The sequence below is a fragment of the Actinomadura sp. NPDC049753 genome (assembly GCF_040674655.1).
GTDB classification, from domain to species: domain Bacteria; phylum Actinomycetota; class Actinomycetes; order Streptosporangiales; family Streptosporangiaceae; genus Spirillospora; species Spirillospora verrucosospora.
Map to the genome: position 1 here is coordinate 1 of NZ_JBFARL010000010.1, position 55,408 is coordinate 55,408.

The following is a 55,408-nucleotide window of genomic DNA, read 5'->3' on the forward strand; positions in this document are numbered from 1 at the left end:
TGCGGGGTGCCGCGCCCCTCCCCGGGGCGCCCCCGCCTCAGGCCTCCCCTGTGGGGGGGGACGGCCCCCCGCACCCCCCGGTTCGCTTCGCTCATGCTGGGACCTCGCGCTCGCGCAAACCCTTCGGGTCGAGGACCTCGCGCATGATCCGCAGTTCCTCGGCGTCCGGCAGCCGCGTCTCGGGCACCTCGCCGGGGACGGCGAGTTCGAAGCCGGTCGCGGCGACCACGTCCTCGACGCGCACGCCGGGGTGGACCGAGCGCAGCCGCATCCGCCTGTCGGGGGTCTCGAAGTCGAGCACGGCCAGGTTGGTCACCACGGCGCGGATCTCGTGCGCGCCCCGGTCCCACCCGACGCCGCTCACCATGTCGACCTTCTCGGTGAACACGCGCGCCGAATGCTTCGGCACCCAGTAGCTCGTCGTGTTCAGCAGCGTGTTCCCCGGCCCGCCGCGCACGCCGAGGAGCTGCCGCGAGGGCTGCTTCCAGTCGCCGATGCACGAGATGTTGGTGTTGCCGTGCGCGTCGATCTGGCTCGGCCCCATCACCACGTGCCGCCGCCCGTTCAGGACGAGCCACAGGTGGTCACGGAAGGGCAGCCAGCCCTCGACCGTCCCGGCAGGCGCGCCGAGCGGGACGGGCTCGGCGCTCAGAGACGGCCCGCCGTCGGTGGTCAGAAGGTCGGGCGCGAACGTCGCGCGCGCCAGCCGGGACCCCAGCATCGGGACGAACCCGGCCACCGCGGCCGCGACGATCTCCCCGTCGCCCCGGAACAGGTCCGCGCACGCGGCCGCGCACACCTCGGCCCTGGTCGCGTCGCTCATCGCGCCTCCTCCCGCCAGACCCGGACCGCGTCCTGGTAGGCGGCCTCGTCGCCGGAAAGGAACCGCTCGGTGAAGGCCGACCACCGGTCGGGATCGGCCGCCGACTGCGCGTACAGCTTCTGGAAAGCCTCGTCCCGCCCGAAGTCGGGCAGGCAGTCGGTGAAGTGCGCGCCGTTCGGGGTCTCCACCACGCCCGCCACCTGCGACCGGCTGATCAGCAGCGACTGCACCGGCCCCTCCTTGGCGAAGTCGGCGGTGTCGACGAGCCGCTCGCACGACACGTACGTCCGGTCGGCCGCCTTGGCGAACAGGTCGTCCATGTACGGGTCGGGGCCGAGGTACTGGGCGTTGCCGCGCGCGTCGGCGCGGTTCATGTGCACCAGCGCCGCGTCCATCCGCAGGGCGGGGACGGCGACGAGCTCCTGGCCGTCCTCGTAGGGCGACCGGACCGTCCGCAGTTCCGGGTTGACCCTCATCACGTCGGAGCCGAGGCCGACCGGGGTGGGCAGGAACGGCAGCCGGTGCGCAGCCGCGTACAGCCCGAACATGAACATGCCCTCGTCGTACTCGGTCAGCTCGATGGCCCCGGACTGGCGGGCCTGCCTGAAGTGCGGCTCCAGTGGGATCGAGTCCATCGTCACGAACGCGGTGACGAGCCTGCGGACCTTGCCCGCCGCGCACAGCAGCCCCACGTCCGGCCCGCCGTAGGCGACGACGGTGAGGTCGGTGACGGGGGAGCGCAGGATCGCGCGCACCAGCGCCATCGGCTTGCGCCGCGAGCCCCAGCCGCCGATCCCGATCGTCATGCCGCTCTCCAGCGACCCCGCGATCTCCTCGACGGACATCACCTTGGAACTCATCGGGCCCCCTTGGCGACGAAGGCGTCGCGGTGCTCGTCGCCCGCGCCGACGAGGTTCAGCTCGAACGTGAACCCCTGCTCGTAGCGGTAGCTGCGCTTGACGTCGACCGGGTCGATGCCGTTGAGCGACTCCTTGGCGCGCCGGATCACGTACCGGTCCTTGGCGGCGATGCCCGCGGCGACCTCCATCGCCTTGGCGCGCAGCTCACCGGCCGGGACGACCTCCAGCACCGAGCCGTGGTGGTGCAGCTCCTCGGCCGTGACGTTGCGGCACGTGTAGACCATCGCGCGCATCAGGTGCTGCGGGACGAGCCGGGCGAGGTGGGTGGCGGCGCCGAGCGCGCCGCGGTCGACCTCGGGCAGCCCGAAGTAGGCGTCCCGCGAGGCGATCACGATGTCGGCGTTGCCCGCCAGGCCGACGCCGCCGCCGAGGCAGAAGCCGTGCACCGCGGCCACGACCGGGACCTCGCAGTCGTAGACGGCCGCGAACGCCGCGAAGCAGCCGCGGTTGGCGCCGACCAGCGCGGCGTGGCCGTCGGTGCTCTGCATCTCCTTGATGTCGACGCCCGCGTTGAAGCCCCGGCCCTCGGCGCGGAGCACGACGGCGCCGACCCCGGGGTCGCGGCCCGCCGCGAGGACCGCGTCGGCCAGCTCGTACCAGCCCGCGACGGTCAGGGCGTTGACCGGCGGCGCGTCCACGACGATCTCGGCGACCCCGTCCAGGGTCGTGGTGGAGACTCCCATGCGCTACCTTTCCACCAAACATTTGTTAGAACAGACGGTAGCAGAGCCGTCCGGAGGAGGCGGAATGTCATCGGAGCCGGAGGCGGCATGTCACTGACGCTCGACCTGGAGGGCAGGACCGTCGTGGTGACGGGGGGCGTCCGCGGGGTGGGCGCCGGGATCAGCCGCGCCTTCCTGGAGGCCGGAGCCGACGTGGTCGCGGTCGCCCGCCGCGAACCGGAGGCGGTGCCCGAGGCCGGCGGGCGGGCCGCGCGGTTCGTCTCGCTGGACGTGCGCGACCCCGACGCCGTGGAGGCCTTCGCGGACGGCCTCGACCGCGTGGACGTGCTCGTCAACAACGCGGGCGGCGCGCCGTACCTGCCGGTGGCGGACGGCGCCCTGCGCACCCACGTCAAGATCATGGAGCTGAACCTGACGGCCCCGCTGATCATGGCCCGCGCGCTGCGCCCGCGGATCATGGAGGCCGGGGGCGGCTCGGTGATCAACATCGGCAGCGTCAGCGGGGTGCGCCCCTCGCCGGGCACCGCCGCCTACGGCGCCGCCAAGGCGGGGCTGCACAACCTCACCCAGTCCCTGGCCGTCGAGTGGGCGCCGCACATCCGGGTCAACACGCTGGTCCTCGGGATGGTCCGCACCGAGCTGGCGCACCTGCACTACGGGGACGAGGACGGCGTCGCCGCGGTGGCGGCGACCGTTCCGCTGGGCCGCCTCGCCGACCCCTACGACATCGGCGCCGCCTGCGTGTTCCTGGCGTCCGACCTGGCGTCCTACGTGACCGGCTCGTCGATGCAGGTGCACGGCGGGGGAGAGCGCCCCGCCTTCCTGGACGCCGCCACCGTCAACAAGGAGGAAACGCGATGATCTGCAAGGACCGGGTGGTCGCCGTCACCGGCGCCGGACGCGGCCTCGGCCGCGCGCACGCGCTGGAGTTCGCCCGGCAGGGCGCCCTCGTCGTCGTCAACGACCTCGGCGTCGCGCGCGACGGCACCGGCGACGCCTCCGGGGGCCCCGCCCACGACGTCGTGCGGGAGATCGAGGCGCTCGGCGGGCGGGCGGTCGCCAGCACCGACGACATCGCCACCGACGAGGGCGCCGCCGCGCTGGTCGCCGCCGCGACCGGCGCGTTCGGGCGGCTGGACACCCTGGTCAACAACGCCGGGTTCCTGCGCGACCGGATGCTGGTCAACCTCGGCGAGGACGAGTGGGACGCCGTCATGCGCGTCCACCTCAAGGGCCACTTCCTGCCGCTCAAGCACGCCGGGCGGTACTGGCGGGCCGAGAGCAAGGCCGGCCGAGCCGTGGACGCGCGCGTCGTCAACACCTCCTCCGGCGCCGGGCTGCTCGGCAGCGTCGGCCAGGGCAACTACTCCGCCGCCAAGGCGGGCATCGTCGGGCTGACCCTCGTGGCCTCGGCCGAGCTGGCCCGCTACGGCGTGACGGTCAACGCGATCGCGCCCGCCGCCCGCACCCGGATGACCGAGGAGGTCTTCGCGCAGACGATGGCCGCCCCCGCCGAGGGCGAGTTCGACGCCATGGCGCCCGAGAACGTCTCGCCGCTGGTGGTCTGGCTCGGCTCCGCGCAGTCGCGGGACGTCACCGGGCGGGTGTTCGAGGCCGAGGGGGGCAGGATCTGCGTGATGGACGCCTTCCGCCACGGCCCCGCCGCGGACAAGGGCGCGAGGTGGGACCCGGCAGAGGTCGGCGACGTCGTCAAGGACCTCCTGGCGAAGGCACCCGCCCCCGAACCCGTCTACGGAGCGGGCTGACCGGCGGCCGCTCCCCGGCACGGCGGGCCGTCGTCAGCGCGGCCGGTAGTCGTCCATGTAACGGCGCACCTTCTCGGCGTACGGCCGGACCCTCGCCGGGACGCCGCCCGACTTCACGACCGTCGTGGCCGAGGTGCGGTAGGCGGCGGCCAGGTTCAGGGCCGGGTCTCCCGGCACGTTCTTGAGGTCCTTCCCCCAGTAGCACAGGAACCGGCCCATCGCGGGGATCGACAGCTCCGGGGTGATCTGGGCGGGCCTCGGCTCGGGGTTGTCGAGGCCGCCAGGCTGCCAGAACGCCAGCACGTGCGGCGTCCATCTGGCGATGCCGTACTCGTCGTGCGCCGGGTCGGACAGGTGCGGGTCGAAGCCGCTCTCCGCCTTCAGCATCGCCGCGATCAGCGTCGGGCTCAGCCCGCGCAGCTCGCACCACGTCCCGGCCTGGACGACCAGGTCGCGGTAGCGGGCGGGGACGTCGGATCCCGCCCGCAGCCACTGCCGGTTCCGCTCCTGCGGGGGAGGGCCGCCGCCGTCACCCCGGTGGGGGAGCCCCGCGAACGCGACGGCGGCCACGGCCACCGCGGCGGCCGCACCGGCCGCCGCCACCGCCCGCCGCCGGCCGCGCGGGCGCTCGCCCGGCGGTCGCCCTCTCGGCGCGAGCGCGCCGGTGCGCGTCCCCCCGGAGGCCCGCGCCAGCGCCTCCCCGAAGTCCGCCGCCGACGCCCAGCGCCTGTCGCGGTCGGGATCGAGCGCGCGCATCACGGCCGCGCCGACCCCGGAGGGGATCGCGGCCCGGGTCTGCCCGAGCGGGCGCGGCGGCATGGCCGGCGGCTCCCCGGTCAGCAGGTGGTGGGTCAGCGCGCCCAGGCCGTAGACGTCCGCGCGGCGGTCCGGCGCGCCGTCGACCTGCGTCTGCTCGGGCGCCATGTAGCCGGGCGATCCGGCGGGCAGCGTCAGCCTCGACAGGTGCTCCCCGGTGCGCGCGATGCCGAGGTCGGCGATCATGATGCGCTCGCCGCCGCCGGGCGCCGACCGCAGCAGCACGTTGGACGGCTTCAGGTCGCGGTGCACGATGCCGAGGTCGTGCAGCTCCTGCACGCCCCGGATGATCTCCTGCGCGGTGCGCAGCGCCTCGCCCGTCGGGAGCGGCCCGCCGGCGAGCCGCTCGGCCAGCGTGCCGCGGTCGGCGTAGGTCATCACGAAGTAGGGCCGGCCGTCCGGCAGCTCCCCGATGTCGAAGACCTGGACCAGCCGGTGCGAGTCGGCGCGGCGCAGCAGCCGCGCCTCCTGGACGAACCGGTCCCGCACGTCGGTGCGCAGCGTCCAGTGGCCGGCCAGGACCTTGATCGCGACGGGGGAGTCGAGGTCGGGGTCGTGCCCCAGCCAGACCGAGGCGAAGCCGCCGGATCCGAGGTGGCTGTCGATCCGGTAGCGCCCTGCGGCGATCGGGGTCTCCACGTCTCCCAATCATGAATGACGGGCCGGGCCCGGCGCAGTGGCTTTGGGTGAACGATCAGGCGCGGATCGTGGCCGGGGCGGGAGGAATGCGTCTTACCGGCACGGCGTTGTAAGGGCCGGATAATGGATCGCCCCGGCCGGGGTGTTCCGGCTACGGTGCGAAGGTTGTGGGGTGAGCGGGGCCCTGGGGGCCTGGAACCCTATCCTTGTCGATGGTTATGGGGACGAGTGTGGAATCGCCGCTCGCCGGCCTGCGCGCGCGCCTGCCGCAGTTGATGCTGCGCGACCAGCACCGGCTGCGCCGCAGGATCGACGGCGCCCAGAAGATGCGGGACGCCGCGCGCCGGGCGAGGGTCGCCGAGGAGATCGCCGCCGACGTCGAGGCCGCCGAGCGGCGGGTCGAGCGGCGGCGTCTCGCCGTGCCCGAGATCACCTATCCGGCGCAGTTGCCGGTGTCGCAGAAGAAGGACGACATCCTCGCCGCGATCCGCGACCACCAGGTCGTGATCGTCGCGGGCGAGACCGGCTCCGGCAAGACCACTCAGATCCCTAAGATCTGCCTCGAACTGGGCAGGGGCGTGCTCGGCTCCATCGGCCACACCCAGCCGCGGCGCCTCGCCGCGCGGACGGTCGGCGACCGCATCGCCGAGGAGCTCGGCACCGAACTCGGCGAGACCGTCGGCTACAAGGTGCGGTTCACCGACCGGTCGAGCGACGACACGCTCGTGAAGCTGATGACCGACGGCATCCTGCTCGCCGAGATCCAGACCGACCGGCTGCTGCGCCAGTACGACACGCTCATCATCGACGAGGCGCACGAGCGCAGCCTGAACATCGACTTCCTCCTCGGCTACGTCAGGGAGATCCTGCCCCGCCGCCCCGACCTCAAGGTGATCATCACCTCCGCGACGATCGACCCGGAGCGGTTCTCCGCGCACTTCGGCGACGCGCCGATCGTGGAGGTGTCCGGGCGCACCTACCCGGTCGAGGTCAGGTACCGCCCCGTCACCGACCCGGACGACCCGTCCGCCGACCCCGACCGCGACCAGGTCCAGGCGATCGTCGACGCGGTCGACGAGCTCGGCCGCGAGGGGCCCGGCGACGTCCTGGTGTTCCTCAGCGGCGAGCGGGAGATCCGCGACACCGCCGACGCGCTCACCAAGCACTTCACCCGGCAGCGGGGGACGACCGAGGTCCTGCCGCTGTACGCGCGGCTGTCGTCGGCCGAGCAGCACCGGGTGTTCCGGCCGCACCGCGGGCGGCGGGTCGTGCTCGCCACCAACGTCGCGGAGACGTCGCTGACCGTCCCCGGCATCAAGTACGTCGTCGACCCCGGCACCGCGCGCATTTCCCGCTACAGCCACCGGCTGAAGGTGCAGCGGCTCCCGATCGAGCCGGTGTCGCAGGCCTCGGCGAACCAGCGCAAGGGCCGCTGCGGCCGCGTCTCCGAGGGCGTGTGCATCCGGCTGTACTCCGAGGAGGACTTCGAGTCCCGCCCGGAGTTCACCGAGCCGGAGATCCTGCGGACCAACCTCGCGTCGGTCATCCTGCAGATGACCGCGCTCGGCCTCGGCGACATCGCCGCGTTCCCGTTCGTGGAGCCGCCCGACCGCCGCAACGTCAAGGCCGGCGTGGACCTCCTGCACGAGCTCGGCGCCATCGACCCGGCCGAGAAGGACCCGCGCAAGCGCCTCACCCCGCTCGGCCGCCGGCTGGCCCAGCTGCCCGTCGACCCCCGCCTCGGGCGCATGATCCTGGAGGCCGACCGCAACGGCTGCGTCCGCGAGGTGCTGATCATCGCGGCGGCGCTGTCCATCCAGGACCCGCGCGAGCGCCCCGCCGAGAACCAGCAGGCCGCCGACGAGCGGCACCGCCGGTTCGCCGACCCCGGCTCCGACTTCCTCGCCTACCTGAACCTGTGGAACTACCTGCGCGAGCGGCAGGCGGAGCTGTCGGGCAGCGCGTTCCGCCGCATGTGCAAGAACGAGTTCCTGCACTACCTGCGCATCCGCGAGTGGCAGGACCTGCACGGCCAGCTGAAGCAGGTCGCCAGGTCCCTCGGCGTCACGCTCAACACCGCCGACGCGCCGCCCGACCGCATCCACACCTCGCTGCTCGCCGGCCTGCTGTCCCACATCGGGCTGATGGACGTCGACAAGAACGACAAGCAGCGGCGCGGGCAGGAGTACCTCGGCGCCCGGGGCGCGAAGTTCGCGGTGTTCCCGGGGTCGTCGCTGTTCAAGAAGCCGCCGCGCTGGGTGATGTCGGCGGAGCTGGTCGAGACGTCCCGGCTGTGGGGGCGGATCAACGCCAGGATCGAGCCCGAGTGGGTCGAGCCCCTCGCGCAGCACCTGGTGAAGCGCAACTACAGCGAGCCGCACTGGTCGAAGAAGCAGGCGGCCGTCATGGCGCGCGAGAAGGTCACCCTCTACGGGGTCCCGATCGTCGCCGACCGCCGCGTCAACTACGGCGCCATCGACCCGGCCCTGTCGCGCGAGCTCTTCATCCGGCACGCGCTCGTCGAGGGCGACTGGGAGACCCACCACCGGTTCTTCCACGACAACCGCGCGCTGCTGGACGAGGTGGAGGAACTGGAGCACCGCGCCCGGCGCCGCGACATCCTCGTCGACGACGAGACCCTCTTCGACTTCTACGACGCGCGGATCCCCGAGGACGTCGTCTCCGGGCGGCACTTCGACGCCTGGTGGAAGAAGGCCCGGCGCTCCGACCCCGACATGCTCGGGTTCGAGAAGTCGATGCTCATCAACGAGTCCGCGGGCGGCGTCAGCGAGTCCGACTACCCGGACGTGTGGCAGCAGGGCGCGCTGCGGCTGCGGCTCACCTACCAGTTCGAGCCGGGCACCGACGCCGACGGCGTCACCGTGCACATCCCCGTCCAGGTCCTCAACCAGGTGCGGCCCGCCGGCTTCGACTGGCAGGTGCCGGGCCTGCGCGCCGAACTGGTCACCGAGCTGATCCGGTCGCTGCCGAAGCAGCTGCGCGTCAACTTCGTCCCGGCGCCCGACTACGCCCGCAAGATCCTCGACCGCGTCGCGCCGCGCACCGAGCCGCTGCTGGACGCCCTGGAGCGCGAGCTGACCTCGATGACGAGCGTGCCGGTCGCGCGGGAGGCGTGGGACCCCTCCCGGCTGCCCGCCCACCTGCGCATCACCTTCCGGGTCCTGGACGCGGCGGGCCGGACCCTCGGCGAGGGCACCGACCTGGACGAGCTGAAACGCCGCCTCGCCGGGAAGGTGCGCGGGACGCTGTCCAAGGCCGCGTCCACGGTCGAGCGGTCCGGGCTCACCGCGTGGACGATCGGCGAGCTGCCCCGCACCTACGAGCGCAACCAGGCCGGCTACGACGTCAAGGCCTTTCCGGCGCTCACCGACGAGGGCGACACCGTCGCCGTCCGCATGTACGAGACGGAGGCCGAGCAGCGCCGCGCGATGTGGCTCGGCACGCGGCGGCTGATCCTGCTGAACGCGCCGTCACCGGTGAAGCTCATCCAGAGCCGCCTGACCAACCAGGGCAAGCTGGCGCTCAGCCACAACCCGCACGGCTCCGTCGCGGCGCTGTTCGACGACTGCGTCACCGCCGCCGCCGACCGGCTCATCGCCGAGGCGGGCGGGCCCGCGTGGGACGAGGACGGCTTCCGCGCCCTGTACGACCGGGTCCGCGCCGACCTGCACGACGCGACGGCCCAGATCGTCGCCCTGGTCGAGCGGGTCCTCGCCGAGGCGCACGAGATCGACCGGCGGCTGCGCGGCACGGCGAGCCTCACGCTCGTGCCCGCGCTCACCGACGTCCGCGGCCACCTCGGCACGCTGGTGCGGCCGGGGTTCGTCACCGCGACCGGCTGGGCCCGGCTGCCGGACCTGCCGCGCTACCTGCGCGCCCTTCAGGTGAGGCTCGACAAGCTCCCCGAGAACCCGGGACGCGACCGCATGCTCGCGCACCAGGTCGAGGTCCTGGCGCAGGAGTACGACCAGACGCTGCGCCGGCTCCACCCTTCCCGGCGGGAGGAGGAGCCGGCCCGGCAGATCCGCTGGATGCTGGAGGAGCTGCGGGTCAGCCTCTTCGCCCAGCAGCTCGGCACCCGGTTCCCCGTCTCCGACAAGCGCATCCGCAAGGCGATGGCCCAGCTCTAGGCGGGCGTGCGCGCGAACAGCTCCAGGTGCCCGCACCGGCGGCACCGCAGGGCGTCGATCTGCCAGCGAGGCCGGCCCATGCGCTTCGCGCCGCCGAGCAGGCCCTTCTCCAGCGGGCCGAGGATCCAGCGGGCGTAGCCCTTGGAGTGCTCGCCCGAGTCCTCGATGAAGCCCTGTTCGAAGTCGTCGCCCTCGCACTGCGTGCACGTCGGCTGCGTCATGCCGGGAGGGTAGCGGGTCACGCGGGCGGGCGGGGGGGAGCGGCGGGACGACACGTGATCATGTCGGGTGATACTGGGACATGGCCTTGCGGGAGTACTACCCACCGATCGAACCCTACGACTCCGGGCTGCTGGACGTCGGCGACGGCAACCGCGTCTACTGGGAGACCTGCGGCAATCCCGACGGACTGCCCGCGGTCTTCCTGCACGGCGGGCCCGGAGGGGGGCTGCTGCCCGACCACCGGCGGTTCTTCGACCCGGCCCGGTACCGCATCGTCCTGTTCGACCAGCGCAACTGCGGCCGGAGCCTGCCCGGCGCCGGCGACCCCGCGGTCCCGCTCGACCGCAACACCACGCCGCACCTGGTGGCCGACATGGAGCGGCTGCGCGAGCACCTGTCGATCGAACGCTGGCTCGTGTTCGGCGGCAGCTGGGGGAGCACCCTCGCGCTCGCGTACGCGCAGACGCACCCCGACCGGGTCGCCGCCATGGTTCTGCGCGGCATCTACCTCGTCCGCCCGTGGGACGAGGCGTGGGGACTGGCCCCCACCGGCGCGGCGCGGCTGTTCCCGGCCGAGTGGGCGGCGTTCCGGGACGCGATCCCGCCCGCCGAGCAGGACGACCTGCTGGCCGCCTACGGCCGCCGCGTCGGCCACCCGGACCCGGCCGTCCACCTTCCCGCCGCCCGCGCCTGGGCCGCGTGGGAGATGGCGGCCAACACGCTCCTGCCCGTCCCGCCGCCGGAGCTGGACGACGCGGTGACGGTGGCCTTCGCCCGCATCATGCACCACTACATCGCGAACGGGGGCTTCCTCCCGCCCGGGGGCCTGCTCGGGGGCGTGGACCGCGTCCGGCACATCCCCGCCGTGATCGTGAACGGGCGCTACGACGTGAAGACGCCGCTGGAGCAGGCGTGGGACCTGCACCGCGCGTGGCCGGAGGCGAGATTCCACGTCGTCGAGGACGCCGGGCACGGCGGCGGCGAGCCCGGCACGCGGGACCGCCTCATCGAGGCCACCGACGAGTTGGCCGCTCACTTTCCGGCGAAGTGGGCGCCCCCACATGTACCACCCAAGTCACTGCAGTGACGCGCGGGGGTGCGTAAGGTTCATTCCATGCCTAACAGCGAAGAGCGCGACAATAGCGGCCCCGAGGAGACGGCCGCGGCTCCCCAGGGCGCGGTCTCCGAGGGCTCGGCGTACAAGGGCACGGGGTCCGGGGCGCCCGCGGAGACCGCGGTCGCGCGCATGGGCGACCCCGTCACGGTCTGGCCGTGCGCCAACTGCGGTCGCCCCGTCCCGCAGCCGGTCGGCGCCGCCCGCACCGTCCGCTACTGCCAGGACAACGACGGCGCCTGCGCCCGCGAGGCGCGCGAGCGCCGCGACCGCGGCCGGGACGCGCCGGGCCTCACCGGGCAGGTCGCGTCGGCGTGGGAGATCGTCGAGCGGATGGAGCGGGCCGCCGACGCGCTCGCCGACTCGCTGACCTCCGAGCTGAGCGTCGCCGGCGTGGAGCGCCGCGTCGCCGAGGTGCGGGCCGAGGCCGCCCGCGAGCTCGCCATCGCGCAGAGCGAGCGCGACGCCTCCCAGCGCAAGGCCGAGGAGGCGTGGCACGAGGCCGTCTCGTCCCGCAAGCGCGCCGAGACGGCCGAGGGGGAGGCGAGCCGCGCCCGCGAGGAGGCCAGGCTCGCCACCGCCAAGCGCGACGCCGCGCAGCAGGCGTGGGAGGAGGCCCACCAGATCGCGCAGCAGTCCATGACGGCCAAGCTCGCCGCCGAGAGCGAGCGCGACCGGGTCGCGGCCCGGGAGACCGAGCTGCTCGCCGCGCTGGAGGCCGCCCGGGCCGAGCTCGTCGGCCTGCACGCCAAGCTCGCCGAGGCCGAGGGCGCCGCCGAGGCGCAGCGCGTGGAGGCCGCGGTGGCCAAGCAGGGCGCCGAGGACCTGCGCAACGCCATGCGCGACACCGAGGCCCAGCGGCAGCGCGCCATGCAGGCCGCCAGCAAGGCCGAGGCCGAGCGCACCACCGCCATGCGCGCCCAGTCGGAGGCCGAGGCGGAGGTCGTCCGCGCCAACGCCCGCGCCGACGAGGCCGTCAAGGAGCGCGACACCGCCCTGTCCCAGGCCGCGGCCGCGACGGCCGAGCGGGACGAGCTGAACACCAAGGTCAACGACCAGGCGGTGCAGCTGCGGCAGCTGTCGCAGTCGGTCGCCGAGCAGCAGGCCGCCCTCACCGCCCTCGCCGAGGAGCGCGACGCCGCCCGCGCCGAGGCCGACCGCGCCCGCCGCCAGATCGACCAGCTCACCCACAACACGCTGTCGTCGAACTTCCCGCCCGGAGGGCGGATGTCCGGCGGCGGCCACCCGGCGCCCCCGCCCGGCGCGCCGCCCACCGGAGCCCCCGGCCCCGGACCGGTGCCCGGCATGCCGCCGGGCCCGCCGCCGATCGGCGGCCCCTTCCCGGGCGGCTCCCCGGCCCGCCCCGGCGCGCCGGCGCCCCTCGGGGCCCCCGTCCCGAACCCGCCTCCCGTCCCGAACGGGACGCCCGCCTCGACGACCGGCGGTCACCCCGCCCCGGGCGGCGACCCCCGGAACCAGGGCCGCCCCCTCAACGGCGCGGACCGGGAGGACCCCCTGTTCACCGGCCCCTGACCGTCGACGCCCGGGCGGCCGCGCCGTCCGGGCTCAGCCGAGGCCGGCCACCAGGACCAGAGCCAGCGCCAGCGCCGCCACCGAGGCGGACATCAGGACCTGGTCGCGCTCCCTCGCCGCGGTGCGCCGCGGCGTGAGGACCCTCCGACGGCTCCGCCCCATGTCCACCGCGGCGCGGCGGGCGCGCTCCCAGTAAGCCCCCGTGTACACGGCCAGCGCCGCCAGCCCCAGGATGAGTAACCCGTCTCCGCGCATCGATCCGCCTCCCGTTTTCCGCGGAAGCTCAGATTGAACAGCGGATCCGGCGCGAGTGACAGTGTCGGACGACACAATTCGCCGAAACAGGCGGACTCGGGCGGCTCCGCCGCCGGAACGTCAGCCGGACGGTCAGCGGCCGAACGTCTGGGGATCGACCTCGATCCAGATCTGCTCGGCGCGGCCCAGCAGCCGCCCGTCCGCCCCGTACAGAGCCGTCGCCGCGTGCATCTTGCGGCCCTCGCGACTGCGCGCGAGCCCCATCACCACGCACCGCTCACCGGCCTCCGGCACCTCCATGACCTGCGCCGTCATCGTGCCGAGGACCGCCGGGCGGCCCGCCACGTCGAACGACCAGCCGCCGGGGCAGTCCAGCGCGGCCCACACCAGCTCCCGCTCGGGCACCCGTTCGGGGACCCACGGCGCCGCGACGGTGCCCTCGGCGACGGGGCCCGGTTCGAGCCGCAGCCCGTCGCCGGGCTCGCGCTCCGGCCCGCAGACGAAGCAGCCGGGGAACGGGTGGTTCTCCGCCGACCGGTACTTCTCCGCCGCCTTGAGCGCCTCCTCGAACGGGACGGCCGCGATGGGCGGCACCACGATCGCGCCGGCCAGCGCCTCGGCGACGAGCCGCTCGCCGTCCCACAGGCGCGCGCTGTGCCCGCGCTCGTCCTCCACCGTGACGGCGAGCTCGGTCTCCAGCGGCGGCGGCCGCCGCAGCGTGACGGTCACCGTGTCGATCGGCACCCTCCCCGCCAGGCGCCCCGCCACGTACCCGCCGTTCCCGGACCCCTCCGGCCCGTGGAACCGCCTCTCAATGATCATTTCTATGTCCCCCGTGCTCACGTACACCAAACCAAAACGGGACCGATCATATTGAGCCCCACCGACATCCCACCCCCCGGGGGTAGCCGGGCGCCCCGCGCGCTACACGGCCCGGGAAGGCTGCGGCCTGCCCGGACGGGTGGTGAAGAAGACCGAGAGGGAGCCCCGCAGCCGGGCACGGACGGTGTCCTCGTCGACGGGGCCGTCCGCGGGGACGGGGGTCCGGTCGAGGGCGCGGGCGATGAGCAGGTCGACGTTGCGGTCGGCGACGAGGACCGAGCACGTGTCGCACCCGTACCAGGGGTAGAGCATGTTGAGGACGGCCACGGCGGTGTCGTCGTCCGACAGGTGCGTGGTGTCGAGCTCGACCTCGAACATGTCGGTGTCGTCGGGGTCGAGCGTCGGGTAGTAGAGCCACTGCGGCGCGGCGGCGCCGCAGAAATCGCATACCTGGTCGAGCGGGGCGGGTTCGCCGACCGCGAGCTCCAGCTCGTGGTCCCACGGCTCCACCCGCCGGTTGTGGCGGTAGCCGACGCCGTCGAGCGTGCCCTCGCGGTTGTGCGTCACGTCGTGCACCTCGCCGCCGCAGCGGGCGCACATGAAGCCGAGGTCCTCCATGTCCCTCCCCGATCGCTGGGGCACCGGCTCTCACAGTATCCGGCCGGACGCCTCGCTCGTACCAGGCCGCGGCGTTCGGGTACGGTGAGGACCCTTCACCGACGCATCCGCCCCGGCGACCCCGGTCTCCCGCGTCCGCACGCCGCACATCTCCCGCGTGCCCTCATACCGCGCTCTCGAACGGGAGGTCCCGTGCCCGACGTCGTGCTGAACGCCGACAAGATCGATCTGGTGCGCGAGCGGCGGACGCTGCTCGACCGCGTCACGCTGACGGTGCTGCGCGGCGAGCACTGGGCGCTGATCGGCCCGAACGGGGCCGGCAAGAGCACGCTGCTCGGCGTCCTCGGCGCCTACACCCACCCGACGCGCGGCACGGCGGAGATCCTCGGGCGCCGGCTCGGACGCGTGGACGTCCAGGAGCTGCGCAGGCTGATCGGGCAGGTCAACCCGCGCCACCCCCTGGAGTCGGCGCGGACCGTGCGCGAGATCGTCCTGACCGGCGTGACGGGCACCATCGAGCTCGTCCCGCGCTGGACGCCGGCCGAGGGGGAGCTGCGCCGCGCGGACGAGCTGATCGCGCTGATGGGCCTGACGCACCGCACGGACGCGCGCTGGCCGAACCTGTCGCAGGGAGAGCGGGGGCGCGCGCTGATCGCGCGGGCGCTGATGCCCGACCCGCCGCTGCTCCTGCTCGACGAGCCCGCCACGGGCCTGGACGTCGCCGCCCGGGAGCGGCTGCTCGCCGCCCTCGACCAGCTGCGCGCCGAGCGCCCCGACCTGACCACCGTGCTCGTCACGCACCACCTGGAGGAGCTGCCGGTCAGCACCAGCCACGCGCTCCTGCTGCGCGAGGGCCGGGTGCTCGCCTCCGGACCCTCCGGCGAGGTCCTCACGACCGAGCTGGTCAGCGCGTGCTTCGACCATCCGATCACCATCAGCCGGAACAACGGGCGCTGGGCCGCGACCGCCGGACGGGTCCGACCGGCCGTCCCGCACTCCCCGGGCCCCGGCTAGCCGCCGGCGACGCGGTGCTTGGCCAGATGGGCCAGGACCGCCTGGTTCGCCTCCCACCCGTCGGGGAACTTGACCGGCACGCCGAGGTGCACCGGCTCGGCGGACGGATGCGCGTCCAGCAGCTCGGGGATGCCCGCGCGCGCCACCACGACGCACGCGTGGCGGTGCCGCGACGCCAGCACGCACAGCCGTCCCGACTCCAGATGGAACGCGGTCGCGTCGCGCCGCCCCGACAGCGGGTGCAGCACGACCGTCACGTCGTACTCGCGGCCCTGGAGCCGGTTGGCGGTGTCGACGGTGATGCCCTCGCCGTGCGGGCCGAGCGCGGCACGGATCGCGGTGACCTGGTCGCGGTGGGCCGCGCCGATCGCGACGCGCGTCGCGTCCACCGGTTCGGAGCCCAGCTCGGAATGCGCGACGGGGCCGCGCTGCAGCAGCCGGACGGCGAGCGCCGCCGTCGCGCGCACGGCTTCGGAGTCGGTGCGCAGGGTGTGCCGGGCGGGCAGTTCGTAGAGGGCCCACCCGGTGGCCGCCGCCTCTTCCAGCGCGTGGTCGTAGGTGGTGCCCATGCCGCGCGCGGCGAACTCCAGGCTCCGGTCGTCCGGGCCGGTCCCCGCGCGGAACCCGGTGAACGGGTAGAACGCCTCCGACACCACCGGCGCCGCCGACGCGGGCAGCCGCCAGGACACCGGCAGCCGGTGGACGGGAAGCTCCGGGTTGTGCGCGAGCAGGACCGACACGGCGCTGCGCATCGGGTCCCAGGTCAGGCCCGCCCAGCGTTCGACCTCGACGGTGGAGAACGGGTCGAGCTGGCCGGGGTCGCCGACGAACAGCGCCCGCTCGAACCGCCCGGCGATGCGCAGCAGCAGGTCCGAGCGCATCTGGTACGCCTCGTCCACGATCGCCCACGGCCACGACCCGTCCGAGAGCGTGGCCCACTTCGCCCCGGTCGCGATGACGACGGTGCGCTCGGCGAGGTCGTCGGCCTTCTGCGCCACCCGCACCGACGGGTGAGCCATGACCCGCTCGGACGGAACGTAGCCCGACGCCGACAGCCGCCCCAGCGTGATGCCGGGGTGCTTCGCGGCGATCCGGTCGATGAGGTCGTCGACCTGCTCGTTGGTCTGCGCCACGATCATCAGCCGCTCGCCGGCCTCGGCCAGGTGCGCGGCCGCGCGGACCACCAGCGTCGACTTGCCCGCGCCCGGAGGGGAGTCGACCACCACGCCGCGGTGCCCGCCGCCGAGGTCGGCCAGGACGCCGTCGACGACCCGCGCCGCGGCTTCGCCGGGATCCAGGGGCGGCTCCGGGTCGCGCGCCGCCACCGGCGCCAGATGACGGCCCGCGTGTCCGGTCACGACCATTCCTCTTCGGCGTCCTCGTCGGTCGGCACGTACTCGACGGGCGGCCCGCCGTGCGTCCACGGGGTGTCCTCCCGGTCGGGGAACCTCGCCACGCCGAACGAGCCCTCCGTCAGCGAGGTGAAGCACACCCGGTCGCCGACCTCGGGGACGGCGCCCGCCTCCGGGGTGAGCTTGCGGCCCATCCCGCCGGTCAGCTCCAGCAGCACGCCGCCGTCGTCCAACTCCACGATCCTCCCCTTGAGCGCCGGTCTGGCGGCGCTGCACACGGTCGTGCCGACGTCGAGCCGCACCGGGTCGCGCGTGCCGACCCGCAGCAGCGGGCGCAGCTTCGGCCGCTTGCCCGTCTCGTCCAGCCGGGTGGGGTCGCACTCGGTGACCGTTCCGCCGAACGCCTGGCCGGCCAGCCGGTGCTCGGCCATCACCAGGGGGTCGTCGAACGCCCGCTGCGCGTCGTAGGCGTCCTGCGCGCGTTCGAGGTCGTGCAGCCGCCGCGCCGCCCGGACGGGCGGGTCGCGGCGCGCCTGAGGATACGCCTCGCCGAACGTCTGGTGGTAATAGGTGAAGGCGTCCCGGTCGCGCTCCCAGCGGCGTGGGACGCTCGCTCCCTCCGGCAGGGCCCGCAGCAGCTCGACGGCCCGCCACATCAGGTCCCAGGTCGGGGTGATCTGGCTCGCGACCGCGGCGCGCAGCCGCTCCTCGGCGGCGGGGGCTCCGCCCGACCGGTCGTAGCCGGCGATCGCGGGGGCGAGGACCTCGTTGTCGAACGTTGGGTCGGTCGTCGGGCCCGCGGGCGGGCAGACGACGGGGTCCTCGGCGCGGGCCGCCGCGGCCGGCCCGTCGAGACCGTCCGGCGGGTCGATCCAGCCCATCAGCGCGGCGAGGTTGCCGTCCTCCAGCGAGCTCTGCCCCGTCGCCCAGTGCAGCCGCAGCAGCTCGGTCACCGCCCCCAGCAGCGACGACCCCGGATGGTCGTGGCGGTCGGCGAACCACGTCAGCCACCGGCCGAGCACCGGCACCGCGGGGTCGACCGCGTACGGGCCCTCGGTGCTGCGGAACCGCGTCGACCGGCCCACCATCCGCAGGAACGCGACGCCGCCCCGGTTCGGCACGAGCAGCTGCGGCGCGTCGCCGTACCGGATCCGCTCCTCGCCGTCCTTGCCGGGCGGCAGCTCCTCGACAGGACCCCGGCTCGTCTCGATGTGGTTCAGGACGAGTTTGGCGAGGCTCGCCGCGAAGGCGAAACGCAGGTCGCGGTTGCGCGGCTGCGGCACTACGAGCAGGGTCGCGTCGTCGGGCGCGCTACCGAGCATCACGGCCAGGGGCGCCGCCGCCTCCCCGGCGAGCTTCAACGGGACGAGCACGAGCGGGGCGCCGGAGACATGCCAGTGCCGCACGGTCGCGAGCGGCTGCGCGATCCCGGCGGCCGCCGCCTGCAACCGCGCGAGCGAGGACAGCGCACTCATGGGCGGATCACGCGGCCCCGTGCAGCGCCTCGTCGCGCAGCCGGGCCGCGGCGCGCAGCTGCTCGGCCGTCTCGGCCAGGTCGTCGGAGGGACGCAGCGACCCGTCCGCCAGCGCGAGCGCGGCGCCGATCGTGTCGATGCCGCCGAGGTCGTCGCGGACGGACCGGCCGAGCGCGCCCGTCGAGTCGCACGCCCGCGCCTCGTCCCGGCAGAACAGCGCCATCTCGCAGCCCGCCATGCACTCGGGCGCGTACCGGGCCTCGACGGCCCGCACGGACTCCGCGAGCGCGTCCCCGGGTGCGAACGTCAGGTCGTCCGGCAGCTCGGCGAGGATGTCGTCGACGCGGGTGAGCCGCGCGAGCTGCCGTTCCAGGACGGCGAGCTGGGGACGCACGTCCAGCGGCGTCGCGGTGGGCCTGTTCGAGAAGTTCTCCGGGCAGACGAGGAACACCTCGTGCGACACGCGCGCCGGGTCGTGCCCGAGCTCGGCCGCCAGGCGCCGCAGCGCCAGCACGTACACCGCCGACTGGCGGGCCGCCGCCGCGACCTGCTCCGGCTCGGCCTGCCCGTCCACGACCGCGAACGACTTGATCTCGATGACGTGCATCCGGCCTTCGAGCTGGAACGCGATCACGTCCGGCTCCAGGTAGGCGGGCCGCCCGGCGATCTCCAGCCGCAGCAGCGGATGGTCGAACAGCGTCCCCTCGCCGGTCTCCAGCGCGCGGGCGACCAGCCGCCGGGTGCGCGAGTGCCGCAGCTCCCGGCCCTCGTTGCCCGCGACTACCTCCAGGTCGTCGTAGGCGACCTCGGGGACGGCGAGGCCGAGCCGCTCGCGCAGCAGCGTCAGCAGCTCCGCGCAGCCGTCCGCCTTCACCTGCGCCTCGAACGCGTTCCCGCGCGTGATCGCGAACTGCGACTGGCCGAACGGCGCGGGGAAGCCCAGGGCCCGCGCCACCGCGTCCTTGTCGACGCCCGCCGCGTCCATCACCCCGCGGCGGGCGCAGCCCGGATTGGACGTGAGCGCGGCGATCGTGCGGGCGTCGTGGTTGCGCGGGGGCGCGTCGCCGCGCAGCCGGTCCAGGTCCGGCGCGGTGTCGGTCATCGGTCCGTCTCTCCGTTGATGGCGGGGCGCCGGCCGGGATCCCGCAGGGCCCGCAGCCGGGTGCCGAACAGCCGTTCGGCGTCGTCGAGCCGTTCCCGGGCGCGTGCCGCGGCCGACTCGCGCCGCCGCCGGTCCGAGGCGCGGTGCACGTCCAGCTCGGCCCGGGCGGCCTCGGCGAGCACGGCCGGATCGACTGTACCGACCGTACCGGTGGCCGCACCGGGAATGTTGGACGCGAAACGCCACAGCAGCCGCTGCACGTCCGGCGACGGCGTCCCGCGCCCGGCGTGCTCGGCCAGGCGCAGCGCGCAGGTGAGGAAGTCGGTGCGCGGGCTGAGCGGCCCGACCACGCGCTGCTCCAGCGGCCACGTGCTCACGGTGAGCAGCCCGCGCGCGGGCGCGAGCAGGTCGGCGGTCAGCGCGGCGCACAGATAGTACGGGCGCGCGTACGGCGCGGTGCGGAAGGAGCGCTCCTCGTCGCGGCGCAGGCTCGTCAGGCTGCTCCCGGGGATCTGGCCGGGGAAGAACGCCGCGTACACCGACCCGATCAGCTTCGGGGCGGCGGGCGCCCCGAGCAGGGTGAGGGCCTGGTGGACCTGCTCCCGGACGGGCAGCAGGCCGCGCGGGCCGTCCTGCGCGTCGCGGCGGGCGCCGGACCCGGTGCTCTCGCCGAGGACGGCGTCGTCCCACGCGGCCTCGGCCCGGCGCAGTTCGGCGCGCAGCTCGCGGGCCCGCGCCCGGTCGCCGGCGGCCATGGCCCGGCGCACGGCGGCGCGCAGCTCGGTGATGCGCGTCTCCAGCTCGTCGGGGGTCGGGACGCCGGGGGACCGGGACATGCGGCAGACAGTACAGGTACTTCCCGACACTTCCAGTGTTTTCCAGTTTTGTGGGGTACGGACGGGGTCAGCGCGGCCTGCGCCACACGAGGGAGTAGCGCCACAGCAGGTGCTTGCGGAACACGGCGCCGGGCAGCAGCCGCAGCGCCTCGTCCCGCACCTCGCCCCACGTCATGTCGGGGTCCATGACCGGCGCGTCGGGGTCTCCGGCGCACCGGCGGTTGCGGAACCGGTGGAAGTAGTGCGCCGGGAGGCCTGCCGCCGCGTACGCCCGGTCGCGCGGCCCCTTGTTGTTCGCCAGCCCGATGACCACCAGCGCGCCGCCGGGCCTGACGGCGCCGCGCATCGCCGTCAGACCCTTGACGAAGTCCATGTGGTGGATGGCGGCGACGCTGCAGACGAAGTCGTAGAAGTCCTCCGGCAGGTCGTATTCGAGGAGGCCCGCCTCGACGAAGTCGACGTTGCCGACGCCCTCGCTGGACCGCACCGCCTCGGCGACCATGTCCGGCGACCGGTCGAGCCCGGTGACGTGCGCCGCGCGTGGCGCGAGGCGGCGCGCGAGCAGGCCGTCCCCGCACCCGACGTCCAGCGCCTCGCCGCAACCGCGCGGCACGTTGCGCAGCACGACGCCGTGGTAGTGCGTGTTGTGGTTCCAGTAGTCGCCGGTCATCGTCACCGCCGGGTCAGGAGCGCGGGTCGCGGCGGAGGGGGTGCCCCTCCGGCACCTCCACAATAACGATCTTGACGCCGTCGGGGTCCTCGATCCACATCTCGACGAGTCCCCACGGCTCCTCGCGCGGCTCCCGCGTGACGCGGGCGCCGGCGGCCGCGAGCCGTTCGTGCTCGTCCCGGACGTCGCGGACCTGGAGCCAGAGCATCGGCGACGACCCGGTCCGGCCGCCGCCGTGCCCCGACACCTCCAGCAGGCCCGGACCGAGGAAGAACACCACGCCGGGGGAGTCGGCCGGGCCGAACTCCCGGTGCACGGCGAGCCCCAGCACGTCGCGGTAGAAGCGCTGGGTCCGCGCCGGATCGGCGGGGCGAAGCAGGATGCGGCTGCTCAGTACGTCCATGGCACCATCCTGACCCCGGCGCCGCCCGGCGCGCGGACGGCGCGCCCGCCCGCGTGAGTCGGCCCGGCGCGGCCCGGCTCAGCCGTTGAAGCTCGCGCGGTAGGTGGCGGCCATGTCCTCGTCGCCGTGCCCCTGCTCGATGGCGCGCCGGAAGCGCTCGCCCGCCGCGTCGTTGACGTCGACGCGGACGCCCGCGGCCGCGGCCGAGTCGTGGATGAGCCGGGTGTTCTTCTCGGCGTTGCGGACCGCGAAGCTCGGCTCGAAGTCGCCGTCGAGCATCGCCTTCATCTTGACCTGGAGGTAGGGGCTGTCGAGCGGGCCGCCGGTGAGGACCTCGCCGAGCAGGGACGGGTCGAGCCCGAGGCCCTTCGCCAGCGCCACCGACTCGGCGACGACCGACGTCAGCGAGATGGCGTAGCTCACGGCGGCCAGCTTGAGCCGGGTTCCCGCGCCGCTCGCGCCGTTCTCGTCCAGCCACACCGTCTTGCCGCCGACCGCGCCGAAGACCGGTTCCAATGCCTTGCGCGCGTCCAGCGGCCCGGCCGCGAGGATGATGAGCTTCCCCTGTTCCGCGGGCTGCTTGGTGCCCTGGACGGGCGAGTCGACGAACGCCAGCCCGTGGGCGGCGGCGAACCGGGCCAGCCGGGGCACGTCCGCGACGCCGACCGTGCCCATCTGGGCCCAGACCTGCCCGGCGCTCAGCGCGGGGGCGGCGTCGTCCATCACCGCCAGGGCGGTCTCTGCGTCGTTCAGCATGGTGATGACGACGTCGGCGTCCCGCACGGCCTCGGCGGGGGAGGCCGCGACGGCGGCGCCGTCGGCGGCGAGCGGCTCCGCGCGGGCGGCCGTGCGGTTCCAGGCGGCGACCCCGTGGCCGTTCCGCAGCAGGTTGCGGGCCATCGCGGCGCCCATGATCCCGGTGCCGAGCACTGCGACCTGAGTCATCTGCCCCTCCTTATGGACTGTTCGATACATAATCGTGCGGGACGAGGCTCGCACATCGCGGTCCGATCCGCATCCGCAGGGTCCTTCCCCGCCGGGAGGCCGGGATGCGCCGCCGCACCGTCCGGCCGGTGGGGCGGCGGTCAGCCGTAGGCGGGGCTGTCGCCGGGCGCGTCGGCGTACACGGCGGTGTACGGCACGGCGAAGGCGTCGAGGGTGCGGTCGAGATGCGCCGACCACCAGCCCACGAGCGTGGCGGGAGCGCGCTCGCCCGCGCCGTCCTCGCCGAGGTAGCGGTGCCGCAGCGGGGCGACGTCGCAGAGCCGCTCCCACCATTCGCGGTGCACGGCCGACTGGATCTGGCCGGCGTCCAGCGGGAAGGCGGAGCGGTGCCCGCGCACGAACGCCTGGACGCGGTCGAGATCGAGGCCGCGCTCGTCCTCGCAGGCGAACAGCCGTGCCGCCGAGCGCACGACCTCCCCCGCGACCGGGCCCGTGGTGAGGCCGTCCCAGCCGAGCACGGCGGTGACGTTGCCCGACCCGCCGTAGCGGAGGTGCCCGGCATGGAACGAGCCGTGCAGGTGCCCGACCGTGCTCACCTCGATGTCGGGCGGCTGGTGCCCGGCGAACTCGGTGAGCAGAGCACGGCGTTCCCGCAGGCGGCGCGCGGTCAGCGCGTCGAAGTCGGTGCCGTCCCCGCCGTCCGGGACGTCGCGCAGCATCGCCTCGACGGCGGCGGCCGCGTCGGCGGCCCGCGGAGCCGGCACGAGCATGCTCTGCTGGACGGGCGGCGTGAGCTCGTCGAGCGCGGCGTGCAGGCGTCCGAGCAGCTCGCCGAGGGCCTCGCACTGGGTGAACGTCAGCTCAAGGCCGCCGCGGCCGCGGCCGCCGACCCACGGGTACAGGACGTATCCGCGGCCGGCGGCGGTGACCAGCGTGCGGCCGCCCCGCGCCGGCACGGGCGCGTGCACCGGAAGACCGGCCGCGTCGAGCGCGGCCGTGACGCCGTGCTGGAACAGCACGCGGCGCCGGTCGGCGCCGGTGTGCTCCCTGAGGAAGAACGCCCCGCCCGCCGTGTCGACGCGCCAGCTCCGGCCGCCCGGCCCGGCGGCCAGCGGGGTCGCCGTTCCCGGCGCGCCGATCTCCCAGCGCTTCAGCAGCCGCGGTGGAAGCGGTTCCGCGCCGGTTCCGCCGTCGTCCGCCGCCTGCCCGCCGTCGTCTGCCCGGTGTTCGGCGTCGGCCCTGTCTCGGACGTCGGCCCTGTCTCGGGCGTCGGCACTCTGGGACGTCGGCACCTCGGCACCTCGGCTGCTTCGGACGGACGGCGGTCGAATGAGTGTTCTACGCCGACGCTACACGTCCCGGCCGCGGCGCGAAAGTGAACCGCGCCGTCCCGCGTCTCAGACGCGTTCGAGGACGACGACGGGGATGTCGCGGTCCGTCTTCTTCTGGTACTCGTCGTAGTCCGGCCACGTGGCGGTCATCTTGCGCCAGAGCTTGGGCTTCTCCTCGGGTGTCGCCGTGCGGGCCCGCGCGGTGAACTTGTCGCCCTTCACCTGCACCTTCACCTCGGGGGTGTCCTGGAGGTTGCGGTACCAGAGCGGCGGCTCGTCCGCCCCGCCCTTGGACGCCACGACGAGGTAGGCGTCGCCTTCCGTCTGGTAGATGAGCGGCGTCGTGCGCTCCTTGCCGCTGCGGCGTCCGGTAGTGGTGAGCAGGAGGGTGACGGTGCCGTTCCAGTCGTGCCCCTCCGCGCCGTCGGTCGCCTGGTACCGCTCGACGTGTTCCTTGCCGTACAGCATGGTTCTCTCCTCACGTTGCCCTGGCCATGAGGGCGCCCTCCTGTAACCCGCGAGGCGGGGCCGCCCTTCCCGGGATCACTACCCTGGCGTGGTGGATGATGCGGCTGAGGTGGCGCGGCGGTGCGCCGAGACGATGTACGCGCAGGACAAGGTGGCGCAGGACCTCGGCATGCGGATCGCCGAGATCGCGCCGGGGCGGGCGCGGCTGCGGATGACGGTGGCCGAGACCATGGTGAACGGGCACGGGATCGCCCACGGCGGCTACCTGTTCCTGCTCGCCGACTCCGCCTTCGCCTACGCGTGCAACACCTATGACTCCGTGACGGTCGCGGCGTCCGCCGACGTCGTGTTCGTCGCGAGCGCGCGCGGCGGCGACGTCCTGGAGGCGACGGCGGTCGAACGCACCCGCTACGGGCGGAGCGGCGTCTACGACGTCACGGTGCGGCGCGTCCCCGGCGGGGAGGTCATCGCGGAGTTCCGCGGCGGAAGCCGGAGCCGGGACCAGCGCGTCCTGGACGGCGGCGCGCCCTGAGGCGCGCGGGTCACAGCTCGTTCAGGACCCGGGTGAGGTAGCGCGACGTCTCGTCGGGGCGCTCGGCGGTGATGCACAGGTTGTTCATCGCGCGCATGTAGGTGTCGACGTCGGTCGGCTTGTCGAGGTAGAGCGCGCTGGTGAGCTGCTCCAGGTAGACGACGTCGGACAGGCCGGGCTCGGCGAAGCGCAGGATCGTGAACGGGCCTCCCGCGGCGGCGTGCCCTCCCGCGCCGAACGGCACGATCTGGAGCGTGACGTTGGGCAGTTCCGACACCTCGATCAGATGCCGGATCTGGTCGCGCATCACGTCGCGGCCGCCGAGCGGACGGCGCACGACCGCCTCGTCCAGCACGGCCCACAGCGTCGGCGCCTCCGGGGAGGTGAACCGCTCCTGCCGGGTGGTGCGGATCTGGACGCGGCGCTCGACCTCCTCGTCACTGGCGTCGGAGTACCCGAGCCTGATGACGGCGCGCGAGTAGTCCTCGGTCTGCAGGAGCCCGGGGACGAACTGCAACTCGTAGGTGCGCAGCAGGGAGGCGGCCTCCTCCAGCCCCAGGTACACCTCGAACCAGCTCGGGAGGATGTCGCCGTACCGGTGCCACCAGCCGGGGGTGTTGGCCTCCTTGGCGAGCGCCAGCAGCGGCGCGCGCTCCGCGGGGTCGGAGACCCCGTACAGGGTGAGCAGATCGGCGACGTCGCGCTCCTTGAAGCCGACCCTGCCCAGTTCCATTCGGCTGATCTTGGAGTGCGAACCGCGGATCTCGTAGCCCGCCTGCTCGGTGGAGATGCCGCGCGACTCGCGCAGCCGCCGCAACTGCGCGCCGAGGAGAATGCGCAGGACAGTGGGCCCGCCGCGACGCGGATAATCGATCAGCCGTCCGGCCGGATCACCTTCGGCCGGAGGTGTTGGGGCAGCTGAATCCTGGGGCAAGGGGTCACCAGCCAGTCGACGGGTCTGCTCGCGGGCGGAACGGCACCGCACTATGTTAGAGGATGCGCGGACGTTTTTGGGAAGCAGGAATACCGCCTCGAGGCCCGGGTGCGCCCGAACGGCGGCTGACGTGCGCGAAGTCGCCACGGAGTCCCCGTGACCAGTGCTGTCGGTGGCGGTGCGGCTGCGGAACGTTGCAAGGCCGTTGCATCGGAGTCCGTCCCCGAGGTCATTTTCCCGGCGCCGGGGCCACCGGATGGTGCACGAATTGCGGATGGCTCTCCCGCAAAGAGGGCGGCCAATCCTGACAGCCCATTTCGCGGCCTGTCGTTGTCCCCGTGAATGTCCCCTGACCACTTATTTGGCGAACATTCCCCGGAGTGCGTGCCGCGGAGCCGGCCCGGACGAGTGATGAAGCTCTCGTCTCGCGCGGGCGCGATTCTGGGCGCCCGCGGCGTTCACACTTCAGAGCGGCCGCCGCGGGCCGCCGTTCGGACAGGCGAGCACATCCCACGCAACTGGGAGGACCCATGAATGTGACCCGTGAACGACCGGAGATCCGGTTCCTGACCTCGGGCGACGTCTCGGCCCACGAGCGCGGGGCGGCCGAGCGCGCCGTCCGGGAAGCGCTGATCGGCGTCGGCGGCGTCACGTCCGTCCAGGTCACGCTGAGCGTGGTGGCCGACCGGTCGCTGCCGCGCCCCGCCCTGGCCCAGGCCGTCGTCGAGCTCGACGGTCGGCGCGTGCGCGCGCAGGCCGCCGCGCCGCGCATCGACGAGGCCGTCGACATGCTCCGCGAGCGCCTGGCGATCCGGGCGAGTTCCCTGCGGACCGGCTGAGGCCTTCCTCCACGCGAGCCCTGGAACGAGCGGCGGCGCCCCGTACGGGGACGCCGCCGTCGATGGCTTCCGGGCCCTCAGGCGTCGCGCCTGGCGAGGACGAGGGCGGCCAGACCGAGCGGCACGAGCGCGTACGCGAGCAGCAGGGCCGTCGCCGCGCCGGGGGACAGCAGATCGCCGTAGACCGAGTTGTCCGCGCTGAGCCCCGCCATCTGGGCGGGCAGGCCGCCGGGCATGACCGAGCCGACGCGCTCGCTCCACGGCCGAGGCAGGTGGAAGACCAGCAGCGGCAGGATGTGCCACAGGAACACCACCGACACGAGCGTCCCCGCCGTGGACCGCAGCAGCACGCCGAGCGACAGGCCGAGCAGCGCGAACACCGGCACCGCCGTTCCCTCGACGAGGAAGCCGGGCAGGTCGTGGGCGATGGAGGCGTGCTGGTCCGGGAACGGGCGGTCGCCGATGACCAGCCGTGTGCCGAGGAACGAACCGACCGTCGCGGCCTCCCCGGCGACCAGGGCGACCGCCCCGACCACCGCCGCCTTGGCCGTCAGCAGCGCGCGGCGCCGCGGAAGCACGGTGAGGGTCGTGCGGATCATCCCCGTGCGGTACTCGGACGTGGCCGACAGCGCGCCGAGCACCGCCAGGCACAGCGACGCCGCCCACACGCTGAGCTCCTGAAGCGGGCGCAGCAGGAGCTCGTCACGGCGATCGGCGGCGAGGCCGTCCCAGACGTGCGCCATCTGGACCGCGAGAAGCACGGTGAACCCGGTGAAGGCCGCCGTCGCGGCCAGCACCCAGTAGGTCGAGCGGATCGAGCGCAGCTTGCGCCACTCGGCGGCGACCGCGTGGGCGTTCACGCGTCCCTCCGCGTGAACGAGAAGGCGCCGGCCGCGAGCGCGGCCGCCGTGTACGCCACCAGCAGCGCGATCGCGGCGGACGGCGCCAGCACGCCGTGGTCGGTCGACGAGCCGGGCGCACCCGCGATCTGGTTGGACAGGCTTCCGGGAAGCGCCGACCAGATCCGCTCGTCCCACGGCGACGGCAGCAGCTGGGCGAGGCCGGGCGCCACGAACAGCACGGCCATGCCCGCGGTGATCGTCGCTGCCGTGGAGCGGAGGACGGCTCCCAGCCCGAAGGCGATGAGCGTGATCGCCGCGGTCGTCAGGCCGAGCCACAGCAGATGGACCGCGACGTCCAGCAGCGGCCCCTGGAACGTGGCCACGGGACGATCGCCCACGATCGCGTTCCCGGCGGCGGTTCCGGCGGCGAGCGCCGCCAGTGACGCGGCGAGCACCGTCCCCGCCGCCACCGCGCCCTTGGCCGCGTACAAGGCCAGGCGGTTCGGCAGGACGGCGAGCGTCGTCCGGACCATGCCGTGCGCGTACTCCGACGTGAGCGTCAGCGCCCCCAGCACCACCGCGCACACCGGTAGCGCCACCGCCAAAGGCTGTTCTGCCGGGGCCGCCTTCGCCGTCGCCTTCTTCGCGGCCGGCAGGCCGTCCCAGTAGCGGGTCACGTACCAGGACCACAGGACACAGAGCAGCATGAACGCCGCGACGGTCCCGAGGACGGCGAAGGTCGAGCGGATGGTCCGGAGCTTGTACCACTCTGCGGCGAGCGCGTCGATCACGGCGCCACCGCCCCGAACTCGGTGCTCCCCGCGGTCAGCTCCATGTAGGCCTCCTCCAGAGAGGCGCTGTGCGGCGCCACCTCGTACAGCGGGATCCCGTGCGCCGCGGCCGTGTCGCCGATCGCGGCCACGTCCAGCCCGGTGACCGTGAGGGCCCCGCCCGGCGCGGACTCGACCGAGCCCCCCGCCGCGGCCAGCACGCCGGTCAGCTCCGCCGGACGGGGCGAACGGACCAGCACCCCGCGGCGGAACCGGTCCGCCAGCTCCCGCACCGACGTGTCCGCGATCAGGCGCCCGCGCCCGATGACGACCAGCCGGTCGGCCGTCAGCTCCATCTCGCTCATCAGATGGCTGGAGACCAGGACCGTCCGGCCCTCGGCGGCCAGCGCCCGCATCAGCTCGCGGATCCAGCGGACGCCGTCGGGGTCCAGGCCGTTCACCGGCTCGTCGAACATCAGCACCCCCGGATCGCCCAGCAGGGCCGCGGCGATCCCGAGCCGCTGCCGCATCCCCAGCGAGAACCCGGCGACCCGCTTGCGCGCGACCCCGGCGAGCCCCACCTGCTCCAGGACCTCCGCCACCCGCCGCATCCCGATCCCGTTGCTGCGCGCCAGCCAGCCGAGATGGTCGAACGCCCGGCGCCCGCCCTGCACCGCGCCCGCGTCCAGCAGCGCTCCCACCTCGCGCATCGGCCGCTTCAGCGCCGCGTACCGCCGCCCGCCGACCAGTGCTTCACCGGACGCCGGACGGTCCAGACCCAGCACGATCCGCATCGTCGTCGACTTGCCCGCCCCGTTCGGGCCGAGGAACCCCGTCACCGTCCCCGGCCTCACCGTGAACGACAGGCGGTCCACCGCGGTGGTGCCGCCGTAGTGCTTCGTCAGCTCGCGTACCTCGATCATGCGGTCGAGGGTGGTACGCGGCCGGCCCGCGCACATCGGAACGCGGGCGGGAACCGCGCGTGCGACCGTGCTCCGAGAACGTCCCGCCGCCTCCACCCCAGGTATGACGGACACCAGGCCGAGGCGCGGCGTCGCCCGTGCCGCTACTTTCGTGACGTGGACGAATCCGAGCTGCGCTCCCCGCTCCCGCGGCTCAGCCGGCGCGGCCTCATCGGCCTCGACGCCGGAGCCGCGCTCCTCTACGCCCTCGTGCTCCTCGCGCTGCCGGCGGACACCGGCGCCTCACCGCTCCTCGTCGTCCCGCTCGTCGCCGCGGCGGCCCTGCCCCTCGCGGTGCGGCGCCTGTGGCCCGTCCCGGTCTTCGCCGCCGTCCTGTCCGCCTCGACCGCCGCGCTGATCCTCGACCTGCCCTGGGACACCTACGCCGCCGCGGGATTCGCCCTCTACCAGGTCGCGCTCACCCGGCGGCGCCGCCGCTGGGTCCCCACGCTGCTCATCGGCGTCGTCAGCGCCGTGTTCATCTTCGGCGGAGCCGTCGCCGGTCCCGTCGGAGCGCAGGCCGAGATCCTCGGAAGAGTGATGCTCGGCGTCTCCGTGCTGGGCGCCTCTTGGACGCTCGGCCGGCTCGTCCGCGAACGCCGCGCCCACGCCGCGCACGCCGCCCGCCGCCTCGCCGACGAGGCCGTCTCCGGCGAGCGCCTCCGCATCGCCCGCGAGCTCCACGACGTCGTCGCGCACAGCATGAGCCTCATCGCCGTGAAGGCCGGCGTCGCCGTCCACGTCGCCGAGGCCCGTCCCGAGGAGGCCCTCGACGCCCTCCGGGTCATCGAGACCACCAGCCGCGGCACCCTCGCCGAGATGCGCCAGCTCCTCGGCGTCCTGCGCGCCGGCGCCGCCGACGCCGACCTCGCCCCGTCCCCCGGGCTCGCCGACCTGGCCGGCCTCGCCGAACGCGCCGCCATGGCCGGCGTCCACGTCGACCTGGACGTCGACGCCGGAGAGCTCCCCGACGGCGTCGCTCTCTCCGCCTACCGCATCGTCCAGGAGGCGGTCACCAACGTCGTCAAGCACGCGGCCCCCGCGCGCTGCCGCGTCCGCGTCCGCGCCGACGGGCTCCGCATGCGCATCGACGTCACCGACGACGGGCCCGGCTTCCGCGTCCTGCCGGGCGGCGGCGGGCACGGTCTCATCGGCATGCGCGAACGCGTCATGATGTACGGCGGTGACTTCACCGCCGGCCCGCGTCCCGAGGGCGGCTTCGCCGTGTCCGCCGCCTTCCCGTACGACTCCTAGGAACCCCGTTGGATCTGAGCGTCCTCGTCGCCGACGACCAGGCCCTGCTGCGCGGCAGCTTCCGCGTCCTGATCGACACCGCGCCCGGCCTGCGCACCGTCGGCGAGGCCGGCACCGGGGCCGAGGCCGTCGAGCTGGCCGCCCGGGAACGCCCGGACGTCGTCCTCATGGACGTCCGCATGCCCGAGATGGACGGCATCGAGGCGACCCAGCGCATCTGCGCCGGCCTCCCGGGCGTCCGCGTCCTGATCCTCACGACCTTCGACCTGGACACCTACGTGTACTCGGCGCTGCGGGCCGGGGCGAGCGGCTTCCTGCTGAAGGACACCCCGCCCGCCGACCTGCTGGCGGCGATCCGCGTCGTCGCGTCCGGCGAGTCCCTGCTGGCCCCGTCGGTGACCCGGCGGCTGATCGCCGAGTTCGTCCGCCGCCCCGGCCCGGCGCAGCCCCCGCCCGCCGGGCTGGACGCCCTCACCGACCGCGAGCGCGAGGTCCTCACCCTCATCGCCCGAGGGCTGTCCAACACCGAACTCGCCGAGCACCTCCACCTGAGCCCCGCCACCGTGAAGACCCACATCGGCCACCTGCTCGCCAAGCTCCACGCCCGGGACCGGGCCCAGCTGGTCATCACCGCCTACGAAACCGGCCTCATCCGCCCCCGCTGACCTTTGCCCGTACCAGACCGGGTGACGGCGTGGTGGTCACAGAAGGGCCGGGGCGAGGCGTTCGTACTGGTCGGAGGCCGAGGCCAGGTCGGGGGCGAACACCGTGACGCAGACGTGGTCGGCTCCCGCGTCGAGGTGCCCATGGATCCGCTTGGCGATGGCCGTCTCGTCGCCCCAGTTGAAGCATGCGTCGATGACCTCGTCGGACCCGCCGCCGGAGACCGCGCCGTCGTCGTAGCCGAGCGCCTTGAGCGAGCGGACGTAGGGGGACCCTGGGAGCTCCAGCATCCTGGTCCCTCTCGCGAGTGCGCGCGCCTTCACCGGATCCGTCTCAAGGATGACGGTCTGCATGACGACGAGCAGCTTGCCGTCGCCGAGCCTTTCCCGGGCCCGCCTCGTGTGCTCGACGGGCATCGCGGCGGGGAGCGCTCCGTCCGCACGGTCCCGGGCCAGCTCCTGCATCTTCGGGCCCAGGGCCGCCAGCAGGCGCGGGAAAGGCTTCTCGGGCACCGGGGCCGCCTCGACGGCCGCGTCCATGCCGTCGAGGTACTCGCGCATCCGGTTCAGCGGGCTGGACCACTTCTGCCCGCTCTGCTCCACGATCGCCCCCATGCTCACGCCCACACCGAGCGCGAGGCGCCCCGGGTAGGCATCGGCCAGGACCGACGCGGCCCCCTGCATGGCGGCCGGATGCCGCGCCCACAGGTTCGCGATCGCCGAGCCGGCGACGATCCGCTCCGTCGCGGCGAGCATCACGCTGAGCTGAGTGAACACCTCCCGGCCACCGATGGCCTCGTTCACCCATACGGCTCCGTAGCCCGCGCGCTCCACGCGCTGCGCCGCACGCCGCCATTCGTCCGCCGGCGCGATGGGCGTCACGAGCCCGACGCCGATCCTGCCGAGCCCGGCTCGCGCCGCGTCCACCGCCGTCATCGGTCCTCCTATAATCGGAACGAGCAACCCGCTTAGGACGTTACCGGAACGTCCGCCCCGCTTGTCAACCGACGAAGGAGGCGCCCGGTGAGCGGACGGCCCCAGCGCGCCGACGCGCGCCGGAACCGCGAACGCATCCTCGAAGCCGCCTTCGAGGCCTTCGCCGCGGACGGCCGCCTTGTCCCGCTCGACGACATCGCGCGCCGGGCGGGGGTAGGAGCCGGGACCGTCTACCGGCACTTCCCGACCAAGGAGGCCCTGTTCCAGGCGGTCGTCACGGATCGCATCGAGCGGATCGTGGACGAGGCGCAGGCCCTCGTCCGAGCGGAGGAGCCGGGGGAGGCCTTCTACGGCTTCCTCATGTGGGTCGTGGAGCGCGCGATGTTCAACCACGCCCTGTGCGACGCTCTGGCCGCGGACCTGCGAACGCTCGACGCCCGCGGCCTGGACGAGCAGTTCGGCTCGGCCCTGGAGGAGCTTCTGCTGCGGGCGCAGTCCGCCGGCGAGGTCCGTCCGGACGTGGACGTGGACGACGTCCGCACCCTCATGGTCGGGGCCATGCTGATGGAACGCCGGCGGCGCCCCGGGGCCAGTCCGGGCCGCATGACGGCGCTGGCGTGCGACGCGCTCCGGCCCGTAACGAAAGACGACGAAACGTCGGCCCCGGTGCGTAACGAAAGGCGGTGCGAGGTGTGCGGGAAGCCGCTCACCTCAGCGCCGACGGGTCGCCCCGCCCGCTTCTGCGGCACCGCCTGCCGCCAGAAGGCGCACCGCCGCCGGAAAACCGCTTGAGTCGCGGCGCACCCCCGCGCCACGCTGGCCAGATCATGCGCACACGCGAGATCCGCGCCCGCTACGACCGCGACTCGATCACCGTCTACCAGGCGTACTCACCACAGATCGGCGTCCCGGCCGCCGAGCACGGCACGTTCGTCCCGCCGTTCTCCCGAGGCCGCATGACCTGGATCAAACCGTCGTTCCTGTGGCTCATGGCCCGCAGCGACTGGGCGCGCAAACCCGGTCAGGAGACGATCCTCGCCGTCCGGATCAGTCGGACCGGCTGGGAGGAGGCTCTGGGGCTGGCCGTTCCGACCGATCCCGACCGCCGCGTCTTCCGGAGTTCTGAGGACTGGCGCCGCCGCTTCGCGGAGGCGGTCGTGCATGTCCAGTGGGACCCCGAACGATCTCTCCACGGCCAGAAACTCGAAGCGCGCAGCATCCAGATAGGCCTCAGCCGCCACATCGTCGACCGCTACGTCGACGACTGGATCCTCGGCATCGATGACCTCACCCCGCTGGTCCGCAAGATCCACGAACTTCGCAAGGCCGGGCGCACACCCCAGGCCAGAGCCTTGCTCCCCAAGGAACGCCCGTACGTCCTGACACCCGCCCTGGCCGCCCGCCTAGGAGCCTCCCAGTAGCCAATAACCCCACCGAAGGCGCCCCCCGGGGTTCACGGCCCGCCGCCGTCCCCGTGCAGCTTTGGAGCGGTCCCGCCCAATACGGAAGACAGTGCTTCCCGCATGCCATCAGCTCCCCGAGGTATGCCCGGGTAGAGGGCGGGCGCTGCGCCTCACCGTGTGCGATAAGCCTCCAGGCGGTCGGCCAGCTCGCGCGGTCGGCTCAGAGCGACGAGGTGCCCCCCGGGCATCTCGTCCACGCTGATCCCGAGCCGTTCGCCGACCACTCGCCGCTGGAACTCCAGCGGGAAGAGGCGGTCGTCGCGTGATTGCAGAACCACGGTCGGAGTGCTGGGCCACTTGTGCAGCGGCCACGGCTCCGCGAACGGGGTGGACGACTGCACGGTCTCCTGCGACAGCGCCGCGGCCTTCACGTCGTCCGGCACATCGTGGAAGAAGCACTCCTCGACGTCGAACTCCGCGGACGGCGTCCGTCCCTCCCGGATCGCCTGGTCGGACATCGCCTTCGCCTGCCCGGTGTTCCCCCACCAGTCACCGCCCGTCTCGCCTGGCGAGGGGACCATGGCGTTGAGCAGCACCAGCAGGTCGACGGGCACCCGCTCGCAGACGAGCGGTGCTGTGAGCCCGCCCATCGACTGCGCCACCAGGATGATGTCCGTCCGATCCCCGATCGCCTCGACGACCGTGTCGGCGTACTCCGAGAGGCCCGCGGCGTCGTCCCCGGCCGGAAGCTCGACGGCTACGGCGTCGTGCCCCCGCGCGCGCAGCTCCGGCACCAGACGGTGCCAGAACCAGGCCTGCCCGCCCGCGCCCGGGATGAGTGTGTACGTCGCCATGTTCATCGACCTCCGTAGTGCGGCGGCAGCGACACTAGCGAGCCACACGGACATTCCCCTTCCCCCTGCAGCCCCGATCAAGGTCGGGACGCCTGAATACGGAGACCGTCCCGGCGCGTCGCTCGCTTCGAACGTGTGTTCGTATTAACTTGTCGTCCCGTGCTGATCGATGAACCGGTCTCGGCTGAGACCACGCCCACGGGCCGCCCCTCCCACATCACCGGCCCCCGAGGCCGCTACCACGTGCGCCGAGTCCTGGAGGAATGGCAGGCCCCGGGCCAGGCGAGGTTCTACCGCCTCCAGGTGGCGACACCAGACGGCCCCGCCATCGCCGAGGTCATCGCCCCGCACAACCCCGGCCCCTGGACGCTCCACCAGGTATGGCCCTGACCCGCCACCCCGACCAAACCACCAACCCGTACGCAGGCACCCCCGAGCCCACCGTTCAACAACCCCCGTCAGCCGCACCCCCACCCGTGGCCGAGGTTCCCTTAAGCCACCAGGTATGGCCTGACACTCCCGGGCCCGATACACGTCGCGTTCGCCATGGCTCGGCGTCCGGACAGGCCGTGCCCGCTCGTGCGCGCGCTGTCCCCGAGGTGGGCTTTCAGCGATACTCGTCAGTTCTGGTTCGCGCCCGGAGCCGGGTTTCCCTGTAGCTACAGGTGTGGTCCTGACGCTGCCGGGCTGGTAAGCGTTGCCTTTACTACGGTTCGGCGGTCCGGACAGGCCGTGCCCATCGGTGTGCGGGCGCCGGCTCCGGAGGGCGGTGTTCAGCAGAACCCGTCCGTCGTGCTTCATGCCTGTGGTCGGAATTCTCTTCCAGGACGTCTCGCGGCACGACGACGCTGCTACCTCAGCGATTCCGTTCCCGTCCGCCTGCACGCTGTCCGACGTCGGGCTCGGGCTTCGAGTGGCCGGGCGGTGATGCCGTCCGGTAAGCCGGTCAGCCGCGAACAGGCATGACGCCGACCGATGCCATGGCGGCGGGTGCTGCCTGTGTCGGTCCTGCGCTGCCGTGATCGACAGATCTTCATCGACCTTCTTGTGCGAACCGGGCCTTGGCGTGGTGCGCGCGGGAGGCGAGGATCGGCGCCATGGATCTGCTGGAGACTCTGGTCGGCAAGGGGTTGCGCCGTGAGCCGCTGACCCGGGCCGAGGCGCTCGCGGTGCTGGAAACCTCCGATGACGACCTGCTCGACGTGGTGGCCGCCGCCGGCAAGGTACGCCGGCACTGGTTCGGGCGGCGGGTCAAGTTGAACTACCTGGTCAACCTGAAGTCGGGGCTCTGTCCTGAGGACTGCTCGTACTGCTCGCAGCGGCTGGGGTCCAAGGCGGGAGTCCTGACCTACACCTGGCTGAAGCCCGACGAGGCGGCCGCGGCGGCGGAAGCGGGCGTCGCCGGCGGCGCCAAGCGCGTGTGCCTGGTGGCCAGCGGACGTGGTCCGACCGACCGGGACGTGGAGCGGGTCGCCGGCATCATCTCGGCGATCAAGGAGCGCGACGCGGACGTGGAGATCTGCGCCTGTCTCGGCCTGCTGTCCGGCGTGCAGGCGGGGCGGCTGCAAGAGGCGGGCGTCCATGCCTACAGCCACAACCTGAACACCGCCGAAGCCGCGTACGCGGACATCTGCACCACGCACGAGTTCAGCGACCGGGTCGACACCGTGCGGCAGACCAAGGAGGCAGGCCTGTCGGCCTGCTCAGGGCTGATCGCCGGCATGGGGGAGAGCGACGCGGACCTGGTGGACGTGGTGTTCGCACTGCGCGACCTGGACGTGGACTCGGTCCCGGTGAACTTCCTGATCCCCTTCGAGGGGACCCCGATGGCCGAGAAGTGGGCCCTCACCCCGCAGCGGTGCCTGCGGATCCTGGCGATGGTGCGTTTCGTCTGCCCGGACGTGGAGGTGCGTCTCGCCGGCGGCCGGGAGATCCATCTGCGGACGCTTCAGCCCCTCGCGCTGCACGTGGTCAACTCGATCTTCCTGGGCGACTACCTGACCAGCGAGGGGCAGGCCGGCAAGGCCGACCTCGACATGATCGCCGACGCGGGCTTCGAGGTCGAGGACACGGCCACCACCACACTGCCCGAACACCGAAGGCGGTCGAAGACCTCCATATCCGATGACGCACCCGAGCGAGAAGACATCCATGGCGGCGGCGCCGTCCGCACTCCCCGAACACCTCCGCCTGCCCGGGCCGATCTGGTGACGGTGCGCCGCCGCGGAGCCGGCACCACTCTGCCCCCCAATGCCTGACGCGCCGGGCCGTCCCCGGGCGAAGCCCCACACCCGATGACGGACCCGAACGCGAACACGTCCATGGCGGCGGCGCCGTCTGCCCTCCCCGAACACCTCCGCCTGCCCGGGCCGATCTGGTGACGGTGCGCCGCCGCGGAGCCGGCACCACTCTGCCCCCCAATGCCTGACCCCCTGAGCCGTCCCCGGGCGACGCCCCCACATCCGATGACCGACCCGAGCGCGAACCCGTCCAGGGCGGCGGCGCCGTCTGCCCTCCCCGAACACCTCCGCCTGCTCGTAACCTGGCGCGCCGGGTCGGGGGTGCTCTGGGCGTAGCTGATTGCTCGGAGGTCAGTGGGGGAGGCGAAGGACGAGGCGCTTGGAGAAGCCACCTCGTTCCGCCGCTTTGGCGGCGCGTCGCTCCTCCAGTTGTTCGGGTGAGAGGCCGTGGAGGGCGGCGAGGGCGTGAAGCACCTCCAGAAGGTCGGCGAGCTCCGCAGGGTCGTCGGACGCGATGTACTCGCCGGCCTCCTCGTAGAGCTTGTTGCGCAGCAGCGCCCTTTGCTCCTCAGGGGCTGCGGTCCGTGTCTCCGGGGAACCGCCCGCGTCCCGGATGATCTCGGGGATCCGGTCGCGGACGAGCTTCTCGGATCGGCGTCCGTCCCCGGTCTGGTGCCCGGTTCCGCCGTGGCGCCGGTCCAGGGACTGGACCCACTTGAGGGCGACCGCCGCCGTCTGGATCAGTTCGTTGCGGAGGCTTCGCGGATCGGACTCGGCCAGCGCCTCGTAGAACTCCTCGGTCAGGATGTGACGCCACGTCAGTTCGCCACGCGACCATGCCGCGGCGGATTCCTGCTTCGCCTCCTCGGCGCGTGGGGTGAAGCCCGGGCCGGTTCCGTCAGGGAACTCCTGGACGCCCCACTTCCGGTCTTGGGCTTCACGTTCTGCCGCCACATCCGCCAGCGCCCTCGCGAGCGATCCCGGTGCCTGCTCGGTCTCCATGCCCGACGACGTTAGCCACTCGGATGACCCGCCATGGCGTGGTCCGGTTCGCAGCTGAGCAGTTCATGGAGGATGGGCGGGAGTTCGTCCCACAGCCATTCGTTCAGCGTGCCCGGAAAGTCCGCGGGCGGGCGTACGGCCAGGCGGTGAGGCGTCACCTCGGTGAGACGTACGGCGAGAGGGCCGTCGTCCCACATGAGGTCGCGGTTGCCCCAGAAACCGGAGAAGTCGGCGGCCGTCAGCAGCAACTGAGCGGGCAGGGCATGCTCTCCCGGATGCCTGCCGAGGGGCAGCAGCCGTTGGGCGGTGGTGCGCAGGACGTTCAGCGCGGCCAGGTCGTGCGGGCAGGCGACGCCGGTGATCTGCAGTTCGGGCAGGCCGAACCGGCACAGCCCCCGGGTCGTGAGGTAGACGCAGGAGCAGCCGTCGATGTCGTCCTCGTCGGCGGTGCAGCGGCCGGAGTTCCGGTAGGGCGGCAGGGCGGCGCCGAGCCAGTCGTCGGCGAGGGTGAACTCGTCGAATCTTCCGAAGGGCACGACGGGCAGGACCTGGCTCGCCAGGGGGTCCACCAGCACGCCGCAGACCGATTCGGCGACCGCCTTCGCCGCGGCGCGGGCGAGGTGAGGCCCTAATGGCAGGTCACCGGCCGGCAGGACCGACGTGACGCCGATGTGCTCAGTCGCTTGGCGGAGCCTTTCGGTGTCGTCGGCGTCCGCACCAGTGATGCCGGAAAGGTCCCAGGGGGAGTTCGCGGCGGGGTGGCAGGCGAGCGCGAGTCGGGGAGAGCCGAGCCTTTCCGAGATCGCCGCCGCGAAGGACCCGGAGAACCTCCGGAGGATCGCCGCCGGCAGGTCGTCGGGGTTCCTGTCGGTCGCGACGACGAAATTGGCGGTCGTCTCTTCGGGGACCGTGATGGTGACGCGCATTGCAGCCTCCTCGTGGCAGGTGGACCGGCGTGCGAGGTTCAGCATCGGGGAGTCCGCCGGGCGGGCTGAGGCGAACGGGATTCTGTGGATAAAGGCAGCCGGGCTTCTGCATGGAAGGCTGGGGGGATGGACGCGATACGTCGGCTCGGAGTCGGGCTCGCCGCGCTGGGGCGGCCGGCCTACATCAACGTGGGAAGCGCCGGGGAACTGCCGCCCGGGCGGAGCGTGGAGGCGATGCGCGAGGCGACCTGGAGCGTCCTCGACGCTGCGTACGCGGCAGGCGTCCGATGGGTGGACGCTGCGCGCTCCTACGGCAGGGCAGAGGAGTTCCTTGGCGGCTGGCTAGCGGCACGTGCTCCCGAAGGGGTCCGTGTGTCGAGCAAGTGGGGTTACGCCTACGTGGGCGAGTGGAGAACAGACGCGAAGGTGCACGAGGTCAAGGAGCACAGCCTTGGCCGGTTCCAGACCCAGTACGAAGAGACGCGGAACCTTCTGGGCGGGCACCTGGCCGTTTACCAGGTGCATTCACTCACCGAGGAGAGTCCGCTGTTCCAGGACGTCCCCCTACAGGAGGCTCTGGCCCAGTTGGCCGGTGAGGGTGTTCGCGTGGGGTTCTCGACGTCGGGGCCACGGCAGGCGGACACGATCAGACGTGCCATGGGGTTGGAAGCAGCCGGTCAGAGGCTGTTCAGCACGGTCCAATCAACGTGGAACATCCTGGAGACCTCCGCTGGAGACGCTCTGCGCGAGGCCCATGAAGACGGACTGCATGTGCTGCTCAAAGAGGTGCTGGCCAACGGCAGGCTCGCTGTGCAGCCGCCCGTGGAGGTGCAAGACCTCGCGTCCAAGCACCACGCGGGGCCGGACGCCGTGGCTCTGGCGGCGGCGCTCAGCAAGCCTTGGGCCGGGACCATCCTCATCGGCGCCGTGAGCCCGGCCCAGTTGCGGGCAAACCTCGCGGCGACGGAGGTGCTCCTCGAGGAGGGCGACCTGGAGGAGCTGGCTGGGCTGAACGTCCCAGCGGACCGCTACTGGGCCGAACGGAGCGCGCTTTCCTGGACGTGAGCGGTCGGACGAATCCCCGTGCCGTGGCACGATTTGATCACCCTCACCATGAACGGATCGCCGTGTCCCCGCAGCCCGAACCGCCCCAGATGATCGGCCCCTACCGCGTCGTCTCGCGGCTCGGTTCCGGTGGAATGGGCGAGGTGTTCCTCGGGGCGTCGCCCAGCAGGCGGCTGGTCGCCGTGAAGGTCATCCGGCCGGAACTGCTGGACGACCCCAAATGGAGGGAACGGTTCCGCCGCGAGGTCACCTCGGCCCGCTCCGTGAGCGGCTTCTACACGGCTCCCGTTGTCGACGCCGACCCGGACGCGCCACAGCCGTGGCTGGCGACGCAGTACATCCGCGGTGTGAGTCTCTCCGCAGTCGTCCGGGAGAAGGGGCCGCTCCAGGAGCAGACGGCCTGCCGCCTGGGAGCCGGCCTGGCGGAGGCGTTGATCGCAATCCATGGGGCGGGGATCGTCCACCGCGATCTGAAGCCGTCCAACGTCCTGCTCGCCTCTGACGGTCCTCGGGTCATCGACTTCGGAATCGCCCGGCTCCTGGACGCTCTGCCTCTGTCGCGTACGGAGATTCTGGGGACGCCCGCGTACATGTCGCCGGAGCAGGCTCTAGGCGATCCCGTCCATCCGGAAAGCGACGTGTTCTCCCTCGGTTCGACGCTCGTCTACGCGGCGACCGGTGCGGCGCCGTTCGGTGACGGGCGCAAGGTTCGCGGACGGATCGTCTACGGCGAACCCGACCTCGCCCTCCTGCCGGCTCCCATGCTGGGGCTCGTCACACGCTGTCTGTCGAAGGACCCAGGGGAACGTCCGACACCCGAGCAGATCCTCGTCGCCCTGAGCACGTTGCTGGACGCGCACTACGGCGAGGAGTGGCCACCCCTGGACGTCGAGCAATTGATCGACGTCCGGGAACGGACCCTGGTCGAGTTGACAGCGGAGCAGCCCACCTTGCGTGAGCCGCGTCAGGAGGACGTGCACGGGCCGATATGACCGGTCGGCCATGGAGACAGGGGCTGAGATTCTTCTCACTTTCCCCGGCCGCACCGGCGCGGCACCGAACGGCCACCGTGGCATCCTCTCCCGGCGCGCGAGATCATGAGAACGCCTCACCGGCCGGCCGGCTGGGACGACCGGTGGGGAGGGCGAATTTCTGGTCGATCGCTGCTGACCGTCCAGCTTTCTGCCCAGGCCAGCCGGACCAGGCGTTTCAGGCCAGATCGTCCGTTTCGATATACGGGCGAGACGGCCGGGTCGCCGCGTCCGCGAGTGCCGGTGGAGCGGGCATGACGAGTCGTGAACGGCTCGTGCGCCCGCGCGACCGGCCGGTCCGCCGTCAACGGGGACGGCCCGGATCAGCCCCTGTGATCACGTGGATACGATGAAACCGGAACGTCTACGCAGGTGTGGACGCAGTTGGGAGTGAGCGAGTATGTCGGATTTCGAGCTCGACCACGCGGGCGGCCGCATGCCTCTGGAGGTCAGCGAGGCGACCGAGGGCCCGTCGGGGCTGGTCGTCGGCAGTCTCCTCAAGGAGACGGGCCATGTCACGCTCGATCCGGGTTTCACCAACACGGCGTCCACCACGTCGGCCATCACCTACATCGACGGTGAGGCGGGGATCCTGCGCTACCGGGGCTATCCCATCGAGGAGCTGGCGGAGAAATCGTCCTTCCTCGAAGTGGCCTACCTGCTGATCTACGGCGAGCTGCCGACGGCCGACCAGCTGAGCGCGTTCACCGACAGCGTCCGCCACCACACGCTGCTGGACGAGAAGTTCCGCGCCTTCTTCTCCGCCTTCCCGCGCCGCGCCCACCCGATGGCCGTGCTGTCGTCCGCGGTCAGCGCCCTGTCGACGTTCTACCAGGACAGCCTCGACCCGTTCGACCCGGAGCAGGTCGACCGGTCGAGCATCCGGCTCATCGCGAAGCTCCCGACCATCGCGGCCTACGCCTACAAGACGTCCAACGGCCAGCCGCTGCTCTACCCGGACAACTCGCTCGGGTACGTGGAGAACTTCCTGCGCATGATGTTCGGCCTGCCCACGCAGCCGTACGAGATCGACCCCGAGATCGCGCGCGTGCTGGACATGCTGTTCGTCCTGCACGCCGACCACGAACAGAACTGCTCCACCTCCACCGTGCGTCTGGTGGGCTCCAGCCAGGCGAACCTGTTCTCTTCGGTGTCCGCGGGCGTCGACGCTCTGTTCGGCCCCCTGCACGGTGGCGCCAACCAGGCCGTCCTGGAGATGCTTGAGCGCATCCACGACAACGGCGACGACATCGACTCGTTCGTCGAGCGCGTCAAGAAGAAGGAGCCCGGCGTCAAGCTCATGGGCTTCGGGCACCGCGTCTACCGCAACTACGACCCGCGCGCCGCCGTCGTGAAGAAGGCGACGGGCAAGGTCCTGGACGCGCTCGGCAAGTCCGACCCGCTGCTGGACCTCGCCATGCGCCTCGAAGAGGTCGCCCTCAGCGACGACTACTTCATCGAGCGCAAGCTCTACCCGAACGTGGACTTCTACACCGGCGTCATCTACAAGGCGATGGGCTTCCCGACGAACGCCTTCACGGTGCTGTTCGCCCTGGGCCGGCTCCCCGGCTGGATCGCCCAGTGGCGCGAGATGATGAACGACCCGTCCACAAAGATCGGACGTCCGCGCCAGGTTTACGTGGGACCGGGCGAGCGCCCCTTCGTAGAGCTTTCCGCCCGCTAGCGGCGGTTCCCGGGCGCGGTCCCGGGACGGCGGGAGCGCGTGTGCGGCGGGCGGGGTCCCCACCCCGCCCGCCGCATGATCATCTTCGGGGACGCCGCCGGGTTAGCCTGGGGGCGACGACTCCCCAGCGGAAGGCGCTCACCCATGCCCTCCATCGCCGAGAGCAGCCTCGTCAGCCTGGACTTCTGGTCGAAACCGCAGGACCAACGCGACGAACTGTTCGCCTCCCTGCGGGCCGCGGACGCGCCGGTGTTCTGCCCCGTGCCGGACGAACCGGGGTTCTACGCGATCGCCCGCTACGAGGAGGTCGCCGAGGCCAGCCGGAACCCCCAGGTGTTCAGCTCGCAACCCACCGCGGTCAGCCTGGTCGACCCGCCCCCTCAGGTCGCCGCCTACAGCGGCTCCATGATCAGCATCGACGATCCCCGGCACGCGCGGCTCCGCCGGATCGTCTCCCGCTCGTTCACGCCGCGCCTCGTCCAGCGGGTCACGGGAGACGTCGCCGTCCTGGCCCGCCACATCGTGGACGAGCTGACCGAGCGCGGCCCGTGCGACTTCGTCGAGCACGTCGCCATGCCGATGCCCCTGCGGATCATCTGCTCGATGATGGGCATCCCGGAATCCGCGTACGACGACGTCATCGAGGCCACGAACGTCATCATCGCCATCGGCGACCCCGACTTCGTCGGCCCTGACGGAGTCGAAAGGACGGTCGTCCTCAGGGAGAAGTTCTCCCTCCTGCACGCACTCATGGCCGATCTCGGCCGTCTGCGCCGTGAGAACCCCGCCGACGACCTCGTCACCGCGCTGACGCACGCGAACGTCGACGGGGAGGCCCTCGACGACATCGACCTGGGCCGCTTCTTCTCGCTCCTGGTCGTGGCGGGGAACGAGACGACGCGCAACGCGCTGTCGCACGCCCTGAGCCTGCTCACCGACAACCCTGATCAGCGGGACGTCCTGCTGGGGGACCTGGACGTCCGGCTTCCGGCCGCCGTCGAGGAGATCGTCCGGTACTCCACCCCGGTGACGTGGATGCGCCGGACGCTGACCCGCGACCACGAACTGGGCGGCCACGTCTACCGCGCCGGAGACCGGGTGATCCTCTACTACAACTCGGCGAACAGGGACGAGAGCGTCTTCAAGGATTCGCACGCCTTCGACGTCACGCGCTCGCCCAACCCGCACTTCGGTTTCGGTGCTCCCGGACCGCACTTCTGCCTTGGCGCGCACCTGGCCCGCCGCGAGATCACGGTGCTGCTCCGCGAGCTGTACACGCGGCTGCCCACCTTGCACGCCACCGCGCCGCCCGTCCGTCAGCGGGCGAGCTTCATCAATGGGATCAAGTCCCTGCCCTGCGCGTTCTGACTCCAACCGGAAGGTCTCGGCCTGCCGCGGGCGTCACCGCCAGCCCGTGACGCGGCACCGGTTATCCACAGAAGCGCGTTCTAGTCGTTCCGGTGGCGTCCGTGCCTGAGGCTGAGTCGCGTTCACGTCAACGCGACAAGAAAGGCCCGGCCATGCCTGAGATGACGCGCGCCGATCACAGCGCCAACCAGCTCGCCACGCTTCTCGGTCTCGCCCGCTGGCAGTTGCGCCTCGGCCTGGAGCACGGGCTGCTCCCGAAACCCGACCTGGAAGGGGACCGGTGGTCCGCCGCCCTCGCCGAGGGAGCCCGCGGTCGAAGCGAGGAGATTGTCGCCCGGTTCGGCGACGAGCCCCCCATCGGCTCGGCGAAGGCCGCCGCTCGGCTGGCGTCCCGGGTGGGCCTCGACGTCGAGCGCGGGGACGTCGAGGTCCTGGTAGCCCAAGGCGACCTCGACGTCATCAGCACCTTCCGCAGCACCTTCCGCGGATTTCCCGTCTACCTACTTCGCGATCTGGACCGGCTCGATCCCGACTCCGTGCGCCGAGTGGTCGCCACCAGGAAGGGCCCGCTGACCGACACCGTCGACGCCGGCGGAGCGGCGACTATCCTCGGCTGGCACCGCAGAACCTTCGACCGGATCGCGGTCGAACGCGGCCTGGAGACGGACAGACTTGGCCGCTACGCACTCTCCGACGTCCGGGCGCTGAGCGCGGACGAGGAGCTGACCCGCCAAGTGGGGGAGGAGCAACGGAACCTGGCCCTCGCTCGAACACGCCGGTCCGAGGCACGAGCCGAAGACGTGGTCCGCGCCTGGATCCTGCGGTGCTCTGCCTTTCTGGACGGCGACGCCGACCAGCCCCCGGACACGGCCCCCGTGGGACGAGCGCTGAGAAGCCTCACGACGATCAGGGCCGATATAGCGAAACGAGAACCCACGCCCTAGAAGCCGCCGCGAGGCTTCACCGCAACGCCCAGACGGGCTGGACACCTAGCGATGACTGCTAAGAAGCACCACTCGGCGCGATCGTCCAAGGACACCTCGACTTCGGGGACGCGCGGAATGAGTGTCGTTCTAACCGCGTCGGGAGGTGGAGCGGCGACGGGTCGGTGGCTTCTGAGTGTCCTTCTGCTGGTCCAGCACCTTCAGGAGACGGTCACGTGCTTCCGTCCGGGACATCGCCGGAAGGCGGGAAGGGAAGTTGGACGCCACGGCGGGAGGCGCCTCGACCAGCCCGTCGGCGTCGATCACGGCCTGATCGCCCGCCCAATGACCGAGCAGGACCGCGAACACGGCATCCGGATGGTGGGTGAGAAGTGCCATGATCCGCTCCGCCTCCTGGGCGCAGTCGGCCACCAGCAGCAGACGCCGCCCCTCAGTGACGCCGCTCCTCTCTCGGATGGCGAGTTCGGTTTCCAGGTACGCGAGCGCCGCGTCGAGGTTCCCGGGGATGAAGAGACCCGCCGTGTTGTCGTCGAGCAGCTCATCCTCGGCCAGCCCGAAGAGAGTGATGGCGTCGGCCCGCGGGACGACGACCAGTGAGTCGTCACCGTGGACGTCGAGCGCGGTCAGCGCCAATACCCGCGCGGTGGATGTCGCGCCCGGCCCCGTGAGGCCTGCGGCCGGCGTGGCAAACGGGTTGAGCGCAGGACGGTAGGTGAATCGCACGGCCTGCGGGTCCTGGGCGCTGGGCGCGGGAACGGGGGACAGGCCGGCGGTGGCGGCGGTGTAGATGCGATGCCGGAACGGGTAGCACATCGCTGCCGCGGCGGGGAGCAGGAGGCTGAGAAGCAGTACCGGTTGCAGCGAGGAAGGACGTGAATCGACCTCGTCGGCCTGTTCGCGCGGTCGCACCAGGGAGGAAGGATGTGGATCGACCTCGTCGGCCTGTTCGCGCGGTCGGACCGGGGCGGAGGCCACGGATGGGCGCTCGGGGGTGCTCTGGGAGGGGCTGGGAGACGGGGGTGCGCTTTTCGGACGGGCCGGCGAGGCAGGACGCGGAACAACGTTCTCGCGCGGGTGCGGCAATGGCACCTTGTGTTCCTTCTTCGGCTTCCGGTCGTACCGCTCGCCCCAGCGAGGCAGATCTCGGCCATGTCCCGAACGTCTCCGAGACCTCTCGTACATCGCCACCCATGCCTCCTTGCACTTGTGCGCGGCGTACCGGTCGCCAACAGCGTGGCGACAGACGGGCGGGACGGGCCTGTGCGGTTCCGGCTCGGTGGCGGCGGCCGCGTCGGACGGAGCCGTCGCACCGATACTGATGGCGCCGGCCATGGCGGTACACCCCAGAAAGCCGCAGGTGCAGCGGAGCCATTCGCCGAAGACGACGGCGAGTCTGGGATGTGCCAGGAAACGGTTCATCTTCGCCCCGGGGGATCGCGTCGGTCACCGTGTGAATGCCGATCGTAGCCACTTTGGCTACGGAGCGTTGAACATTGCCCACAGTCGGCTTCTGTCATCCGGCCGAGCCGTCGCCGCCGCGCGAGTGACGGATATATATGGCATATCCCGGATCATCCCGAAACGCCGCGTGCCTGCCCCTAGTCCCGCGCGCCGGGCCGCCAAAGCGCTGAATTCCCGTGAATTCAAAGGGATGCGCGAGGAGGGGGATCGGTGATAAGACAACCCCAAGCAACGACACCCCGCATGATCAGCACTTGCTCGAACCCCCTGAGGAGCCCCCCGAAGTGGCATGCTCGGGTGACGGCAGGGTCCCAAAACTGTCACTCGCTGTCACTGCGACCAATGGTCGAACTCTCCAAGGTGCCCACCTCTCCTGTCCCGGCCAGGAACGCCAAGATCTCGCGTCCCCAACGCAGGCGAAGTCGCGCGAATTCACCCTCCCCCGGCCGGACGGGCAACATAGACAAGCTTCGCCGTGATCGACTTGGCGTCGCCCTTTGTTCGATTCTCTCAACCTCCAGCCCCACCAGATCACCGAGACGCCCCTGAGCCCCGCCCCCGCGCCAAGCCGACGATGCGTGCCCGGTGCCGCGTAGTTCATGGAGCCGCTGCCAGCAGCCGGTCGGCCTGGACGGGCCCCCGGCAGGGCGTCGCCGGGATGCACGAGCGGGGGCCCTGCTAGACGGGGAGTGCACAGCGCCGCACCAAGCGCCGTCGACACGAGCCCGCAGATGCCGCTGGCGCCCCGATTGCTCATGACCCGAATACGGTGCCGCGGCCGCATCACCTGGTCTGGATCGCGGATCGGCGCGCTCGCCGCGGTGAACACCAACGACTCGCCGGCAGTGCCGCCAGTGTGTCGTGCGCCGACCGCAGCTCCTCACCTCCGGGATGGCATTCAGGACGGCGTCCACTGTGGGCCGCGGGCTGGCGGCGGCTGGCTCTTCTCCTGGGGCCGTCCAGGACGGCGTCTACCGCCGAGGTTGCGTCCCGGCGGCGACTCGCTCACCTCCGGGTCGCCGTTGGGGACGGTGTCCACCGCTGAGGCGGCGTGCAGGCTGCGACGCGGTGCCCTCTTGGTCGCTGTTGAGGGCGGCGCCCACCGTTGGGCGGCGGGCTAGCGGCTGGCTCTCTCGCCTTCGCGGCACAGTCCGGGTCGGTGTCACCTCCGAGGCTGGGGGCAGCCGCAGGCCGGGGGGTGTTGGGCATCTGGGTCTCGGGCGGAGGCTGGGGACTTAGGCGGCGGTGGGGAGGGGGTTGGGGGTGGGGGGTTCTTGGGTGTCGTGCAGGCCCATAGGGAGGGTGTCGCCCCAGAGCCAGTCGTTGATCGTGCCTTCGAAGTGGGCGGGCGGGCCTACGGCGATGAGGCGGGAGGTCAAGGGGGAGAGGTGGACTTGGAAGGGCGACGGCGGGGTGAGGGGGACGCGGCGGGTTGTGCCCCAGAAGTCGTTGAAGTCGCTCTGGGCCAGGTCGAGGACGTCGGGGATCGTGCGGTCGCGGACGGCCGGGCCGGTGGCCAGCCAGGACCAGTGGTCGGTCAGGAGGCGGCGGGCCGTGGTGCGCAGGACGTTGAGGGCGGTGAGGTCGTGCGGGCAGGCGACGTCGGTGATCTGGAGTTCGGGGAGGCCGAAGCGGCGCAGGCCGCGGGTTCGGAGCCGGAGGCAGGCGCAGCCGTTGACGCCTTCTGGATCGACGCCGGGGTCGGCGGCGGTGCAGCGGCCGTTGGCGCGGAACGGCGGTAGGACGTCGCCCAGCCACCGGTCGGCCAGAACGAAGCGCGTCCGCTCGTGGGCGGACGGCGTCAGGACGTGGCCCGTGACCAGGTCGGCGACTATTCCTCCGGTGGCTTCGGCGATGGCGTACGCGGCGGCGCGGGCCACCTGGACCGCTCTGGGCTGGTCGGTGATCGGGGCGAAGGCGGTGACGACGGCGAACTGCTCGGCGTCGTTGAAGGCGCGCGCGAGTTGCCGGTCTTCTGGTCGTGCCGCCTTGATCTGCCCCGGGTCCCAGCGGAGGTGGGCGAGGTCTTCGCGGGCGACCTGGAGCTGGCGTGTGCCCAGGCGTCCGGCGATGTGGGAGAGGTAGGGGCCGTCCGCGGTTCTGAGAAGGTCGGCGGGGCCGTCCGGGACGGTGGTGGCGGCCACGGCGAACCGTGACGTGGTGGTGGACGGGACCGGGAACGTGATCGTGGCCATGGGACTCCTCCTCGCCTTTCGGGACGTGCCCAGCTTGCGCGGCCGTCCGGGCGAGCGGCAGTAGAACCTGCTTCTGTGGATAACCCCGTCGGCTGGGGCGGCTGTGAGAGCGGTGAGCGGGCGGGGTGGCGTGCGTGGTGGAGCGCGCCGGGCTCCTGGGGGAGGCGGGGTTCCGGTCTTGGGGCTGCCGGAGCGGGTGATCCGGCGGATCGGCCGGGAGGCGGCGGTGACAGACACGTCTGTCTAGCTGCGACACGCCGTTCGCCATGGAAAAGACCAGCTTCGGCCGAATTCGCGGTGATTCGCGCGGCATCGACGGCGCAATCGGGGGGAATGTGTACGTTGGGGAGATCAACACTGCTGTGAGCTGCGGGGACGGGCCCCGCCGCCCAGCCTCGGAAATCAGGAGGTCCCCGTGGCTCGAACACTGTCGAGGGGCACCCGCGTCACCGGTGCCGAACGCACCAGGCTCGCCGCCGAGCTCGCCCCGCGGTACGCGGCGGGCGAGAGCATCCGCGATCTGGCCGCCGAGACCGGCCGGTCGTACGGGTTCATCTACAACGTCCTGAAGGAGGCGGGAGTGCCGCTGCGCGGCCGGGGTGGCAACACCCGGCGCAAGAAGGACTGACCCGCTCCCGAGCCCAGCGAGACAAGGAAGAAGCGAGCACATGGCCGGACGTCCCCCTCGCCCCCCGGGGGGACCCCGCGCGCTACGGACCGCGGAACGCCCCGGTGACCTCGGAGCGCCCGTTCAGGCTGGCAAGGTCGGCGGCCGCCCGCCCGGCCACCCAGCCCTCATAGTTGGAGACCGAACCCGCCCGCCCCTTGGCGAGGTCGGGGAACATCGTGTCGACGGCCTGATCGACGGCCTGGTCGCGCGCCGCCAGCACGGGAAGCAGATCCTTCCCGCCGGCGCCCGCGGCCGCCCTGTCCGCCGCTCCCCGCAGCCGCTCCCCGATGCGGACGGCGTAGGCGTTGAGGAACGCGTGGCGGAACGAACGCGTCCGTGACCGTCCCCGCGCGTCGCGTCTGGGACCCGCGTGCACCATGGCGGACGTCGCCTGGACCAGCAGGGACGTGAACAAGACCTCCACCGCGGCCAGGTCGGCCGGGAACCCGAGGACGGTGGAGAACCCCAGCTCCCGATGCCAGATCGCGCGGCAGTGGTTGGCCTCGGCCACCACTGTCAGCAAGACCGCCTTGGGCGCGTCGTAGGGGTTGTCCACGGCGATGCGGCGCCCGTCCGGGCCGCTGATGTCGCCCGACTCTGCGGCGATCAGCGCGTGGTCGATGCTGTGCCGAGCCATCAGCTCCTGGGCGCGCGTGCTGAGCGCCTCGGCTTCCTCGGGGAACTCGGTCGATTCGGCCTTGGCGAGGAGCGCGCGGACCCGTCCCAGAATCCGCTGATCAAGCTCCGCTCGCCTGTCGGCGCCGATCCTGGGCTCCCCGGGAGACCCGCTCCTCCTCGAACCGGGCGTATCCCTTCCAGGTCGGGACGCCCTCGTGGAGCCCCGGGCGTTCCCTGCGCCAGAGGCGCCGTGGCCGGGCTTGCCGGGGGGCGGGGTGATCGGAGGAAGCCTTGGAAGGGTTTCCAGCAGGTGGATGAGTTCGATGGCGCAGGCGACGTAGGTCGCGCGTTCGGCGCCTTCGCGGCGGCACCAGTGGGACGGGTGGGAGCCGTCGTCCGGCCACCACACGTCGGCCTGGATGGCGGCCAGTTGTTCGTGCCAGCGATCGTCGACCGCGCCGGGGAAGTAGGCGCGCGCCTCGTGGGCGATCGCGTCGGTGGCCAGGCGTGCGTGGCGGGTCGTGTGCCGGCGGATCGTGTAGCGCACCAGATCGGCCGGTTGCCAGCCCCGCTGCCAGGCGGAGGTGATTCCGTGACGCAGCCGGTCGGTGAGGCAGCGGTCGGCGGCTGCCGTCCAGTCCGGGGTGCCGGGACGGTCGGCCAGCTCGCCCACGAGCCGCCGGAACGCCGCGCGGTCGCGGCGAGCGAGCGATCGCACCGCCTCCTCGGCGGCGAGGGCTGCCGAGGCTTCGAACGGCCGGTCGCTGCGTCCGGTCTTCCGCACCGCCACTCCCGCCGTCCGACGTCGCCGGGGACGATTCTCCCACCCGGCGGGGACGAGGCTCGCCGCCGCCCGGCCGGAACGGGCAAAGCCTGCGTCCGGTCGCTCCTGCCGACGGACGGGCGAACTCGTCCGAATGCTGTTCGGTTCTCGGGGCGCCGGACCGCGCCGAACCGGGCTTGGACAAGGGGCGGATGGACCGCCGCCACATGCGGACATGACACTATGAGCGTGGACAACTTCGAATAGTGATCAATCCGATATCTTGATTGATTGAAAGATCCACGAGAGAGGCGCAAGCTGTCCCAGACGTCTGGAATGCCCCGCCCGTTCCTTCCGACCGACCGCCGACAGGACACGACTGATGTTCGAGATCTGGGAGACGAGTGAGCCCGCGCGGCTCATCAGTGATGCGGGGAGCCTGAAGGTCGCGCTGGAGAAGGTCGACACCATGTGCCGGCTCAGGCACGACCAGGCCGCGGCGCACGTGGGCGAGACCGGAGAGGGCTACCACTTCGAGATCAGGGACCACGAGGGCAAGGCGCTGGCGCGGCTGAGCTACGTCCCGGACACCTCCCGCGCGTACCAGAGCGTCGTGGTCGAGGAGATGCGCGGTCAGGACGGCGCCGGCTAGCAGCAGCCTCTCCGACAGCCCCCGGCCGTCGTCCGGGGGCTGTCGCATGTGCGGCCGGAGGCAGCCTCGTCACTCCTCGACGGTGACGACCGCTTCCTTGGCGTCCGGCTCCAGGAAGCGCAGCAGCGCTTCGCCTTCGGCCTTCAGCTCCTTGACGGCCGTCCGGGGGAGAGCCTCGAACGGGCGCATCCGGAGCGTGGCGACCTTGCGCTTGTACTCCGTCTCCCAGATGCCGCGCGCGAAGCCGTCCCAAAGGAAGACGGCGCGGACGCGCAGGTTCTTGGTCGTGAGCATGGGGCGGTGGTCGTCGGCTATGACCCGTCTGCGGTCGGAGTGTGCGAGGACGAGGCTGTCGAACTCGGGCAGGAACCGTGCGGGGGCGGGGACGTCCTCATCGGGGCGCGGCGCCTCCGGCAGGTCGAACAAAACTCGGCCCTTGTCGTCGGTGAAGGTGCGCAGGCTTGGGCGAAGGCGTTCCAGAGCCTCACCGGTCGAAGACAGGCCGGACCACGTCTGCGCGTCCGCGGCGGACGCCGGCCCGTAGGCGGCGAGGTAGCGCAGCATCAGTTCGTCGACGGCGCTCTCGGCGTTCGGCCCCGAATCCAGCCACGAGTCGGCCAGTGTGAAGCGCGACGTGCGCGGGAAGCCCCACCTGTCTTCGGTGGGCACCATGACCAGAGGGACGCACAACCGGACGGCATAGCCGAGAGCGCGGTCGTTGACGTCCGGGAACTGTTGCTGGAGCAGAGCGCGTATCTCGTTGAACGTCAGTGGTTCTCTCTGCAGGAGAGAACGTGCGGCGGGGACCACCTTCTCCAGTTCGAGTCCCTTGGCGCGGTCGCCCAGCACGCGCAGGCCACCGTCCAGCATCGGCTGCATCGCCGTACGGAATGCCGTGTAGTCCGCGCTCGTCACCAGGTGCAGGGTGGCGCGCATCATGGTGGCGCGCACCAGCCGCCGGTCGTGCAAGGCGGAGTGCAGATCGGATGCCTGGAACCCTTCGAGGCGCGTCCACAACCCCAGGAACGGCGGCTTGGGCTCCTGGGCCTGCAACCCGCACAGCCGCCCCACCGCCTCGGAAACGGGGATCGGCTCCCGTGCGAGCAGCATCTGCCGTGCCAGGGTGGCCCGGTTGAGGGCGCGGACGCTCAGGGTCTCTGTCATTCGTCCAGGATGCCGTGTTGACCGCATCCGCAGGGCCTGCGTCGTATCGGCGTGCCAGCCCAGCCCGACCGTCAACGGCGGCAAGGCGAGAGGACGGGATCGCGGACCCGCCCGAGCCTGCCCTGTCCTCCTGCTTCATGGCGACGCGGACGCAACGCCGACCATGATCGTCGGCTCCCCTTCTCCTTCGCGGCACGCGGCGATGCGGCGGCCTTGGCGCACGCCCGGGTGGTCGATGCGTTCGCCGACGCCACACCGGAGGGCCGCCCGATGCCGGTGTGACGGAGATCTCCGGCCCTGAATCTTCTCCGGAATCCGAGGTGCCTCCTGCGTGGCCAGGGGAGCACGCACCGTGCAGGACGCCCTCGGTCGTCTCGACGGCAGAGCGGGCCGACCGCGCGGATCCGCACTGGTCAAGCCGTCGCGGAGACCCGGCGAGCGCCTCATGGCGTGATCGATAACGAGCGACCGACCCTGGGGTTACGGCGGGATTTTTCTTGAAATGCACGTGCATCAGCCCTTGCACCTGCACGCCATTCCTAGCAGGATTGCCCCGGACCCCCGCACGTGAACTCCCCGGAGATCGCGATGACCGCACACTTGAACGACAGTGACCGACAGGCGCTGCGGCTGGCCCAGGATCTCCGCGAGGAGATGCGGGCGGCTCTGCCGCAGTCGCCGGCCCCGCCCTCGGTATCCCCGTTCGTCGATCAGGCCGGGATGCCGAGCGTCCTGCTGAGGATGGACGCCGAGACGGCCCGCGCCCTCATGGCCGTGCTGGCCGAGCGTCGCGGCGCGGCGGCGGAGCAGCGCCGGGCCGACGGCTCGCACGTCCCGCCACCCGTCCCGCCGCCCGCGGCCCAGGCCGTTCCGGCGGCACAGGGACCCGTCGTGGCGGCTCTGCCCTACGGTGAGCCCGCCTACGGGCAGCCCCCCTACGCGGAGGCCCCCTATGCGGAGGCCCCGTACATGGAGTCGCCCTACGCGGGGGCTCCCTACGCGGAGTCGCCCTACGTGCCGCAGCAGCCGAGCCCTGCCGTGTTCACCGGCGGCACCGGCCCGACCCCGCTCGTGCCCTCGGTCTACCCGACGCACTGACGGCTGACGACGTCCCCCCGCGCGGCTCACGGCCGTGCGGGTATGCGGATGCGCCATGCTGGCGTACGGCGCCGTGCGGCCCGATCATGCGGGCCGCCCTCCCTTTCGCGGTCACGCGTACGCTGTGACGGGTCCAGGGTGCGCTTCTGCGGCCACCCGCCTTCAGCGCCCATGAGTCCCGGGCTGTTCTCGCGCCCGGCGGCGGAGCGGTCCGGCCGGGCCGTGAACGCGGGCGGTCCATCGGAGTAAAGATCTTTCTTGGTGCGGGGACGGCGCCCGGCGACTGGCCCTCAGCCCCGACGGGAAAGGCGTTCCGCCCCAGTTCGGGGTTAAAAGATCTACCTTCTCAAAGGTAAAGAAATCCCCCGTTTGGCGAAAGCACGGTAATGCCGTATATAGTCATCCCCAGGTCAGGGTCAAAGAAGCCTTGACCTGGCCAATCGCATAACCGCCGCTTCCCGCCCGCCAGGCGGGATCACTTTCGCCGAACGCAGCCGTACCATGCAGCGGCCGCGCACCGTGCTGGGCCCGTGAGCCCCCGGTCGGCATCTTTCCCGCTTCATCCGAACCCGTGTCATCACGCACGTCCGCGACCGGTCGTGCGCGACTGAGCGCGGGTGCGGTCCACCATGCCCGTGGATCGTTCCAAAGCGGGTCTCCCTCGCGGCGGCATCTCCCGAGTCTCGAGTCTCGGAGCCGTTCACCCCTGCCCGGAAACAGGCGCGTGACCTGCGTGTCCTTCCCGTGCCGAGCGGCAGCCCTGTACCCCGAACGAAGGATCCCCATGCAGCAGCGAGCGATCAACGTCATCCTGACCGGCGTCACCGGCACCGCCCTCGCGGGCATGATGGTGGCCGGTGTCGCCGCCGCGAGCGATGACTCCGCTCCCAAGAAGCAGTTCCTGCCGCAGCAGGCCGTGGCCGCGCAGGAGCACCAGGCCCCCAAGCAGCTCGCCGACAAGGGCGCGGGCGGGTTCACCGTGCCGAAGGCCCCCGTGAAGGCCGAGGCCGACACCAAGGCCGGCTCGAAGGCCGAGCCGAAGAAGGCCGCCAAGCCCGTGAAGAAGGGTCCGAAGGCCCTGCTCAGCGGCAAGACCACCGCGTCCTACTTCTGGGACGACGGGTCCGGAGTGAACGGCGACACCGGCGCCCCCGCCGGCGGCAAGCCGATGCAGAAGGGCCTGTTCGCCAGCCCCAGCTGGCCCATGCACACCAAGGTCAAGGTGACCTACAAGGGCCGCAGCATCACCGGCTTCGTCGGCGACCGCGGGCCCGGCGAGCCGTCCCACCGGGGCGTGATGCTCGACCTCGACACCTACACCTTCCGGTACCTGCTGGACGGCAAGAAGCCCGAGAGCAAGTACAACGCCGGCTCCGGCGAGGGCCACCTGAAGGGCGTCAAGTGGGAGGTCCTGTCCTGGGGCTCCGGCGCCGGGAAGAAGGGCAAGCCCCAGCCTTTCGGCTCATGACATGAGGCCGGCGGACCATTCGTGAAAAGGCTCACAGTGCGAATGTGAGCCCGACCACGCCCGGTTCGCAGGGCCTCTCCAAGACCCGGCGCAGGGCTGCCGGTGCATGGAAAACGGGGATTCCCCGGTATCGAAAGATCACCGGGGAATCCCCATTTTCAGCGCGCCCGCGTTCTCGCGCGCCAGCTCCCGCGACAGCGCCCGCGCCGCGGTCCGTACGGCCGGCTCACCGAGCCGGAGCTCAGCCTCGCCATGAACGCCGGCTTCGCCGATCCCCTCTAGGCGGCCAGGAGGGGGATGACGGGGGCGAACGCCTCCATGGCCGCGTCCGGGACCTGGTAGTAGGTGAAGCCGAAGCGGTCGCGGCGGGCCAGCATCTGCTCGGCGATGTGCTCCGGCGGGCCCACGAACTGGGACGGCATGTCGAGGACGAGCTCGGCCGACGAGGCGCCCCAGCCGCGCGTCACCGCGACCGTCGCGGCGGCGCGGCGGGGGTCGGGGCCGAACGCGGGCGTCACCATCATGCTCAGCTCGACGTCCCGATCTCCGGCGGCCTCGCGGACCCAGTCGACCTTCCGGGCGATGGTGTCGGGAAGGCGCTCGGAGAGCTCGTCCGAGATCGTCCCCTCGGGCAGGGCGCGGGGGAGGATCCCGACGGTGTCGGCGTACCGGCCGGCGATGCCGAGCATGCGCCGGCTGCCCGCGCCCACGACGAGCGGCGGTCGCCGCTCCGGGCGGGGGAAGACCGTCAGGCCGTCGATCGTGTAGTGCTCGCCGGTGAACGAAATCTTCTCGCCGCTCAGCAGGCCGCGCAGGATCCGCAGCGACTCCGCCAGCCGCCCGACCCGCGTCCCGGGCGGGTCGAAGGGCATCCCGGCGGCCTCGTACTCCTCGCGCAGCCAGCCCGCGCCGAGGCCCAGCTCGAACCTCCCGCCCGACAGGTGGTCGAGCGTCGCGGCCTCCTTGGCGAGCATGACCGGGTGCCGGAAGTCGTTGGACAGCACCATCGTGCCCAGCCGCAGCGTGCTCGTCGCGCCCGCGGCGGACGCCAGCGCCACCATGGGCGCGAGCTGGTCGCCGAACGGCTCGGCGACGAAGTGGTCCCGCAAGGTC

The 55,408-nt window shown here is 72.3% G+C and carries 53 protein-coding genes and 1 pseudogene (1 of these 54 cut by a window edge); 23 read left to right on the forward strand and 31 right to left on the reverse strand.

Going from position 1 to position 55,408, the window contains the following annotated elements:
• Positions 1-91: 91 nt before the first annotated feature.
• The 3 genes from AB0K37_RS04580 to AB0K37_RS04590 are packed head-to-tail and all read right to left on the reverse strand — an operon-like array spanning position 92 to position 2,426.
• A complete protein-coding gene (locus tag AB0K37_RS04580; protein ID WP_363974731.1) occupies positions 92-823 on the reverse strand; it encodes a CoA-transferase in 732 nt (243 codons plus the stop codon).
• The gene (locus tag AB0K37_RS04585) at positions 820-1,683 is read right to left on the reverse strand and encodes a CoA-transferase (protein ID WP_363974734.1); all 864 of its coding nucleotides are present in this window, start codon (positions 1,681-1,683) and stop codon (positions 820-822) included. The genes AB0K37_RS04580 and AB0K37_RS04585 overlap by 4 nt, the downstream gene beginning before the upstream one ends.
• Positions 1,680-2,426 carry an enoyl-CoA hydratase family protein gene (locus AB0K37_RS04590; RefSeq protein WP_363974737.1) on the reverse strand — a complete coding sequence of 249 codons (747 nt, stop codon included), beginning with the start codon at positions 2,424-2,426 and terminating at the stop codon, positions 1,680-1,682. Before AB0K37_RS04590 ends, AB0K37_RS04585 begins: the two co-directional genes overlap by 4 nt.
• A gap of 87 nt (positions 2,427-2,513) precedes the next feature.
• Between AB0K37_RS04590 and AB0K37_RS04595 the strand changes: the two genes are divergently transcribed.
• Both AB0K37_RS04595 and AB0K37_RS04600 read left to right on the forward strand, forming a co-directional pair.
• Entirely contained in the window at positions 2,514-3,287 is a 774-nt protein-coding gene (locus AB0K37_RS04595) for an SDR family oxidoreductase (RefSeq protein ID WP_363974739.1), read from the forward strand.
• Positions 3,284-4,192, forward strand: a complete 909-nt coding sequence (locus AB0K37_RS04600; protein ID WP_363974742.1) for an SDR family oxidoreductase — start codon at positions 3,284-3,286, stop codon at positions 4,190-4,192. The genes AB0K37_RS04595 and AB0K37_RS04600 overlap by 4 nt, the downstream gene beginning before the upstream one ends.
• Positions 4,193-4,225: 33 nt before the next feature.
• Here AB0K37_RS04600 and AB0K37_RS04605 read toward each other — a convergent pair whose 3' ends face one another.
• Entirely contained in the window at positions 4,226-5,647 is a 1,422-nt protein-coding gene (locus AB0K37_RS04605; RefSeq protein ID WP_363974745.1) for a serine/threonine-protein kinase, read from the reverse strand.
• Positions 5,648-5,865: 218 nt separating this feature from the next.
• On the opposite strand from AB0K37_RS04605, the gene hrpA reads away from it, so the two are divergent.
• Positions 5,866-9,798 (forward strand): ATP-dependent RNA helicase HrpA, encoded by a 3,933-nt coding sequence (hrpA, locus tag AB0K37_RS04610; protein WP_363974748.1) that lies wholly within the window; start codon positions 5,866-5,868, stop codon positions 9,796-9,798.
• On the opposite strand, the gene AB0K37_RS04615 is transcribed toward hrpA, so the two are convergent.
• Positions 9,795-10,019: a hypothetical protein gene (locus AB0K37_RS04615; RefSeq protein ID WP_363974751.1), complete on the reverse strand. Its 225-nt coding sequence runs from the start codon at positions 10,017-10,019 to the stop codon at positions 9,795-9,797. The two genes, hrpA and AB0K37_RS04615, sit on opposite strands and share 4 nt — an antisense overlap.
• An 86-nt stretch (positions 10,020-10,105) precedes the next feature.
• On the opposite strand from AB0K37_RS04615, the gene pip reads away from it, so the two are divergent.
• On the forward strand, positions 10,106-11,107 hold the full coding sequence (gene pip, locus AB0K37_RS04620; protein ID WP_363974927.1) for a prolyl aminopeptidase: 1,002 nt from the start codon (positions 10,106-10,108) through the stop codon (positions 11,105-11,107).
• A 27-nt stretch (positions 11,108-11,134) separates the two neighbouring features.
• The gene (locus AB0K37_RS04625) at positions 11,135-12,667 is read left to right on the forward strand and encodes a chromosome segregation ATPase (RefSeq protein WP_363974754.1); all 1,533 of its coding nucleotides are present in this window, start codon (positions 11,135-11,137) and stop codon (positions 12,665-12,667) included.
• A gap of 33 nt (positions 12,668-12,700) precedes the next feature.
• On the opposite strand, the gene AB0K37_RS04630 is transcribed toward AB0K37_RS04625, so the two are convergent.
• From AB0K37_RS04630 to AB0K37_RS04640, 3 genes are all read right to left on the reverse strand, one after another.
• Positions 12,701-12,922, reverse strand: coding sequence for a hypothetical protein (locus tag AB0K37_RS04630; protein ID WP_363974757.1), 222 nt, complete (start codon positions 12,920-12,922; stop codon positions 12,701-12,703).
• A gap of 132 nt (positions 12,923-13,054) precedes the next feature.
• Positions 13,055-13,744 carry a hypothetical protein gene (locus AB0K37_RS04635; RefSeq protein WP_363974760.1) on the reverse strand — a complete coding sequence of 230 codons (690 nt, stop codon included), beginning with the start codon at positions 13,742-13,744 and terminating at the stop codon, positions 13,055-13,057.
• 102 nt (positions 13,745-13,846) lie between these two features.
• Positions 13,847-14,386, reverse strand: a complete 540-nt coding sequence (locus AB0K37_RS04640) for a hypothetical protein (protein ID WP_363974763.1) — start codon at positions 14,384-14,386, stop codon at positions 13,847-13,849.
• A gap of 168 nt (positions 14,387-14,554) precedes the next feature.
• Here AB0K37_RS04640 and AB0K37_RS04645 point away from each other — a divergent pair, with 168 nt between their 5' ends.
• Complete coding sequence (locus AB0K37_RS04645; protein ID WP_363974765.1) at positions 14,555-15,376, forward strand: ATP-binding cassette domain-containing protein; 822 nt, start codon at positions 14,555-14,557, stop codon at positions 15,374-15,376.
• On the opposite strand, the gene AB0K37_RS04650 is transcribed toward AB0K37_RS04645, so the two are convergent.
• The 9 genes from AB0K37_RS04650 to AB0K37_RS04690 form a co-directional block, all read right to left on the reverse strand.
• Positions 15,373-16,734 (reverse strand): AAA family ATPase, encoded by a 1,362-nt coding sequence (locus tag AB0K37_RS04650; protein WP_363974767.1) that lies wholly within the window; start codon positions 16,732-16,734, stop codon positions 15,373-15,375. The genes AB0K37_RS04645 and AB0K37_RS04650 overlap by 4 nt on opposite strands.
• Positions 16,731-18,203: a hypothetical protein gene (locus tag AB0K37_RS04655; RefSeq protein ID WP_363974770.1), complete on the reverse strand. Its 1,473-nt coding sequence runs from the start codon at positions 18,201-18,203 to the stop codon at positions 16,731-16,733. The genes AB0K37_RS04650 and AB0K37_RS04655 overlap by 4 nt, the downstream gene beginning before the upstream one ends.
• A gap of 7 nt (positions 18,204-18,210) precedes the next feature.
• Positions 18,211-19,305 (reverse strand): hypothetical protein, encoded by a 1,095-nt coding sequence (locus tag AB0K37_RS04660; RefSeq protein ID WP_363974773.1) that lies wholly within the window; start codon positions 19,303-19,305, stop codon positions 18,211-18,213.
• Positions 19,302-20,141 carry a hypothetical protein gene (locus tag AB0K37_RS04665; RefSeq protein WP_363974776.1) on the reverse strand — a complete coding sequence of 280 codons (840 nt, stop codon included), beginning with the start codon at positions 20,139-20,141 and terminating at the stop codon, positions 19,302-19,304. The genes AB0K37_RS04660 and AB0K37_RS04665 overlap by 4 nt, the downstream gene beginning before the upstream one ends.
• Positions 20,142-20,208: 67 nt before the next feature.
• Complete coding sequence (locus AB0K37_RS04670) at positions 20,209-20,811, reverse strand: class I SAM-dependent methyltransferase (protein ID WP_363974779.1); 603 nt, start codon at positions 20,809-20,811, stop codon at positions 20,209-20,211.
• A 13-nt stretch (positions 20,812-20,824) separates the two neighbouring features.
• Positions 20,825-21,214, reverse strand: coding sequence for a VOC family protein (locus tag AB0K37_RS04675; protein WP_363974782.1), 390 nt, complete (start codon positions 21,212-21,214; stop codon positions 20,825-20,827).
• A 78-nt stretch (positions 21,215-21,292) separates the two neighbouring features.
• Positions 21,293-22,159, reverse strand: a complete 867-nt coding sequence (locus tag AB0K37_RS04680) for an NAD(P)-dependent oxidoreductase (protein WP_363974785.1) — start codon at positions 22,157-22,159, stop codon at positions 21,293-21,295.
• 140 nt (positions 22,160-22,299) lie between these two features.
• Positions 22,300-23,451, reverse strand: a complete 1,152-nt coding sequence (locus AB0K37_RS04685; protein WP_363974788.1) for a phosphotransferase — start codon at positions 23,449-23,451, stop codon at positions 22,300-22,302.
• Between the two features lie 105 nt (positions 23,452-23,556).
• Complete coding sequence (locus tag AB0K37_RS04690) at positions 23,557-23,958, reverse strand: nitroreductase family deazaflavin-dependent oxidoreductase (RefSeq protein WP_363974791.1); 402 nt, start codon at positions 23,956-23,958, stop codon at positions 23,557-23,559.
• Positions 23,959-24,091: 133 nt separating this feature from the next.
• Here AB0K37_RS04690 and paaI point away from each other — a divergent pair, with 133 nt between their 5' ends.
• Positions 24,092-24,490, forward strand: coding sequence for a hydroxyphenylacetyl-CoA thioesterase PaaI (gene paaI / locus AB0K37_RS04695; RefSeq protein WP_363974930.1), 399 nt, complete (start codon positions 24,092-24,094; stop codon positions 24,488-24,490).
• 10 nt (positions 24,491-24,500) lie between these two features.
• On the opposite strand, the gene AB0K37_RS04700 is transcribed toward paaI, so the two are convergent.
• Positions 24,501-25,367, reverse strand: a complete 867-nt coding sequence (locus tag AB0K37_RS04700) for a helix-turn-helix transcriptional regulator (RefSeq protein WP_363974932.1) — start codon at positions 25,365-25,367, stop codon at positions 24,501-24,503.
• Between the two features lie 587 nt (positions 25,368-25,954).
• Between AB0K37_RS04700 and AB0K37_RS04705 the strand changes: the two genes are divergently transcribed.
• Positions 25,955-26,263, forward strand: coding sequence for a hypothetical protein (locus AB0K37_RS04705; protein WP_363974794.1), 309 nt, complete (start codon positions 25,955-25,957; stop codon positions 26,261-26,263).
• A 77-nt stretch (positions 26,264-26,340) separates the two neighbouring features.
• On the opposite strand, the gene AB0K37_RS04710 is transcribed toward AB0K37_RS04705, so the two are convergent.
• Genes AB0K37_RS04710 through AB0K37_RS04720 form a run of 3 tightly spaced genes read right to left on the reverse strand, consistent with a single transcriptional unit; the run spans position 26,341 to position 28,798 of the window.
• Positions 26,341-27,123: an ABC transporter permease gene (locus AB0K37_RS04710; protein ID WP_363974797.1), complete on the reverse strand. Its 783-nt coding sequence runs from the start codon at positions 27,121-27,123 to the stop codon at positions 26,341-26,343.
• Positions 27,120-27,896 carry an ABC transporter permease gene (locus AB0K37_RS04715; protein WP_363974799.1) on the reverse strand — a complete coding sequence of 259 codons (777 nt, stop codon included), beginning with the start codon at positions 27,894-27,896 and terminating at the stop codon, positions 27,120-27,122. Before AB0K37_RS04715 ends, AB0K37_RS04710 begins: the two co-directional genes overlap by 4 nt.
• Positions 27,893-28,798, reverse strand: coding sequence for an ATP-binding cassette domain-containing protein (locus AB0K37_RS04720; RefSeq protein WP_363974802.1), 906 nt, complete (start codon positions 28,796-28,798; stop codon positions 27,893-27,895). The genes AB0K37_RS04715 and AB0K37_RS04720 overlap by 4 nt, the downstream gene beginning before the upstream one ends.
• A 156-nt stretch (positions 28,799-28,954) precedes the next feature.
• Here AB0K37_RS04720 and AB0K37_RS04725 point away from each other — a divergent pair, with 156 nt between their 5' ends.
• Complete coding sequence (locus AB0K37_RS04725) at positions 28,955-30,091, forward strand: sensor histidine kinase (RefSeq protein ID WP_363974805.1); 1,137 nt, start codon at positions 28,955-28,957, stop codon at positions 30,089-30,091.
• Between the two features lie 8 nt (positions 30,092-30,099).
• Positions 30,100-30,756, forward strand: a complete 657-nt coding sequence (locus tag AB0K37_RS04730; protein ID WP_363974808.1) for a response regulator transcription factor — start codon at positions 30,100-30,102, stop codon at positions 30,754-30,756.
• A gap of 36 nt (positions 30,757-30,792) precedes the next feature.
• On the opposite strand, the gene AB0K37_RS04735 is transcribed toward AB0K37_RS04730, so the two are convergent.
• Positions 30,793-31,689 carry a TIGR03620 family F420-dependent LLM class oxidoreductase gene (locus AB0K37_RS04735; RefSeq protein ID WP_363974811.1) on the reverse strand — a complete coding sequence of 299 codons (897 nt, stop codon included), beginning with the start codon at positions 31,687-31,689 and terminating at the stop codon, positions 30,793-30,795.
• Positions 31,690-31,776: 87 nt separating this feature from the next.
• Between AB0K37_RS04735 and AB0K37_RS04740 the strand changes: the two genes are divergently transcribed.
• A complete protein-coding gene (locus AB0K37_RS04740) occupies positions 31,777-32,481 on the forward strand; it encodes a TetR/AcrR family transcriptional regulator (RefSeq protein WP_363974814.1) in 705 nt (234 codons plus the stop codon).
• Positions 32,482-32,516: 35 nt separating this feature from the next.
• On the forward strand, positions 32,517-33,110 hold the full coding sequence (locus AB0K37_RS04745) for a DUF4291 domain-containing protein (RefSeq protein ID WP_363974816.1): 594 nt from the start codon (positions 32,517-32,519) through the stop codon (positions 33,108-33,110).
• Positions 33,111-33,262: 152 nt separating this feature from the next.
• On the opposite strand, the gene AB0K37_RS04750 is transcribed toward AB0K37_RS04745, so the two are convergent.
• Positions 33,263-33,946 (reverse strand): alpha/beta hydrolase, encoded by a 684-nt coding sequence (locus AB0K37_RS04750; protein ID WP_363974819.1) that lies wholly within the window; start codon positions 33,944-33,946, stop codon positions 33,263-33,265.
• A 159-nt stretch (positions 33,947-34,105) separates the two neighbouring features.
• Between AB0K37_RS04750 and AB0K37_RS04755 the strand changes: the two genes are divergently transcribed.
• Positions 34,106-34,336 (forward strand): hypothetical protein, encoded by a 231-nt coding sequence (locus AB0K37_RS04755; protein WP_345185996.1) that lies wholly within the window; start codon positions 34,106-34,108, stop codon positions 34,334-34,336.
• A gap of 707 nt (positions 34,337-35,043) precedes the next feature.
• The gene (gene bioB, locus AB0K37_RS04760) at positions 35,044-36,204 is read left to right on the forward strand and encodes a biotin synthase BioB (RefSeq protein ID WP_363974822.1); all 1,161 of its coding nucleotides are present in this window, start codon (positions 35,044-35,046) and stop codon (positions 36,202-36,204) included.
• 333 nt (positions 36,205-36,537) lie between these two features.
• Here the strand turns inward: bioB and AB0K37_RS04765 are convergent, their stop codons facing one another.
• Positions 36,538-37,188: a nucleoside triphosphate pyrophosphohydrolase gene (locus AB0K37_RS04765; RefSeq protein WP_363974825.1), complete on the reverse strand. Its 651-nt coding sequence runs from the start codon at positions 37,186-37,188 to the stop codon at positions 36,538-36,540.
• Between the two features lie 11 nt (positions 37,189-37,199).
• Positions 37,200-38,114 carry a hypothetical protein gene (locus AB0K37_RS04770; protein ID WP_363974828.1) on the reverse strand — a complete coding sequence of 305 codons (915 nt, stop codon included), beginning with the start codon at positions 38,112-38,114 and terminating at the stop codon, positions 37,200-37,202.
• 126 nt (positions 38,115-38,240) lie between these two features.
• Between AB0K37_RS04770 and AB0K37_RS04775 the strand changes: the two genes are divergently transcribed.
• The 5 genes from AB0K37_RS04775 to AB0K37_RS04795 all read left to right on the forward strand — a co-directional run bounded on the left by AB0K37_RS04775 (position 38,241) and on the right by AB0K37_RS04795 (position 44,206).
• Positions 38,241-39,179 carry an aldo/keto reductase gene (locus tag AB0K37_RS04775; RefSeq protein ID WP_363974831.1) on the forward strand — a complete coding sequence of 313 codons (939 nt, stop codon included), beginning with the start codon at positions 38,241-38,243 and terminating at the stop codon, positions 39,177-39,179.
• A gap of 89 nt (positions 39,180-39,268) precedes the next feature.
• Positions 39,269-40,171, forward strand: a complete 903-nt coding sequence (locus AB0K37_RS04780) for a serine/threonine-protein kinase (RefSeq protein ID WP_363974935.1) — start codon at positions 39,269-39,271, stop codon at positions 40,169-40,171.
• Between the two features lie 439 nt (positions 40,172-40,610).
• Positions 40,611-41,894, forward strand: coding sequence for a citrate synthase (locus tag AB0K37_RS04785; protein WP_363974834.1), 1,284 nt, complete (start codon positions 40,611-40,613; stop codon positions 41,892-41,894).
• Between the two features lie 144 nt (positions 41,895-42,038).
• Positions 42,039-43,262, forward strand: coding sequence for a cytochrome P450 (locus tag AB0K37_RS04790; protein WP_363974837.1), 1,224 nt, complete (start codon positions 42,039-42,041; stop codon positions 43,260-43,262).
• A 152-nt stretch (positions 43,263-43,414) separates the two neighbouring features.
• Positions 43,415-44,206, forward strand: coding sequence for a hypothetical protein (locus tag AB0K37_RS04795; protein ID WP_363974840.1), 792 nt, complete (start codon positions 43,415-43,417; stop codon positions 44,204-44,206).
• Positions 44,207-44,335: 129 nt separating this feature from the next.
• Here the strand turns inward: AB0K37_RS04795 and AB0K37_RS04800 are convergent, their stop codons facing one another.
• The 3 genes and pseudogenes from AB0K37_RS04800 to AB0K37_RS04810 all read right to left on the reverse strand — a co-directional run bounded on the left by AB0K37_RS04800 (position 44,336) and on the right by AB0K37_RS04810 (position 47,862).
• A complete protein-coding gene (locus AB0K37_RS04800) occupies positions 44,336-45,181 on the reverse strand; it encodes a hypothetical protein (RefSeq protein WP_363974843.1) in 846 nt (281 codons plus the stop codon).
• A gap of 1,180 nt (positions 45,182-46,361) precedes the next feature.
• A pseudogene (locus AB0K37_RS04805) lies at positions 46,362-46,546 on the reverse strand (2-succinyl-5-enolpyruvyl-6-hydroxy-3-cyclohexene-1-carboxylate synthase); the annotation flags it as partial.
• 356 nt (positions 46,547-46,902) lie between these two features.
• The gene (locus AB0K37_RS04810) at positions 46,903-47,862 is read right to left on the reverse strand and encodes a hypothetical protein (protein ID WP_363974846.1); all 960 of its coding nucleotides are present in this window, start codon (positions 47,860-47,862) and stop codon (positions 46,903-46,905) included.
• A 415-nt stretch (positions 47,863-48,277) separates the two neighbouring features.
• On the opposite strand from AB0K37_RS04810, the gene AB0K37_RS04815 reads away from it, so the two are divergent.
• On the forward strand, positions 48,278-48,490 hold the full coding sequence (locus tag AB0K37_RS04815) for a helix-turn-helix domain-containing protein (protein ID WP_021594883.1): 213 nt from the start codon (positions 48,278-48,280) through the stop codon (positions 48,488-48,490).
• 82 nt (positions 48,491-48,572) lie between these two features.
• Here AB0K37_RS04815 and AB0K37_RS04820 read toward each other — a convergent pair whose 3' ends face one another.
• Positions 48,573-49,934 carry a DUF2786 domain-containing protein gene (locus AB0K37_RS04820; RefSeq protein ID WP_363974849.1) on the reverse strand — a complete coding sequence of 454 codons (1,362 nt, stop codon included), beginning with the start codon at positions 49,932-49,934 and terminating at the stop codon, positions 48,573-48,575.
• 361 nt (positions 49,935-50,295) lie between these two features.
• Between AB0K37_RS04820 and AB0K37_RS04825 the strand changes: the two genes are divergently transcribed.
• Positions 50,296-50,565, forward strand: a complete 270-nt coding sequence (locus tag AB0K37_RS04825) for a hypothetical protein (protein WP_363974852.1) — start codon at positions 50,296-50,298, stop codon at positions 50,563-50,565.
• 69 nt (positions 50,566-50,634) lie between these two features.
• Here AB0K37_RS04825 and AB0K37_RS04830 read toward each other — a convergent pair whose 3' ends face one another.
• On the reverse strand, positions 50,635-51,729 hold the full coding sequence (locus AB0K37_RS04830; protein WP_363974855.1) for a winged helix DNA-binding domain-containing protein: 1,095 nt from the start codon (positions 51,727-51,729) through the stop codon (positions 50,635-50,637).
• A gap of 588 nt (positions 51,730-52,317) precedes the next feature.
• On the opposite strand from AB0K37_RS04830, the gene AB0K37_RS04835 reads away from it, so the two are divergent.
• A complete protein-coding gene (locus AB0K37_RS04835; RefSeq protein ID WP_363974857.1) occupies positions 52,318-52,827 on the forward strand; it encodes a hypothetical protein in 510 nt (169 codons plus the stop codon).
• A 784-nt stretch (positions 52,828-53,611) separates the two neighbouring features.
• Positions 53,612-54,295: a hypothetical protein gene (locus AB0K37_RS04840; protein WP_363974860.1), complete on the forward strand. Its 684-nt coding sequence runs from the start codon at positions 53,612-53,614 to the stop codon at positions 54,293-54,295.
• Between the two features lie 278 nt (positions 54,296-54,573).
• Here the strand turns inward: AB0K37_RS04840 and AB0K37_RS04845 are convergent, their stop codons facing one another.
• Positions 54,574-55,408, reverse strand: the 3' portion of a protein-coding gene (locus tag AB0K37_RS04845; RefSeq protein ID WP_363974863.1) for a TIGR03621 family F420-dependent LLM class oxidoreductase. 104 nt of this gene lie beyond the right edge of the window; only the last 835 of its 939 coding nucleotides appear in the window; its start codon lies off the right edge, out of view; it ends in the stop codon at positions 54,574-54,576.

Excerpts from the sequence above, each read along its gene's own strand:
- AB0K37_RS04600 (WP_363974742.1), top strand. The coding sequence starts at position 3,284 with ATGATCTGCAAGGACCGGGTGGTCGCCGTCACCGGCGCCGGACGCGGC.
- AB0K37_RS04840 (WP_363974860.1), top strand. The coding sequence starts at position 53,612 with ATGCAGCAGCGAGCGATCAACGTCATCCTGACCGGCGTCACCGGCACC.
- AB0K37_RS04745 (WP_363974816.1), top strand. The coding sequence starts at position 32,517 with ATGCGCACACGCGAGATCCGCGCCCGCTACGACCGCGACTCGATCACC.
- AB0K37_RS04635 (WP_363974760.1), bottom strand. The coding sequence starts at position 13,744 with ATGATCATTGAGAGGCGGTTCCACGGGCCGGAGGGGTCCGGGAACGGC.
- AB0K37_RS04775 (WP_363974831.1), top strand. The coding sequence starts at position 38,241 with ATGGACGCGATACGTCGGCTCGGAGTCGGGCTCGCCGCGCTGGGGCGG.
- AB0K37_RS04590 (WP_363974737.1), bottom strand. The coding sequence starts at position 2,426 with ATGGGAGTCTCCACCACGACCCTGGACGGGGTCGCCGAGATCGTCGTG.
- paaI (WP_363974930.1), top strand. The coding sequence starts at position 24,092 with ATGTACGCGCAGGACAAGGTGGCGCAGGACCTCGGCATGCGGATCGCC.
- AB0K37_RS04615 (WP_363974751.1), bottom strand. The coding sequence starts at position 10,019 with ATGACGCAGCCGACGTGCACGCAGTGCGAGGGCGACGACTTCGAACAG.
- AB0K37_RS04680 (WP_363974785.1), bottom strand. The coding sequence starts at position 22,159 with ATGACTCAGGTCGCAGTGCTCGGCACCGGGATCATGGGCGCCGCGATG.
- AB0K37_RS04835 (WP_363974857.1), top strand. The coding sequence starts at position 52,318 with ATGACCGCACACTTGAACGACAGTGACCGACAGGCGCTGCGGCTGGCC.
- AB0K37_RS04795 (WP_363974840.1), top strand. The coding sequence starts at position 43,415 with ATGCCTGAGATGACGCGCGCCGATCACAGCGCCAACCAGCTCGCCACG.
- AB0K37_RS04785 (WP_363974834.1), top strand. The coding sequence starts at position 40,611 with ATGTCGGATTTCGAGCTCGACCACGCGGGCGGCCGCATGCCTCTGGAG.
- AB0K37_RS04580 (WP_363974731.1), bottom strand. The coding sequence starts at position 823 with ATGAGCGACGCGACCAGGGCCGAGGTGTGCGCGGCCGCGTGCGCGGAC.
- AB0K37_RS04670 (WP_363974779.1), bottom strand. The coding sequence starts at position 20,811 with ATGACCGGCGACTACTGGAACCACAACACGCACTACCACGGCGTCGTG.
- AB0K37_RS04780 (WP_363974935.1), top strand. The coding sequence starts at position 39,269 with ATGATCGGCCCCTACCGCGTCGTCTCGCGGCTCGGTTCCGGTGGAATG.
- AB0K37_RS04790 (WP_363974837.1), top strand. The coding sequence starts at position 42,039 with ATGCCCTCCATCGCCGAGAGCAGCCTCGTCAGCCTGGACTTCTGGTCG.
- AB0K37_RS04665 (WP_363974776.1), bottom strand. The coding sequence starts at position 20,141 with ATGTCCCGGTCCCCCGGCGTCCCGACCCCCGACGAGCTGGAGACGCGC.
- AB0K37_RS04750 (WP_363974819.1), bottom strand. The coding sequence starts at position 33,946 with ATGGCGACGTACACACTCATCCCGGGCGCGGGCGGGCAGGCCTGGTTC.
- AB0K37_RS04830 (WP_363974855.1), bottom strand. The coding sequence starts at position 51,729 with ATGACAGAGACCCTGAGCGTCCGCGCCCTCAACCGGGCCACCCTGGCA.
- AB0K37_RS04705 (WP_363974794.1), top strand. The coding sequence starts at position 25,955 with ATGAATGTGACCCGTGAACGACCGGAGATCCGGTTCCTGACCTCGGGC.
- AB0K37_RS04630 (WP_363974757.1), bottom strand. The coding sequence starts at position 12,922 with ATGCGCGGAGACGGGTTACTCATCCTGGGGCTGGCGGCGCTGGCCGTG.
- bioB (WP_363974822.1), top strand. The coding sequence starts at position 35,044 with ATGGATCTGCTGGAGACTCTGGTCGGCAAGGGGTTGCGCCGTGAGCCG.
- AB0K37_RS04765 (WP_363974825.1), bottom strand. The coding sequence starts at position 37,188 with ATGGAGACCGAGCAGGCACCGGGATCGCTCGCGAGGGCGCTGGCGGAT.
- AB0K37_RS04655 (WP_363974770.1), bottom strand. The coding sequence starts at position 18,203 with ATGAGTGCGCTGTCCTCGCTCGCGCGGTTGCAGGCGGCGGCCGCCGGG.
- AB0K37_RS04825 (WP_363974852.1), top strand. The coding sequence starts at position 50,296 with ATGTTCGAGATCTGGGAGACGAGTGAGCCCGCGCGGCTCATCAGTGAT.
- hrpA (WP_363974748.1), top strand. The coding sequence starts at position 5,866 with ATGGGGACGAGTGTGGAATCGCCGCTCGCCGGCCTGCGCGCGCGCCTG.
- AB0K37_RS04720 (WP_363974802.1), bottom strand. The coding sequence starts at position 28,798 with ATGATCGAGGTACGCGAGCTGACGAAGCACTACGGCGGCACCACCGCG.
- AB0K37_RS04595 (WP_363974739.1), top strand. The coding sequence starts at position 2,514 with ATGTCACTGACGCTCGACCTGGAGGGCAGGACCGTCGTGGTGACGGGG.
- AB0K37_RS04660 (WP_363974773.1), bottom strand. The coding sequence starts at position 19,305 with ATGACCGACACCGCGCCGGACCTGGACCGGCTGCGCGGCGACGCGCCC.
- AB0K37_RS04810 (WP_363974846.1), bottom strand. The coding sequence starts at position 47,862 with ATGGCCACGATCACGTTCCCGGTCCCGTCCACCACCACGTCACGGTTC.
- AB0K37_RS04770 (WP_363974828.1), bottom strand. The coding sequence starts at position 38,114 with ATGCGCGTCACCATCACGGTCCCCGAAGAGACGACCGCCAATTTCGTC.
- AB0K37_RS04585 (WP_363974734.1), bottom strand. The coding sequence starts at position 1,683 with ATGAGTTCCAAGGTGATGTCCGTCGAGGAGATCGCGGGGTCGCTGGAG.
- AB0K37_RS04675 (WP_363974782.1), bottom strand. The coding sequence starts at position 21,214 with ATGGACGTACTGAGCAGCCGCATCCTGCTTCGCCCCGCCGATCCGGCG.
- AB0K37_RS04625 (WP_363974754.1), top strand. The coding sequence starts at position 11,135 with ATGCCTAACAGCGAAGAGCGCGACAATAGCGGCCCCGAGGAGACGGCC.
- AB0K37_RS04690 (WP_363974791.1), bottom strand. The coding sequence starts at position 23,958 with ATGCTGTACGGCAAGGAACACGTCGAGCGGTACCAGGCGACCGACGGC.
- AB0K37_RS04735 (WP_363974811.1), bottom strand. The coding sequence starts at position 31,689 with ATGACGGCGGTGGACGCGGCGCGAGCCGGGCTCGGCAGGATCGGCGTC.